Below are 57,671 nucleotides of genomic sequence, written 5' to 3'. Positions count from 1 at the left end.
CTGGAGCGAACGCTGGTAAGCCCTCCCCTACAACAACAAGAAGAGCACATCGACCATGAGCAAAACCGTGGAGTTCTTTTTCGACCTCGGCAGCCCCGCCACTTACCTCGCCCATACCCAACTGCCAAAGATCTGCAAACAGGCCGATAGTCAGCTGATCTACAGACCGATGCTGCTGGGTGGCGTCTTCAAAGCTACTGGCAATGCTTCCCCCATCACCATACCGGCCAAGGGTCGCTACATGTTCCAGGACCTGGACCGCTATGCTAAACGCTATGGCGTACCGCTGAAGTTCAACCCGAACTTCCCGATCAATACCCTGATGCTGATGCGCGCTGTCACAGGTATGCAACTACGCCATCCCGAACGCTTTCAGGCGTTTATCGATTGCCTGTTTCACGCCCTTTGGGTTGAGGGATGCAGCCTCGATGATCCAGCGACTGTTGCCGCCGTGCTGACGCAAAACGGTTTCGATCCAAACGAGGTGCTGGCACTGACCGCCGATGAAACCGTCAAAGCCGCCCTCAAGGAAAACACCGAGGAAGCGGTGCAGCGCGGTGTATTCGGTGCACCAAGCATGTTTGTCGGTGATCAGTTGTTCTTCGGCCAGGATCGACTGGACTTCGTCCTTGAAGCCCTGCGTGCGCAATAACCAGCGCCGGCCTATGACCTGAGCCAGGCGCTGGAAACAGCGCCTGGACTCAAACCGCTCAGATGGCCGCGGTACGGGTGTTCAACCATTCGAGGGCCGCACCATTGAGCAACGGGCTCAGGCGTTCACGCACCTCGGCGTGATAACCGTTGAACCACTGCTTTTCGTCTTCAGTCAGCAGCGCTGGTTCCAGACAACGTGTGTCGATCGGGCACAGGGTCAGGGTTTCGAATTTCAGGAACTCCCCGAATTCGCTCTTGCCTGCTTCACGATTCAATACCAGGTTCTCGATCCGCACTCCCCAGCGACCCGGACGGTAAGTGCCCGGTTCGATGGAGGTGATCATCCCCGGCTGCATCGCGGTTTGCGGTGCCGCAGCAGCCTGATAGGCGATGACTTGCGGACCTTCGTGAACATTGAGGAAATAGCCGACGCCGTGACCAGTGCCGTGGCCGTAGTCGACGCTTTCGGCCCAGATCGGTGCGCGGGCAATAGCGTCCAGCAACGGCGACAGAATGCCTCGTGGGAACTGTGCACGGGAGAGCGCAATCACGCCTTTGAGTACGCGGGTGCAATCGCGCTTCTGCTCGTCAGTCGGCGTACCCACCGGCACCATTCGGGTGATGTCGGTGGTACCGCCCAGGTATTGGCCGCCGGAGTCGATCAGCAACAAGCCGTCACCCTCGATCACCGCGTGTTCTTCTTCGGTGGCGTGGTAGTGCGGCATCGCACCGTTGGCGTTGAACGCGGCAATGGTGTTGAAGCTCAGAGAGACATAATCCGGACGTCGGGTACGCGCCGCGGTCAGGTGTTCGTCGATGGTCAGTTCGGTGATGCGCTCACGCCCCCAAGCCGCTTCCAGCCAGGCGAAGAATTCGCACAGCGCCGCGCCGTCCTGCTCCATGGCCCGACGAATGTGCTCGGCATCGGCCAGGCTTTTCTGCGACTTGGCCAAGGTGGTCGGGTTCAGGCCTTCGAGCAGTTTCACGCCGCTGTTCAGGTTATCCAAAAGACCCGCCGTGACCCGCGCAGGATCGACTTGCAGGCTCTCGCCGCTCGGCACGGCGCGCAAGGCGGCGGTGACTTCGCTGTAATCGCGCAGGGTCACGCCGTCCTGCTCAAGAATGGCGCGCAGCTCGGCGCTCACTTTGCTCAGGGCGACGAACAAGGTGGCCTGCTGCTGGCTGATCAGGGCGAAGGACACGAACACCGGATTGAACGACACATCGCCGCCGCGCAGGTTGAACAGCCAGGCGATGTCATCGAGGGTGGCGATGAAGTGCCAGTCGGCACCGCGCTCTTTCAGCACCTCACGCAGTTTGGCGAGTTTTTCGCCACGGCTGACCGTCGCCTGAGGCGGCAAGTGTTGATAGATCGGCTCATTCGGCAGACTTGGACGATCACTCCAGACTTCATTCAGCAGATCGATGTCGGTGCGCAGACGTGCGCCGCGTTCTTCGAGTTTGCTGCTCAAAGTACGCGCGAAGGCCAAGGCCATCACCGCGCCATCGACTGCGACGACACCGCCTTCAGGGGTTTGCTCGGCCAGCCAATCGAGCGGGCCGGGTTGACCCGGTTGCAGCTTGACCAGTTCGATGCCGCTGCCCTTGAGCTCCTTGCTCGCTTGTTCCCAATAGCGGCTGTCGGCCCAGACACCGGCGAAATCCGGCGTGACGATCAGCGTGCCCACCGAGCCATGAAAACCCGACAGCCACTGCCGTCCCTGCCAATAGCCCGGCAGGTATTCCGACAGGTGCGGGTCGGCTGACGGCACCAGCAGAGCATGAATGCCCTCCCGGCTCATCAGCTCGCGGGTTTGCGCCAGGCGCTGGGGTACCAATCCATTGGTCAAAGGCTGTGTACTCATCGTGTCTCCTGCTAACCACTCATCATTATTATTCGGTGCCGATCGGAGTCGGCGCTTAAGGACCTGTCGCCCAGAATGCCGGAGCACTGGCGCAAGTTGCTTTAATCAGGTGTACCGCTTGATCGATATCCTGTTCGGTGGTGAAACGCCCCAGGCTCAAGCGAATGGTGCGACTGGCCGAGCGTGCGTCATGCCCCAGGGCCAGCAGCACATGGGACGGCGCATTGCTGGCGGAATTACAGGCCGAGGTCGCGGAAAACGCGATCGAGGTGCTCAACGCCGCGGAACTGAACTCGCCTTCGTTGAAAGTCAGGCTCAGGGTATGGGGAATGCGCTGGGTCGGGCTGCCATTGAGGCGCACCCCGGGAATGCTCAGCAGCGGCTCGAGCAAGCGTTCACGCAGACGCGTGATGGTGGCTTTTTCTTCATCGAACGAGGTGGCCGCCAACGCGAAGGCTGCCCCCATTGCGGCAATCTGGTGCGTCGCCAGCGTGCCGGAACGCAACCCGCCCTCGTGACCGCCGCCGTGGATCTGCGCCTGCAGACGCTGCTGAGCACGAGGACCGACATACAGCGCGCCGATGCCTTTGGGACCGTAGACCTTGTGCGCCGAGAACGACATCAAATCCACCGGCCACCGGGCCAGATCGATCGCCACTTTGCCCGCGCCCTGAGCCGCATCAACGTGGAATAACGCATCGCGATCACGCACCACCTGGCCGATGGCCGGGATGTCGTTGATGGTGCCCAGTTCGTTATTGACCAGCATCAATGACACCAGAAAGGTGTCCTCACGCATCGCTTCACTGACCGCTTGTGGAGTAATCAGGCCTTCGGCATCGGGCACCAGATACGTCACCGCAACGCCTGCGTCCTGCAACTGTTTTGCAGTGTCGAGAATCGCTTTGTGTTCGATCTGGCTGGTAATGATGTGGCCGCCGGATACACCGCGGGCCTGGGCCACGCCCTTGAGGGCAAGGTTGTTTGATTCGGTGGCGCCGGAAGTCCAGACGATCTGCTCCGCCTGGGCGCCCACCAACTCGGCGACCTGGCGCCGTGCTTGCTCGACCGATTGCCGGGCCTGTTGGCCGAAGGCGTGGGAACTGGACGCTGGATTGCCGAAGTTACCTGTGAAACCCAGACACTCGACCATGACCTTGATGACCCGCTCATCCACCGGCGTGGTGGCGGCGTAGTCGAAATACAACGGACGTTTATTCATAAAAGACTCGCAGAGCGTGTTCCGGGATCAGGAAGCTCGTCACTGGAAATGTCAAAGCGCCGCCTCATGAGCGACGCCGAATTTTCAGAACGACAGCAATACCTGATCGGAGGCCATTAAAGAAGAACAACTTCATTTAAAAGTGCGTAGGAACGCTCCTGAAGTCGAGCTTAACAGGCATCGGGCCACCGGATGAAGCAATGCGTCAGCTAAAACTTTCGAGCAATAACGGATACATCGAAGCCACCAACAATAAGGCCATACCCCAGTTGAACAGCCGCAACCAGCGGCGATCGCGCAGCACATTGCGCAACAGCGTGCCGCAACCGGCCCACACCCCGACGCTTGGCAGGTTGATCAAGGCGAAGACCGCGGCAATCACAATCACATTGGTGAAATAGCCCTGCATCGGCGTGTAGGTGCTGATCGCACCGATGGCCATGATCCAGGCCTTGGGGTTGACCCATTGAAACGCTGCCGCACCCAAGTAACTGATCGGCCTGCCCTCGCCCTGTTCACCCTCGGCTACCGGCCCGGAATGAGCAATCTTCCACGCCAGGTACAACAAATACGCCGCGCCGACATAGCGCAACACGGTGTAAAGCATTGGATAGGTTTGAAACACCGTGCCCAGGCCGAAACCGACAGCGACCACCAGGACGAAGAAGCCACAAGTGATACCCAGCATGTGGGGAATGGTGCGCTGAAAGCCAAAATTCACGCCAGATGCCAGCAACATGGTGTTGTTCGGGCCGGGGGTGATCGAGGTGACAAGGGCAAACAGGGCAAAGCCCAGCAGCAGGTCGAGCGAGAGTGTCATGGGTGGCAGTCCATCAGGGTCAGTCAGGTATTGACCCTATCGCACGCCTTGAGGGAAACCCATGGACAGTTGCGTGAAAGTTCGAGCAGTACAGTTGTCGCTCAGCTTGGGCGACCGTGCAGCTGTACTGCGCGTTCGGCGTTCATCTCGCCTTGTTTGTCGAAACTGAACGATTTTGCCGGCTGGCCGAGCAATTCGGCTTTCTTCGCGTGGTACTCGTCGAAGGACAAGCCACGACGATTCAGCGCCTCCAGCGCCAGTTCCCGGGTTTCTTCAGCGGTGTAGGGCCGCAATTCCGGTGAAACATGGCTGGCACATCCGGCGAGAACGGAGATGGCGAGCAGCAAGAAAGTGGCGAGCAGAGATTTCATTTCGGGCGTCCGCAGATCTGTGTTTGGGGCAATGAACACAGGCTACCCGTGCCGCTTGAAGGGTAGAAATCAACGCTCTCGATAGTGGGTATCGGATCAAAAGATCGCAGTCTTTGCCAACTGCTCGTCGGGCACTCGGTTGCGGGAAAAGGGCTGACCTATAGTTACTCGACCGGAAATCGGCGAAGGAACACCTTAACCCCACAACAAAAGGAGAACCGTCATGAGCGTAAAACCTATTCCAGAGGGTTATCACAGCATCACCCCTTATCTAGGCATTCAGAAAGCTGCCGAAGCCATCGACTTCTACAAGAAGGCCTTTGGCGCCACCGAAGTCATGCGCCTGGCCATGCCCGATGGCGGGATCGGGCACGCTGAGCTGCGTATTGGTGACTGCCCGATCATGCTTGGCACACCCTGCGACCAGGGCCCATTGAGCAACCCGGACAAGTCGCCGTCCGTGGGGCTGCATCTGTATGTGAACGATGTGGACAAGTCCTTTAAACAGGCCATCGATGCCGGTGCCACGCAGGTGTCCGAGGTCAAGGATCAGTTTTATGGCGACCGTTCGGGGACTTTGAAGGATCCCTACGGGCATCTGTGGTTTCTGGCCACGCGCAAGGAGGATTTGACTCAGGAGCAGATCGAACAGCGCGCGAAGGAGATGTTTAAGCAGGGTTGAGTTTTCCAGTGAATGTTCGGGCCTCTTCGCGAGCAAGCCCGCTCCCACAGTTGATCGGCTGCGTACACATAATGTGTGTTCGACACCAATCCAATGTGGGAGCGGGCTTGCTCGCGAAGAGGCCATCACCTTCAACATCCAATTTGACTGTCAGACCTTTTCGCAAATAAACCCGCCCCCCGCCCAGCCAGCAATACGAAACATTTACTTTCATATCCCCTTTCGGGATTTCCGATGCTCATACGTCTTATTTAGATGCAGTCGGTCGCGTAGGCAAAAGCCACGGCCGGACTTTTCATGGACCGCACCGCTGGGAAGCCCGCAGCAGTAGTCCTCTCATCGAAACAAGACCTTTAATCATGTCGAAGAAATCCCGCTCAAAACTCTGGTTTCTGGTCCATAGCTGGCTGGCGCTGCCCATCTGGTTTTTTGTATTGATCGTCTGTGTGACCGGCACGCTGGCGGTGGTCAGTCAGGAAATCGTCTGGCTGGCCAACCCGCAAATGCGGGCCAGCGCGCCTTCAGACGACGCGCCGCTGCTCAACTATGACCAGATTGTCGCCGCCATCAAACAGGCCGAACCCCAGACGCTGGTCCAGAGCATCAGTCGCCCCGACGAGTCGCATTTCGCCCTGGACGTGGACGTCAGTTACCCGGACGGCCGCGAGGTGACGGTCTATGTGAACCCCTATAGCGGGGTGATTCAGGGCACCGCTCCACAATTCAACTTCAAGGCATTCACCCGCGCACTGCATGGCTGGTGGCTGGTGCCGTTCACCAACGGCTACAGCTGGGGCTGGTATCTGGTGTCGTTCCTCGGGCTGCCGATGCTGGCGTCGCTGGTGACCGGGCTGGTGGTCTACAAACGGTTCTGGAAAGGCTTCTTCCGACCGACCCTGCGCATTCGCCATGGCGCGCGGATTTTCTGGGGCGACTTTCACCGGCTCAGCGGTATCTGGTCGATCTGGTTCATTGCGGTGATCTCGATCACCGGTGTCTGGTTCCTGATCAAGGCGATTCTGTTCGACAACCAGATTTCGATTACCACGGAACCGGTGGTGTCGGTCGTCTCGCGCGAAAGCGTGCCGTTGACCAGCACCGGCAAACCGGCCCCGATGATCAGCCTGGAACAGGCGATCAAGGTCGCTCAGGAACAGATCCCCGGACTGGAAGCGAGTTTCGTCAGCCTGCCGGGCAACGCTTACAGCCACCTGTCGGTCGGTGGTCGAAGCTGGTATCCGCTGATGTTCCAGACGGCCGAGGTCAACCCGTACAACGGCGATATTGCCAGCACACGGCTGCTGTCCGATCGCTCCAGCCTGGAATTCGTGACCGAGTCGATGCGTCCGTTGCACACCGGTGACTTTGGCGGGATCTGGATCAAGCTGATCTGGTTCTTCTTCGGTTTGCTGCTGAGCATGATGGTGCTCAGCGGCTTGCTGATCTGGACCAAACGCACCGCCCTGGCCACCGCCAATGCGTTCAAGCGCAGCAACAAGGCTCCGCTCCCGGTGTCGAGACCGCAAACGGTCATGAACCAACAGACTCCGGAGGGCAACCTGTGAGCAAGACGATCACTGCACCGCAGCCTTCCCGGGCGAGCCTGCTTTGGCGCAAATGGCGCTTCCACATCAACATTTTCTTGCTGCTGATCCCTTTGGGCTTCATGCCCAAATACTTTGCCGACGCCTCGCTGTTTCGGGGCGACAGCGGACTGGGGGAACGGGAAATCGGCGAAATCCAGGTCGGCCCCTGGAGCCTGCAACTGGCCGAACTGCGCAACGAGGCGCCACGATTGACCGGCCCGGCTGGCCACATGAAAGGTTTCAACGCAGCACTGTGCGAGCGCTGTCGCGATGAGGTCAAGGCGACTTACCTGCGCATCGGCAAACCACGCAGCCTGCGCGCCGCCGGGGTGATTTTCTTCGGTACACCATACCGCATGGGCGCGATGCTGCCGGTGCCCGAAAAGACCAAAACCGACGCCGAACTGTGGATCACCATGGAAGGCTGGGACGGCGCCATGCATCAAGCGTCCATCCCCCTGAGCCAGGCATCCCCGGCCACCCTCGCCTGGCTGAACAAACAAGGAGGCAAACCATGATCAACGCTTTTCGCCCCGTTCTATTGATGTTCTGCGCCGCCTTCAGCACCAGCGCCCTGGCTCACAACCCGATGTGCGAATGCAAGGCCATCGATGCCGAACAGATCCAGTGCACCGGCGGTTTCTCCGACGGCAGCGGCGCGCCGGGCGTGACCCTGGACGTGATCGGCTACGACGAAACCATTCTGGTGCCGGGCAAGCTCGGCGCCGATTCGACCCTGACGTTCAAGAAACCCGGCGCTGAGTTCTATGTGCTGTTCGACGCCGGTCCTGGCCATGTCGTCGAGATCGACCAAGCGGACATCCAAGCCCCATGACGACACCAACCACACACATCGTCCGCCCGGCCGGCGCCGGCCATGAAACCCTCTATGTGTTGCTGCTGTGCCTGATGATCCTGGCGGTTGCCGGCTCCGTGGTCGCCTGGCGCGGCGAGGCTCAGGAGGTGAGTAGCGTTGGCAGCCATCAACTGGATGCCCGTCGTGACCTGAGCGCATCCGAGCAAGGCATCTACGCCGACCTGCGGGTCACGCTGGATGAAATTCATCTGTTGCGTCAGGAACAGCAAGCACTGCCCACACCCGCCACCCTCGCCGATGAAGGTTTTGCGCCGTTTGCCCAGGACGCCAGTTCTGTCAGCCGCGGTGGCCATGCCTGGCAGTTGCTGGACACCAAGGCCTACTTCGGCCAAAGCCAGACCCCAACCGTTGCCGGTTCGTTTCTGATGCGCTTGACCGCTGAAGACGACACTGCGCCAGACATCTGGCTCAACCGCGCCAGCACCCTCAACGCCCCGAACGATCTCACCGACGCTGCGCTCAACGGCGCCGGCTGGCAGCAGATCGTCGCGCAATTCGATGCCGGCGTCACCCGCCAACATCGGCATTGAACCCTCGCCTTCACCCGAGAGAAGACCGCTTTCCCATGCCTAGTTCATCTCAACGTCATTCCTTTTTGCGCCTGCTACTGGTCGGTCTGTTTGCCTGTTTGCTGACACCTCTGGCCAGTGCCGATGAAGCCAAGCGCCTGCGCATCGGCATCACCCTGCACCCTTATTACAGTTACGTGGCCAACATCGTCGGTGACAAAGCCGAAGTGGTGCCGCTGATCCCGGCCGGTTTCAATCCGCATGCCTACGAGCCGCGGGCCGAAGACATCAAGCGCATCAGCGGGCTGGACGTGGTCGTGCTTAACGGCGTGGGCCATGACGACTTCGCCGACCGCATGATCGCCGCCAGCGAAACGCCGAACATCAAGGTGATCGAAGCCAACGAAAACGTGCCCCTGCTGGCCGCCACCGGCGTCGCTGCACGGGGCGCCGGCAAGGTGGTCAACCCGCACACGTTCCTGTCGATCAGTGCGTCCATTGCCCAGGTCAACAACATCGCCCGGGAACTGGGCAAGCTCGACCCGGCCAACGCCAAGACCTATACCCAGAACGCCCGCGCCTACGGCAAACGCCTGCGACAGATGCGCGCCGACGCCCTGGCAAAACTGACCCAGGCGCCGAACGCCGAGCTTCGCGTGGCCACGGTGCATGCCGCCTACGACTATTTGCTGCGCGAGTTCGGCCTGGAAGTGACCGCTGTGGTCGAGCCGGCCCACGGTATCGAACCGAGCCCCAGCCAACTGAAAAAGACCATCGATCAGCTGCGGGAGCTGGACGTGAAAGTGATCTTCTCGGAGATGGATTTTCCGTCCACTTACGTCGAGACCATCCAGCGTGAGTCCGGGGTGAAGCTGTATCCGCTGTCGCACATTTCCTACGGCGAATACACCGCCGACAAGTACGAAATAGAAATGACCGGCAACCTCAATACCGTGGTCCGCGCGATTCAGGAGTCCGGCGCATGACGGCTCAAGAAACCATCACTGAATCCCCTGTGGGAGCGGGCTTGCTCGCGAAGAGGGAGTATCAGTCGACATCAATGTTGACTGACCCACCGCTTTCGCGGGCAAGTCGGATCGCCGCACCGCCGCTCCCACAGGTTTCGGGGCCGACCCTGGATTTCGCCGAGGTCAGCCTCACGCTGGGTCGCACGACAATCCTCGACAAGGTGACCTTTGAGGTTCGGCCCGGCAGCGTGCACGCACTGGTCGGCCCCAACGGTGGCGGCAAGAGCTCGCTGATCAAGACCCTGCTCGGACAGATGCCGCATCAAGGTCGATTGAGCCTGCAATGGCCTGGCGAACCGGGGACCATCGGCTACGTGCCTCAGGCGCTGGAGTTCGATCGTGGTTTACCGATGACCGTCGATGACTTCATGGCCGCGATGTGCCAACGGCGCCCGGCGTTTCTCGGGTTGAGTAAACACTACGCGGCGGCCATCGGCGAAGCACTGGAACGGGTCGGCATGCAGGACAAACGCAAGCGGCGCATGGGCGCATTGTCCGGCGGTGAGCGCCAGCGCGTTTTGTTGGCGCAAGGACTGATTCCGGCGCCACAGTTGCTGGTGCTCGACGAACCGATGTCGGCCCTCGATGAGGCCGGTATTCAAGTGTTCGAACGACTACTGGGCGACTGGCGCCAGAGCGGCATCACCGTGCTGTGGATCGAGCATGATCTGGAAGCGGTCGGGCGACTGGCGGACCGGGTCACCGGGCTCAATCGCCGTGTGCTGTTCGATGCCACGCCGAAACAGGCACTGACCCCGGAGCGACTGCTGACCTTGTTCTCGACCCATCCCCGGAGCGCTGCCTGATGAGTTACGAAGCCTTTCGTTTGATGATCCAGGGTTGGGCCTCGTCGGGTTACCTGCCGGAAGCGCTGGCCTATGGATTTGTGGTCAACGCGCTGCTCGCGGGGCTGTTGATCGGCCCGGTGTTGGGCGGCTTGGGTACGCTGGTGGTGGTCAAGCGTTTCGCGTTTTTCTCCGAAGCGGTGGGCCATGCGGCGCTGACCGGTGTGGCCATCGGCATTCTGCTCGGTGAACCCTACACCGGGCCTTATGGGAGCCTGTTCGGTTACTGCCTGCTGTTCGGCATTTTGCTCAACTATTTACGCAACCGTACGGGGCTGGCGCCGGATACCTTGATCGGCGTGTTCCTTTCTGTGTCGTTGGCGTTGGGCGCCAGCCTGTTATTGATTCTGGCAGGCAAAATCAACGTGCACATCCTGGAAAACGTGCTGTTCGGTTCAGTGCTGACAGTCAACGGCAATGACCTGCTGGTGTTGGCCATTGTTGGTTCGCTGGTGATGGCGCTGGCCCTACCGCTGTACAACCGCATCATGCTCGCCAGTTTCAATCCGCAATTGGCGGCGGTGCGCGGTGTGGCGGTGAAGACCCTGGATTACCTGTTCGTGATCCTGGTGACCCTGATCACGGTGGCGGCGGTGAAAGTTATCGGCGCGATTCTGGTCGGTGCGCTATTGGTGATTCCTGCGGCGGCCGCGCGGTTGCTCAGTCAGTCGCTGAAGGGTTTTTTCTGGTGTTCGGTGCTGATCGCCACGGTCAGCACGCTGTGCGGAATTCTCGCGCCGATTGTCTTTGACCTGCCTATCCCGTCCGGCGCCGCGATCATTCTGGTGGCCGGTATCGCCTTCGCCCTGGCCGCGATTGCTCGTGGCATCGTTCCAAGTCTGAAAGGGAACCTCGGATAAATGTCTTTTTCTCTGCGTCAATTGACCCTGGCGCTGACCTTGTGTGGGCCAGCCTCGTTCAACGCATCCGCCACCGATACCTTCGAACCGATGCGTCTGGTGGCCAATCACGGTGTCGGTAACACCGCGCTCTTTGCCTCGACTTCAACGCACAAAGTGCTGGTGCTGGCAGCGTTGCCTGTGACCTACGGTCTGGGTGCCCTGCTGCTGGAGGGCACCGATGTCAGCCTTGAGCGCGCTGCGCCGGCCAACCTTCCCGGCAGTCGGCAGACCGCTTATTTCACCGGTCGCGGCGCTCAAGCGCTCAATAAGCTGGCGATCGACGCGGATGCGGTCATCGGCCTGCGTTCGCTATGGCCGGATGATCCGCTGTATCCGAACGCCCGTCGCAGCAATATCCGCATCATTGAAATCGACGCCGCCCGCCCGGTGGACGGCGCTCTGCCCGGCATCGCCATACAGCCTGGCAGCAAGATCGACGGTTTGAACAGTCAGCCTTGGTTGGCCAGCAACAACATGGGCCGGATGGCGGATGTCATGGCGGCAGACCTGGTGCGCCTGGCGCCAGCGGCCAAGCCGAAAATCGATGCCAACCTGGCAGCACTCAAACAGCGCCTGCTCAAGCTCAGCGCTGACAGCGAGTCACGGCTGGCCTATGCCGACAACTTGAGTGTGATGAGCCTGAGCGATCATTTCGGCTACCTGATCGGCGGCCTTAACCTGGAGCTGATCGGCCTGGATGCACGGTCGGATGCCGAGTGGACGCCGCAGGCGCTGACGCAATTGGGCGCAACGCTCAAAAACAATGATGTGGCGGTGGTGCTGCATCATCGCCAGCCGTCGGACGCGGTGAAAGCGGTGATTGCCGAGGCGGGTAGTCGGTTGGTGGTGTTGAGTGTCGATGCGGCGGATCCGGTGGCCGAGCTGGAAGGGAATGTGGATCAGGTGATCAAGGGGTTGAGCGGGGTGTAACGTCAGTTAGACCGCGTTATCGTTCTTCGCGAGCAGGCTCGCTCCCACAGTGGATTTGTGTCGAGCACATACTCCGTGATCACCACCGATCAAATGTGGGAGCGAGCCTGCTCGCGATGGCGGCCTGACGGGCAACACAAACTCCAGACATGAAAAAGCCCGCTGACCTTACCGGTTCAGCGGGCTTCTTTTTGCGCGGTGACTCAGTGAGCCACAGCCGCCTGTTCTTCCATTTTCTGGCGCAAGCTCAGTGGACGCATGTCAGTCCAGACCTCTTCGATGTAGGCCAGGCATTCCTTTTTCAGGCCGCTCTTGCCCACGGTGCGCCAGCCTTGTGGCACGGCTTTGTAGTCGGGCCAGATCGAGTATTGCTCTTCGTGGTTGACCACGACCTGAAAGAGGATGTCCTCGCGGTCGAATACTGACGTCATGCTGTCTCTCCATCGCTGTAGGGTGGGCTGCACGCCGTGCGCAGCCGTTATGTAGAAGGAACGTTCAAGGCACCAAAAAATTTAGAGGCTGGCAGTGGCTGCGGCCATGGCCCTGCCGAAAATGTCGGCCACCCGATCGATTTCTGCTGCTGTGATCACCAACGGTGGCAGGAAACGCACGACACCGCCGTGACGCCCGCCCAGCTCGAGGATCAATCCGCGTTTGAGGCATTCGCGCTGCACCAACGGCGCCAGCCGAGCGAATATCGGTGGATGCCCTTGAGCGTCCGGCGCGCCGGTCGGGTCGACCAGCTCAACGCCCAGCATCAAGCCCCGTCCGCGGATATCGCCCAGTTGCGGGAAGTCCCGTTGCAGGATGTGCAGGTGTTCACTCAGGCGTTCGCCCATGGCGGCGGCGTGCTCGCAAACCTTGTGCTCTGTCAGGTAGCGCATCACCGCAGAGCCTGCGGCCATTGCCATCTGATTACCGCGGAAGGTCCCGGCATGGGCGCCCGGCAGCCAGGTGTCGAGCCAGTCGCGATAGACCACCACCGCCAGCGGCAGACTGCCGCCGATGGCTTTGGACATCACCACCACGTCCGGAATGATCCCGGCGTGCTCGAAGGCGAACATCTTGCCGGTACGGGCGAAACCGCTCTGGATTTCATCGACGATCAGCGCTACGCCGGCCTTCTCGGTGATGCGTCGCAAGCCGCGCAGCCAGTCGAGATCGGCCGGAATCACCCCGCCCTCGCCCTGTACCGCTTCGACGATCACCGCAGCAGGCAATTGCACGCCGGCCTCTGGATCATTCAGCAGGTTTTCCAGGTAACTCAGGTTGACCTGCACCCCCTGCGCGCCGCCGAGCCCGAACGGGCAACGGTAATCGTAGGGATACGGCATGAACTGCACGCCACTGCTGAGCAACGCACCCAACGGTTTCTTCGGCCCCAGACTGCCCATCAGGCTCAGCGCGCCCTGGCTCATGCCGTGATAACCGCCCTGGAACGACAAAACCGTGCTGCGTCCGGTGGCGGTGCGCACCAGTTTCAGCGCGGCTTCTACCGCATCGGTGCCGGTGGGGCCGCAGAACTGAATCTTCGCTTCAGCGGCCAATGCCGGCGGCAACAGACCGAACAGGTCCTGAACAAACTGATCCTTGACCGGCGTGGTGAGGTCGAGTGTGTGCAGCGGCAGTTCATCGGTCAGCACTTGCTGGATCGCTTCGATCACCACCGGGTGGTTGTGTCCCAAAGCCAGAGTCCCCGCACCGGCCAGGCAATCAATGAAACTGCGGCCTTCGACATCCTCGACATAAATGCCCTTGGCTCGCTTGAGTGCCAGGGGAATGCGCCGCGGATAGCTGCGGGCGTTCGACTCCTGCTGGCTTTGACGAGCCAGCAATGGCGATTCGTTGAACTGATAAAGCGTCTCGGCAGGCGTCGGAACGATCCGGGCAGGCTGATCTTCGATAAGGCTGATAGCGACTGACATCTCTCGATCCCTCAATACGCTGTTGATAGTGACCAAAACTGCACACCGGGCAGGTGCGCGTTCCGGTCACGGGGCGCACTTGCAGGTTTTCCTGTTCTGGAAACGCATCAGGACCTCAAGGATTTAGACCCTCGATCAGCTTTCTATGAAGGTGGTGACAGCGCCTTGTGCATGGGAATGGCGTGGAGTCCCGCCACGGTGAAGGTTTCAGCGCAAGCCCGGTAACCCAGACGGTGGTAAAACGCCTCACCGGTACGGGTGCTGTTGAGCCGCGCGTGAGGCAAACCCTGAGCGATCAACCAGGTTTCGAGATCATGCACCAGCGCTTGTCCGGCGCCTCGCCGAAACCATTCAGGCTGTACATAGCAGAACGCGACCTTTCCGCTGATCGCCGCCATGGCGACGCCGATAGGTTTGTCCTGCAACAGGGCGATGTTCAGGTACAACCGCGAGTCGGCCAGCCAGGGTTGCACGTGTTCAATGGTTTTGTTGTGGGTCCAGGTGGCGACGGTGCGCGGATCGTTGCGATGGTCCAGCGCGCAGCCGACGCGAATGGAGCGCTCGACGATGCGGCTGATGATCCCGGCGTCGGCAGCCGTTGCCTTGCAGATGTGTATCGATGCATCCATGGCGCTGTTACCTCAATCCATTGAGTCAAAGCTGCCAGGGACGATAGCGCTGTGAGGGCCGGGTGGCTAATGGAGAGACGTTACATTTGGTGTGTGACACAGAAACAGTGTGGGGCTTTTGTGGCGAGGGGGCTTGCCCCCGTTCGACTGCGAAGCAGTCGTGAACCATCTCATGCGGTGCATCCGATGCACTGCGATGACAGGATTCAGGGCCGCTTCGCGCCCCAACGGGGGCAAGCCCCCTCGCCACAAAAGCCCGCCCCCACAGGGTTTGGTGTTGTTGGTCAGACCGGTTGCAGAGGCATGGTCAGCTCGACCCGCAAGCCATCCGGGCGGCTGTCGAAATGCAGGGTGCAGCCGCAACGCTGGACGATGGCCTGGACAATCGCCAGGCCGAGGCCGCAACCGGTGCTCTGGCCGTTGCGCCAGAAGCGTTGGGTCAGGTGTTGCAGGTCATCTTCGGCAATCCCCGGGCCGTGGTCGCGGACCAAAAAGCGCACGCGATTGTTGGTGGTTTCCAGGCTCAGCTCCACGGCCCCATTTCCTGGGGTATGGCGCAGGGCGTTGTCGAGCAAGTTGCGCAATGCGGCAATCGACAGCACCGCGGGCATTTGCAGCGGCGCATCGGAGAATGTGGTCGGCAACTGAAACTTGATCCGCTGACGATCACCGCTGGCCGCATCCTGTATCGCCAGTTTCGCCACCTGCTCGGCGCTGCATTGCACGCCATCATCGAACGACAGACTGCCCTCGACGCGCGCCAGCAGCAGCAATTGTTCAAGCGTGCGGTGAAGTCGGTCAGCGCCCTCTTCAGCCCGCGCCAGGGACTGATCCCGGGCGCTGCCTTCAGTCATGCGCGCCACTTGCAGATGGGTTTTGATCGCGGTCAGCGGGCTGCGCAATTCATGCGCGGCATCACCGGTCAGGCGCCGTTCGCGCTCGATGGTCTTGCCAATACGCAGGAACAACTGATTCTGAGTTTCCAGCAGCGGTTGCAGTTCGCTGGGCAGCGGCTGGATCTGCAACGGCTCCAGGGAATCGGCACTGCGCCGCATCAGCGCATCGCGCATACGATTAAGCGGTGCCAGCCCCTGACCGATGCCGAGCCACAACAGACACAGGCAGCCGAGCAGCGCCACGCCGACCGGTACCGAGGCCGCCAGCAGGATGGACATGTTCAGCGCTTCGCGCTCGATTTGCCGGTCGGCAGTGGTAATGCGCACATTACCGCGCGCCAGGGTGAAGCTGCGCCAGGGTGCGCCGTCGATCATTTGATCATGGAAGCCCATTTTTTCAGCTTCCAGGGTTTGTTCGGGGCTACTGTGGCTGCGGGCCAGAATTTCGCCGCGCAACGAGCTGACCTGACAGGCCATGCCGCCAGGGATACTCAGCTGTTCAGCGCTGAAATGGGTCCCCTCGCCCTTGCTCGGCAACGCCGGCAGTTGCTCCAGCAGCCCGGCCACCATCCGCGCCGACGCCACCAGCCGCTGGTCCAGGGAAAACATCATCTGGTTGCGCAGATCACTGAGCATCCAGGCGGCGGCCAGGGCCCAGATCAGCGCAAACGCGGCGCCGAGGGTCAGGCTCAGGCGCAAACGCAGACTCATCACTTCGATTGCTCTCCGCCATCGGCCGGCCCCAGGCGATAGCCCAAGCCACGCACGGTCTCGACGATGCCGTTGCCGAGTTTGCGCCGCAGGTGATGGATATGGACGTTAAGGGCGTTGCTTTCCAGTTCGTCATTGAAACCGTAGACACTGTCCTTGAGTTGCTCGGTGGACAACACCCGGCCACGGTTATGCAGCAAGGCTTGCAACAGCGATTGTTCACGGCGCGACAAATCGACGGGTCGGCCGCCGAGCAGGGTTTCTCGGCTGCTCGGGTCGTAGGTCAAACGACCATGTTCAATCAGGTTGACGCTGCGACCCGCCACCCGTCGCAACAGCGTATGCAGACGGGCGGCGAGTTCGCGCAGGTCAAACGGTTTGAGCAAGTAGTCATCGGCACCGGCTTGCAGGCCGTCGACCCGGTCGGTGACCGAATCCCGCGCAGTGAGGATCAGCACCGGGATTTCGAGGCCATTGTGACGCAACTGCTGCAACAACTTGAGGCCATCTTCGTCCGGCAGTCCGAGATCGAGCACCATGACGTCGAACTCGGCCACCTTGAGCATCGCCCGGGCGGCGGAAGCGGTGGCCACGTGTTCCACCGTCAGGCCCTGGGCCGTGAGGCCGGCAACAATGCCGCTGGCAATCAGCTCATCGTCTTCGCAAACCAGTACGTGCATGGGAGCTCCATGAGCAAAAACGCGAGTCAAACAGATGTGGATTAAGCCGCAATTATGGCAAGCCCCACGGCCGACGAGAAGCAGGCCTTTCGCTCAGTGGTCGTCCAGCGTACCAGATGGGTACTTGATGATCGCCTTAATCATTTTGACACCCTCCTCTTAGTTGACATGAAACATATCAGTCTCAAACCGAAACAATCAACCCACAAAAAGCCATACCAAAGATCAATATCTAACGATAGTCTAACTCCGACATTAACGCCCCACACTATCAGGTTCGAAGAGATGCCATTTATTTACTATAAGTACTCTTCAGCCAACTGAAAGGAATCAGATCATGCCGACACTCAAGAATTTTGTTGCCGTCGATTGGCGCGCAGGAAAAGATAAAATTTACTTCTTCTTCAAAGACAGCAATACCTACTCCAGATTTGATCTTGGCGAGAACAAGGTTGACGAGGGATATCCTGCCGAGATAACAGCCGATAACTGGGGAAGCTTTCACGCTCACGTCAAAGATCTGCGTTTCGGCTTTACAGTCACTGGGGTTGGGGGCCACCCGAACGGAGGTGATGACATTTTATGGCTGTTCTATTATGCCAATGGCACTCCGATGGTCTGTAAGTACGACCAGGATTACGACAAAGTAACCGGAACTTATCGTCTTGAAGATTCGTTGTGGCACTCGCTACTTCCTTATTTCGACCGCATCGTGGCCGGCACATGGTGGGAAATATTCGGCTTCAAATATCTATTCAAGTTTTTGACGAATGATGGACATTACATCAACTTCAATTACAGAACACAAAAAACATCAATAAAGCCCATCACACCTGACTCTTGGCCCGGATTGGGACCTTACAAAAACCGAATCATAACAGCCGTGCAAAACGACGCCCCGCTTTTCGACAGCTACTTCTATATCTTTCTGACCAACAACAGATACATCAGATACAACATAAAGGACAACAGGGCAGAGACGGGACCGACAATAATAGATGACGACACCTGGCCAGGGTTGATACAAGACTGAGACCGCATCGGATTCCGCTTCCTGGGAGGATCATGCCTTGGGCCGGGGGACCGCTGGCTTTTCTCCAGACGACGGGTGATTTCTCGCGCGTCATATATATATGTAACGCACGTCCTCCTTCTCACCTGAATAACCTGTGTGCGTACCACCCCAATTGTCCACTCACACAGGTATTGACTATGTATACACACTCATCCGCTTTGACGACTCTGTTCAGCTTGCTCAACACATTGAGCTCGCTGATTGCCCGGTTGACCAATGAGCAAGAAACCGCCAGAAAAAAGGGGCTGGAGCTCTACAACCTGGGGGAATACCGGGATTCGGAGGCTTATCTGACCATTGCCGCCACCGCTGGAGATCGTGAATCGCAGTACGCACTCGCAGAAGTCATCAGGCGCCGGGAAAACAACCTCAAGGAGGAGGATAAAACCCACGCCGACAGAGATTGGTACGCCCTGGCAGCAGCTCAGGGCGACGTCTACGCCCTGCTGCGATTGGCTGATGACGCGTCCCTTAAGCAAGCCAAAACACTTGCGCAAGGGCGTGCCGACAGCGGCGATGGCGAAGCCATGCTTCAACTTTATGAAATAACCAAGGATATCGCCTGGCTGAAAAAATCGGCTGAAGCAGGTTTTCTGGAAGGGCAATACATACTCGCCATCGTGTATGACAAGGACCACACCCTCATTCCGGATGCGATTGAACGCAGGTCTACTATCGACCGCTGGCTCAAACGTGCGGCCGAGGCGGGGTTCTCCCGGGCGATGCACTGGTACAGCAATCGCCCACCCGTTAGCCATGATCTTCCCACCAGGAGAGAGTGGCTGATCAAAAGGGCACAATTGAACGATGTAAACGCAGTGCTCGAGTACGGCTATGGGTTGGGTGGCGTCTATGAGGATGAGAATGGCATCGATACCGAATATGGCTTCGAGAAGAACCTGATCAAAAGTTACGGCCTCATTTGGCTGGTGCTCGATACCTCTCGGGAATCCCCGCGCTACAACACCGCGTTTAACAATCTTTCAATCATTGCGCAGGACATGTCCAAAGAAGACATAGAAGCCGGCAAGGCATTTGCGCAGGAGTGGAAGCGTACGCATCCCCCACTGTCGGAATTCAGATTGACCTACAGCGATCTTCAGTAAGCCATTAAGAATGATTCGCGCTGTGAATCCTGGATTCCAGCGCGAATCAGCCTGGCTAATAATCATGTCCTGCTCGTTAACACCGGGTTAATCGGCAGCCATCATCGTGCTCGGCAATTGCAATGTTTAAGGCCTTGTCGATGCGCGGTTTTCTTGTTTTTCTTCTCTGGCTGTTTGCCAGCCTTGCTCAGGCGCAGCCAGGGAACAATCCATTCGACAGAAAACCCGACTTTCTACCCATCGAAAAAGCGTTCATCTTCACCTCCGAGCGCCTGGCGTCCGGTGAAACGCAATTGTTCTGGCAGATTGCCAACGGTTACTACCTTTACCAAAAACGCCTGAAGTTCGACGATTTGCCTGCGCAGTACAAACCGGTGTTGCCTGAAGGTGAAACTCACAGCGATGAGTTTTTCGGTGAACAGCAGGTTTATCGCCAAGGCCTGGAACTGAAGATCCCGGCGGGTGCCAGCGGCCAGATCAAGGTGGGGTTCCAGGGCTGTGCCGATGCCGGGTTGTGTTATCCGCCCCACACTCAAGTGGTGTATTTAGGCAACACCACAATGCCGAGCCTTTTAAATGAGGCACCGGATCAAGCCTTGGCCAGCGACCTGCAACAACGGGCGCTGGGCTGGAGCTTGCTGGTGTTCTTCGGCTTGGGCCTGCTGCTGGCGTTCACGCCTTGCTCGTTGCCGATGTTGCCGATTCTGGCGGGGTTGATCGTTGGCAGTGGCGCCACGCCCAAGCGCGGTTTTGCACTGGCCGGCAGCTACGTGATCAGCATGGCACTGGTGTATGCGGCGATGGGCGTTGTGGCTGCGCTGCTCGGGGCGAACCTTCAGGCACTGCTACAGAATCCATGGCTGCTGGGCAGCTTTGCGGCGGTGTTCGTGCTGCTGGCCTTGCCGATGTTCGGTTTCTTCGAGCTGCAGTTGCCGGTGGCGGTACGTGATCGACTGGAACATGTTTCGCGCAATCAGCGCGGTGGCAGCCTGATCGGTGCCGGTGTGCTCGGGGCTTTGTCCGGCCTGCTGGTGGGTCCGTGCATGACCGCCCCATTGGCCGGCGCCCTGCTCTATATCGCCCAGAGCGGCAATGCGCTGCACGGCGGGCTGATTCTGTTCGCCATGGGCATCGGCATCGGTATACCGCTGCTGTTGCTGGTGACCGTCGGCAATCGTTTCCTGCCCAAACCCGGCGCCTGGATGAACCTGCTCAAAGGCGTGTTTGGTTTCCTGTTCCTCGCCACCGCGCTGCTGATGTTGCGCCCGGTGCTGGATGAATCGCTGTGGCTCGGGTTGTGCGGTGCCTTGCTGCTGATCGCCGCCTATAGCGCCTGGAAGCAGTCGCAGGGGTTTGGCCGGATTGCCCATCTGTTCGGCGCCAGTTCGTTGCTGTTGGGTCTATGGGGCAGTCTGCTGGTGGTCGGTGCGGCGGGTGGCAGTGACGATCCGTATCAGCCATTGCAGGTGTACAGCGCCGGCCGTACCGACGCCGCCGCGCCCAGCATTCATGATGCCTTCACGACGATCAAGGAACCCGCGGTGCTGCAACGCGAACTCGATGCGGCCAAGGCCCAGGGCCAATGGGTGCTGCTGGACTACTACGCCGACTGGTGTGTGGCGTGCAAAGTCATGGAAAAACAGGTCTTCGGCAAACCGCAAGTCCTGCAAGCGCTCAGCGATGTACGCTTGCTACGGCTGGACGTCACCGCCGACAATGCCGCCAGCCGCGAACTGCTCGGCCGTTATAAAGTGCCGGGGCCGCCAAGCCTGTTGTGGATCGGCACTGACGGCATCGAGCGCCGCAGCCAGCGCATCACCGGGGAGGTCGATGCCGACACCTTCCTGCAACGCTGGACCACCACCCGAGACGCTCGTTAATGCTGACCTTTACCCTCGGCACCTTTGCCATCGCGCTTAATCACCTGCTGCTGATCAGTGCCCTGGCACTGGCGACTTTTGTCGGCTGGCGGGTGGCCAAGCGTGGTGGCGAGAACCCGGAGTCGGTGCTGTTCAGCCTGTTCCTACTGGGCCTGCTGGCGGCCCGGGTCGGTTTCGTGATTGCCTACTGGGCGCAGTATCGCAACGATCCATGGCAGATCATCGACCTGCGCGACGGTGGTTTCCTCGCCTGGCCGGGGGTGGTCGTGTTGCTGCTTGCTGCGTTGTATCGAGGCTGGCGTCGTCCGGGCATGCGTCGGCCGTTGGGCTTCGGCGTAGGCAGCGGTTTGGTGTTCTGGCTGCTGGCGACGTTCTCCCTGAGTATTTACGAACAAGGCACGCGTCTGCCGCAGATCACCCTGCGCAATGCCGCTGGGCAAACGGTGCAACTCAGCGATTACCGGGGCGGCCCGCTGGTCATCAATCTTTGGGCCACCTGGTGCCCGCCCTGCCGCCGGGAAATGCCGGTGCTGGAAAACGCCCAGCAACAGCGTCCGGACCTGACTTTTCTATTCGTCAACCAGGCCGAAAGCATGCAGAGCGTCGCCACCTTCCTCGAAACCCAGGGCCTGAGCCTGACTAACGTGCTGTTCGATGGCCGCGGTCGCTTGGGTCAGGCCGTGGGTTCCATGGCATTGCCGACTACGCTGTTCTATAGCCCCGACGGGCACCTGCTGGGCAGCCATCTGGGCGAGCTCTCTGAAGCCAGCCTGGCCCGCGCCCTGGAAAACTTCGACACCCCGAACCCGGCCACCTCGGCCACGCCTTCAAGGAAATTGCCATGCTCCGCCTCCGCCACCTGCTGACGTTAACCCTGGGTGCCGCCCTGCTGCACTTGCCGTCGGTACAGGCCGAAGAATTGCCTGAAGCGATCAAGAAGATCGAAGCCAAAGGCGCCAAAATTGTCGGCACCTTCGACGCGCCCGACGGCCTGCGCGGTTATGCGGCGCAGTACCAGAACCGTGGCATGGCGTTGTACCTGACCCCGGACGGCAAACATGTACTGTTGGGCAATTTGTACGACGCCGAAGGCAATGACCTGAGCAGCGCGCCGTTGCAGAAACTGGTCTACGCGCCAATGGCCAAGGAAGTCTGGGGCAAGATGGAAGCAAGCAACTGGATCGGTGACGGCAACAAGGACGCACCGCGAATCGTCTATCTGTTCAGCGACCCGAATTGCCCGTACTGCAACATGTTCTGGGAACAGGCGCGGCCGTGGGTCAAGGCCGGCAAGGTGCAGTTGCGGCACATCATGGTCGGCATCATTCGCGAAGACAGCCCGGGCAAATCCGCCGCGCTGCTGGCTGCCAAAGACCCGCAAAAAGCGTTGGCAGACCATGAGAAATCCGGCAAGGACAGCTCGCTCAAAGCCCTGAAAGATGTGCCGCCGGCGATTCAGGCGAAACTCGCGGCGAACATGCAGTTGATGGAGGAGCTGGAACTGGCCGCCACGCCGGCGATTTTCTACATGGATGACAAGGGCCAGCTGCAACAGCAGCAAGGTGCGCCGTCGCCGGATAAATTGGTGAAGATTTTGGGGCCGAAGTAATCCCACCGCCCCCATCGCGAGCAGGCTCGCTCCCACAGGGATATGCGGTCACCTGTGGGAGCGAGCCTGCTCGCGATGAGGCCATCAAAATCGGCTAATTTCTCCCGCCTAGAAACTTCAGCAGTGCATCTGTAACGAACTGCGGATTCTCCAGATTGGAGATATGCCCAGCCTCCGGCACCAGCACATACGGGCAACCAATCAACTCGGCCATTTCTCTGGTTTCCGACGGCGGTCGCGGTTTGTCCTGATCGCCGCACATCAACAGCGTGGTTTCAGGGTTCAGTTCACCCAGGCGCGGCAACAGATCATCACGACCAAAGGTAATCCGCCCCATTGGCACGATGCTTTCACGTAAGCGGTCGGCCGGCAGCGCAGCCAGTCTGGCGCGGAAATCCTGATACAGCGCCGATTGCGGATCGATGCCGGGCCGGAAAAAGATCGGCACCACGATGTCGAGCAACTGCGGCGAGATCACACCGCTGTCTTCGATCTGCTTGAACAGCGAGAAATAGTATTGGCGAGTCGGTTCCGGCTCGACGCCGACGTAGGTGTCCATCAGCACCAGACCGTTGAGCCGCTGCGGTGCTGACAGCGCCAGTCGAACGCCCCACATGGCACCGACCGAAAGACCGACCAGCGTGACCTTATGGATGTCCAGATGATCGAGCAATGCCAGGGCCTGGCGTGCCACGTCATCCAGCGAGTTTGTGCATTCGGGCATCCGCCCGGATTGGCCATGGCCCCACAGGTCCAGGGCGATGACCCGATAGTGCTGCGACAGCGCCGTAATCTGCGGCACCCACATAGCCTGATCCCACAGGTAACTGCCGGCCAGCAGTACCGCAGGGCCTGTGCCTTGATCAATGTAGTGAAGCGCTTGTCCATCAACCGTTACGAAAGGCATCGACTGTCTCCCTGGTGAAATAATATCCATTAAAAAAGCACAGGAAGACTGAGCCGGTGGCGATCGGCAGTCAACCCGAACCTTATGTGGTGTTTGCACTGGCCCTTTCGCGAGCAAGCCCGCTCCCACACTGAATCTGTATTCGCAAGCCCCATGTGGGAGCGGGCTTGCTCGCGAAGGGGCCTTCACAAACGCTAGAGAATTACAGGCCCTCCAACTCCGCCATCAGGTCATTCAACCGATCCACCTTATCTTCGGTAATGTCGCTCGCCGCCAACCCGTCGATGTACTCGGCCAGCTCCGCCACCGTGCTGCACTCGAACATCGCCCGCAGCGGCACGTTGCGTTGCAGGGCTTTTTGCACCCGCGAGGCGATCTGTGTGGCCAGCAGCGAATGCCCACCGAGTTCGAAGAAGTTGTCACGCACGCCGACCTTCTCGACCTTCAACACCTCAGCCCAAATATCGGCCAGGGTCTGCTCCAGCTCATTGCGCGGCGCCTGATAGTCCTGGCTCTGCAACTGGCCAATCTCCAGTGCCGGCAAGGCCTTGCGATCGAGTTTGCCGTTGGCGTTGAGCGGCAGCTTGTCGAGCCACAACCAGTGCAGCGGCACCATGTATTCCGGCAATTCGGCGCGCAGACGTTGCTTGATACGCTCCAGTCGTTCGTTCGGATTCAGCGCCGACTCCGCTGCGACCAGATAGCCGACCAAATGCTTGCCGTTGACGCCTTCCTCCACACCCACCGCCGCGTCGCGAACTTCCGGTTGCTCGTGCAGACGGGCCTCGATTTCACCCAGTTCGATGCGGTAACCGCGGATCTTCACTTGATGGTCGATACGCCCGACGTATTCCAGCACGCCATCACTGCGACGTCGGGCCAGGTCGCCGGTGCGATACAGGCGATCCCCCGGTGCGCCGAACGGGTTCGGCACAAACACTTGCGCAGTACGCAACGGATCGCTCACATAGCCACGACCCACGCCGATGCCGGCCACGCACAACTCACCCACCGCTCCCAATGGCACCAATTCCAGCGCGCCATCGAGCAGGTACAAACGGTTGTTGTCGGTCGGCGTGCCAATCGGCAGATAACTGCCACGTGTCGAGGCCAGGTCGACGCGGAAGAACGCTACGTCGTCCGAGCATTCCGCCGGACCGTAAGCATTCACCAGACCAATCTGCGGATAACGCAGCAACCACTGATGCGCCAGTTCCGGCGGCATCGCTTCGCCGGTCGGCAGCATCCAGCGCAGGCCATCGAGGCTCATGCGGTCCTGGGCGAGCATGCCCTGAATCAGCGACGGCACGCTTTCCAGCACGGTGATGCCCTGGCTCTGAACGTGAGCCAACAAGCCTTGCGGATCGTGGGCGATGCTGTTCGGCACGATGTCCACCCGAGCACCGAACAACGGCGCGGCGAGGAACTGCCAGACCGAAATATCGAAGCTTTGCGAAGCGGTCTGGGCGATCACGTCGGCGTCGCTCAGTTTCAGGTATGGCACCTTGCTCAACTGGTTATTGAGCATGCCGCGCTGCTCGACCATCACCCCCTTCGGCAGACCGGTGGAACCCGAGGTGTAAATCACGTAGGCGAGGTTGTCCGGGCCGCTGTAAATGCCCGGATTGGCAATCGAAACATCGCTCGCCTGCACGTCTTCCCAGACCAGCAATCGAGGTCGGTTGGCACAACCGAACTCTTCCAGCAGTGCGACGGCTTGTTCACGACACGCCCGAGAGCAAACCAGCAACGGCGTGCGGCTCAGGTCAATGATCCGGCTCAGGCGCTGGCTCGGCAGGCCCGGGTCCAGCGGCAGGTAACCGGCACCGGCCTTGAAGCTGCCAATGATCATGCCCAACAGATCGAGGTTACGTTCGGCGAGCAGCGCCACCGGTTGATCCAGGCCGACGCCGGCCGCAATCAGCGCATGGCCGAGACGGTTACTGAGCTGGTTCAGCTCAACGTAGCTGTGCTGCTGATCCAGGCAACTGGCGGCAACTCGCTGCGGATGCTCGGCAACCTGCGCTTCGAACAATGAGACATAGCTCTGCTCCAGCGGATAGTCGTGTTCGCTCTGGTTGCAGCCATGAATCAGGAAGTCCTGTTCCTCGAGGCCCAGCAGCGGCAGATCGGCCATGTCGCCATGGAAGCCTTCGACCAGCGCCAGCAGCAGGCGCTTGAATTCGCCGAGCATGCGCTCGACCGTGGATTCATCGAAATAACGCTGGTCGTAGGACAGGTGCAAGCCAAGGTCATCGCCCGGATAACAAACCGCGGTCAACGGGAAGTTGGTGTGGGTGCGGCCCGAATCCGAGGTGGCGTTGAGGCTTTGCGCACGGTCCAGCACTGAGACTTCCACCGGGGCGTTTTCGAACACGAACAGGCTGTCGAACAGCGGCTGGCCTTTAGGCAGTTCGCTGTTTTCCTGAATGCTCACCAGCGGCAGGTATTCGTACTCGCGCAGCTGCATGTTGCTGTCGAGCAAGCCAGTGAGCCACTGCCGAACGCTGCAACGCTGATCGTCCTCGGGCATTTTCACCCGCAGGGCGATGCTGTTGATGAACAGCCCGACGGTGCGCTGCATCTGCGGCATTTCCACCGGACGCCCGGCCACCGTGACGCCGAACAGCACGTCGCGATCGCCGCTCAAGCGACGCAGCACCAGCGCCCACGCCGCCTGGGCGAAGGTGTTGATGGTCAGCTGATGGGCCTGGGCCAGTTCGCGCAGTTGCGCACCATCGCGGGCATCGAGTCGGGCATAGCGGTCGCCGACGATCATGCCGCCGCTGTCGCCGGCATGTTCACGCAGGAACGGCCGGTCGCTCGGAATCGGTGTGGTGCGCTCGAAACCTCGCAGCTTCTGCTGCCACCACTGCCGCGCTTCGGCCAGACTCTGGCGTTGCTGCCAGCCGATGTAATCGCGATAACGCGGCGGCACAGCCAGTTGCGCTTCCCGGCCTTCGCCGAGGGCGGTGTAGATCTCGAAGAAATCATTCATCAGCAGCGAACGGCACCAGGCATCGATGAGGATGTGGTGGTTGCTCATCATGAACCAGTAACGCGCCGCGCCCACGCGGATCAAGCGCAGGTGGAACGGTGCCTGGTTGAGCAAATCGAACCCGGCCTCGCGCTCGTTTTTCAGCAGCGCCTGCAACTTCGGCTCTTGCTCGGTTTCGGCAACCGCGCTCCAGTCCAGATATTCGATCGGCGTGCTGCCCGGTTTGTGGATCACCTGCAGCATGTCTTCGCCGACGTTCCAGCAGAACGAGGCGCGCAAGGCTTCGTGACGGGCGATCACCGCTTGCCAGGCCTGAGCGAAACGTTGCGGGTCGAGCTCGCTGTTGATGCGGTAGCGGTCCTGCATGTAGTAGAGGCCGGTGCCCGGTTCAAGCAAGGTGTGCAGCAGCATGCCTTCCTGCATCGGGGTCAGCGGGTAGACGTCTTCAATCATCGCCGCCGGGACGGGCAATGCGTCGAGTTGCGGCTGAGTCAGTCTGGCCAGCGGGAAGTCCGACGGCGTCAGTCCGCCCGCGTTGTCGCTCAGGCAATGCTGGATCAGGCTTTGCAATTCGCCCAGATACGCCTCTGCCAGTTCGGTGATGGTTTGCAGGTCATGGCGTTCGGCGCTGAAGGTCCAGCGCAGCACCAACTCACCGCCATACACCTGACTGTCGACGCTCAGCTCGTTGGGCAGCGGCGCGTGTGGATCGTGGGCCGCGCCCACTGGTTCATCCAGCGGCCGGAACAGCGCATCACCGCCGAAGCTCTGGTCGAACTGACCCAGGTAGTTGAAGGTGATCGGCGCCACCGGCAGCGCGGACATGGTCTGACGGCACAGGCCATCGGCCAGGTAACGCAGCACGCCATACCCCAAACCCTTGTGCGGCACCGCGCGCAGTTGTTCCTTGATCGCTTTGATCGAGGCGCCCTGCTCTGCCACAGGCGTCAAACGCAGCGGATAAGCGCTGGTGAACCAACCAACGGTGCGGGTCAGGTCGATCTCGTCGAACAGGGTTTCGCGACCGTGGCCTTCGAGTTGAATCAACGCCGATTCGTGACCGCTCCAGCGGCACACCACACGGGCCAATGCGGTCAGCAGCAGGTCATTGACCTGAGTGCGATAGGCCGTCGGCGCCTGTTGCAGCAGTTGGCGGGTACGCTCGCTATCGAGGCGCACGCTGACGGTTTGCGCGTGACGATTTTGCTGACCACCCTGCGGACGATCACAGGGCAATTCAGCGCTTGGGCCGGCCAGTTGCGTCTGCCACCAGCTCAATTCTTCACGCAGGGATTCGCTGCCGGCATAAGCCTGCAACCGTGCGGCCCAGTCCTTGAAAGCACTGGTTTTCGACGGCAATTTTACCGACTGTCGGGACTCGAGTTGACGATAAACCGTTTGCAGATCGTCCAGCAGCACCCGCCACGACACCCCGTCCACCACCAGGTGGTGAATGGCAATGAACAGCCGTTGTTGCCCCTCGGAATCGTCGACCAGCAGCGCCCGCATCAGCGGCCCTTGCTCAAGGTCGAGGCTGCGTTGGGCATCGGCGAACAGCGCCGCGCAGTTGTCCATGGCCGCCACGTGCACCTGCCACAGCACGGCAGCGTCGGAAACCGCCTGGTGCTCGGCCTGCCAATGGCCGTCAACCTCGGTGAAACGCAGGCGCAAGGCGTCGTGCTGTTCGATCACCGCCAGCAGCGCTTGCTCCAGACGATGAGGCTCGAGCGCCACGGTCGGCTCCAGCAGCAACGCCTGGTTCCAGTGTTGACGCTGCGCAATGTCGGTATCGAAGAACCAATGCTGAATCGGCGTCAGACGCGATTCACCGCTCAGCAGGCCTTGCTCGGCGGTGATCTGCTCGGTGCGGGTCGCGACGGCGGCCAGCGTCTGCACGGTCTGGTGCTGGAACAGGTCACGCGGGCTGAAGTGGATGCCCTGCTGCCGCGCACGGCTGACCACCTGGATCGACAGAATCGAATCGCCGCCCAGTTCGAAGAAGTTGTCGTTGAGGCCGACCTGCTGGACGTTCAGCACTTCGCACCAGATCCCGGCCAGGGTCAGCTCAAGTTCATTGCTCGGCGCCACGTACTGCTGACGATTCAACTCCGGGTCCGGGGCCGGCAGCGCGCGACGGTCGAGTTTACCGTTGGCGGTCAGCGGCATGCTGGCCAGCAGGATCAAGTGCGTCGGCACCATGTAATCCGGCAACTGCGCTTTGAGGTGCGCCTTCAACGCTTCGCGCAATGCAGTTTGTTGCGCTTCATCCTGTTCGGCGATGTTGGTGACCAGGTAGCCGACCAATTGCTTGCCACTCGGCGCATCGAGTGCCAGAACAACCGCTTCACGCACGGACTCGTGTTCCAGCAAACGGGTTTCGATCTCGCCCAGTTCGATACGGAAACCACGGATCTTCACTTGATGGTCAATCCGGCCGAGGTACTCGACCCGCCCATCGGCACACTGACGGACAAGGTCACCGGTGCGATACAGACGCCCGCCGTTCGCTGCAAAAGGATCGGCGACAAATCGTTCGGCAGTCATGCCCGGACGCTGGTGATACCCCTGCGCCAGGCCGGCACCGCCGACGTACAACTCGCCCGTCGCGCCTTGCGGCACCAACGCCAGATCGGCGTCGAGGATGTACGCCACCCGAGCGCCAATCACGCTGCCGATCGGCACGCTGCCCAGCCCCTCCTCCAATTGCTCGGGCGCCAGGCTGGCGAGCGGCATGACCACGGTTTCAGTCGGGCCATAAGCGTTGAAAAACAGGCTCGGTTTGAACGCCGCGCGAATCCGTTGCAGGTGTTCGCCGGTCAACGCCTCGCCGCCGGTGATGCACATGCGCACCGGCAGGGTTTCGCCCTGGGTCGCCAGCCATTGCGCCAACTGGCTGCCGTAGCTCGGGGTGAAACCAAGAATGTTGATGTTGTGGCGACGAATCAGCCCGCAGATTTCTTCTGCATCCCACTGGCTTTGCGCACGCAGGACAACTTGCGCGCCACTCAACAGCGGCACCAGCAGACGCTCGGTCGCAGCATCGAAGTTGATCGAATAGAAGTGCAATTCGCAGTCGTCGGGTCGCATGGCGAAGCGTTCGATCACTGCGCGGCAGTGCATGGCGATTTCACCGTGGGACACCACCACGCCTTTCGGTTTGCCGGTGGAGCCCGAGGTGTAAATCAGGTATGCCTGATGTTGCGGCAGGCTGATAAACGGCAGCTCAGTGGCCGGGTAATTGGCCAGTTCGACGGCATCTTCTTCCAGGCACCAGCGGCCAACGCTGGCCGGCAATTCACCGAGGGCCGCTAACATCGCCGCATCGCTGAGCAGCAAACCGATGCCGCTGTCTTCGATCATGTAGTGCAAGCGATCCAGCGGGTATTCCGGGTCCAGCGGCACATAGGCGCCGCCCGCCTTGAGAATTGCCAGCAGGCCGACGACCATCTCCAGCGAACGCTCCAGCGCCAAACCGACCCGCACCTGTGGCCCGACTCCGCGCTCGCGCAGCATCCAGGCCAGACGATTGGCGCGACTGTCGAGCTCGGCGTAGCTCAGGGTTTGCCCGGCGAACGTCAGGGCCGGTGCGTCCTTGCGCACCAGCGCCTGTTCGCTGAACAGGTGATGGATGCATTGATCGAGGCGATGCTCGCCCGGCTCAATGCCGAGGCTGTCGAGCAGGTTTTGCTGTTCAGTGGCTTCCAGCAACGGCAGTTCGCTGAGGCGTTGTTGTGGGTCGGCGAGCAACGCTTCCAGCAGGTTGCGCCAGTGCCCGGCCATGCGCGCAATGCGCGGCTCATCGAACAAATCGGTGCTGTAGGTCAGGCAGCAACCGAGGCGATGGTCGAGGTCGGTGACTTCCAGATTGAGGTCGAACTTGGTCGCTCGCGCATCGTTGGCCAGGTACTCGACCGTCATCCCGGCCAGGGTCCGGCTCTGCTGGAATTCCCAGCGCTGCACATTGCACATCACCTGGAACAGCGGGTTGTAAGCCGCACTGCGCGGTGGCTGCAAGGCTTCCACCAGATGATCGAACGGCAGGTCCTGATGGGACTGGCCTTCGATCACGGTGTGACGAACCTGCTCGAATAACTCGCCGACAGACATCTGCCCGTCGAGCTGACAACGCAGCACTTGAGTGTTGAGGAACGCGCCGATCAACCCTTCGCTTTCCGGGCGAATGCGGTTGGCCACCGGCGCACCGATGCGCAGATCGGTCTGGCCACTGTAGCGGTAAAGCAACACCGCCAGCGCGGCAGTCATGGTCATGAACAGGGTCAGACCGTTGTAAGCGTTGAAGGCACGAACCCGCGCCGCGAGGTCATCACTCAGATCGAAGCGGAACAGTTCGCCCTGATGGCTTTGCACCGGCGGACGCGGACGATCGGCCGGCAATTCCAGCAGCGGATGTTCGCGGCCCAGTTGCGCGGTCCAGTAATCGAGCTGGCGCTGACGTTCGCCGGATTCCAACCACTGCCGCTGCCACGCGCTGTAATCCAGGTACTGCACCGGCAGCGGTTGCAGCGGCGAATCTCGGTCATCGACGAAGGCTTCGTAGAGCGCGCTCAGTTCCCGGGCGAAGATGTCCATCGCCCAACCTTCGGTGACGATGTGGTGCAGGGTCAGGACGAAGTAATGCTCCTGCTCGGCGGTCTTGACCAGGCAAGCACGCAGCAGCGGTCCGGTTTCCAGATCGAAAGGTTTATGGGCTTCGTCATCGGCCAGTTGCTGGACCTGCCATTCGCGGCCATCGGCATCCAGCGTGGTGAAATCCTTCCAGTCCATGCGCAGGCGGGTGTCGGGATGAACCTGTTGCCGGGCCACGCCGTCGACGCTCGGGAACGTCGTACGCAAGGTTTCGTGACGCATGATCAACGCTTGCAATGCCGCTTCGAAACGCCCGACATCCAGCACGCCGCGCAACCGCGCCATGCCGCCGACGTTGTAGGCCGGGCTGTCCGGTTCCATCTGCCAGAGGAACCACATGCGTTGCTGGGAATAGGACAGTGGCACCGGTTGGCTGCGGTCGACCTTCTCGATCGGCGGCTGTTTGTTGGTTTTGCCGCTGGCCTGGATCAAGCGAACCTGTTCGGCAAACGTGCCCAGTTCACTGGCCTCGAACAGCGTCCGCAGCGGTAACTCGACGTCGCAGGCCTGGCGGGTACGGGAGATGATTTGCGTGGCCAGCAAAGAATGGCCGCCGAGGGCGAAGAAGTCGTCGCGCAGGCCGATCTGTGTTTGTCCCAGCACCTCGCGCCAGATGCCGGCGATCTGTTGCTCAAGGGCGGTGACCGGTTCAACGTGCTCGCGGACTTGCCACTGGGGCTGCGGCAAGGCGCGGCGATCGAGTTTGCCGCTTGGGCTCAGGGGCATTTCGTCCAGACGCATGAGTTGCGCCGGGACCATGTACTCCGGCAGCTCGGCGGCGAGTGCGGCTTTCAGGCGGGTGGTTTGAGCATCGATGGTTTCGCTGGTTTCAGTGGCGGTGTAGTAACCGATCAACTGTCCGCCCGCCGCCGTTTCGCGCACCAGCACCACCGCTTGGGCGACGCCAGACTGCGCCAACAGACGCGCTTCGATTTCTTCCGGCTCGACACGAAAACCACGCAGTTTGACTTGCTGATCGAGACGACCGAGGTATTCGATCACGCCGTCGGCGGTCCAGCGAGCACGGTCACCGGTGCGGTACAGACGTGCGCCCTGCTCGCCCAGCGGATCGACCACAAAGCGTTCCGCAGTCAGACCTGGGCGACCCAGATAGCCACGGGCCAAACCGATACCACTGATACACAGTTCACCCGGCACACCGGCCGGTACCGGGTTGAGGTCGCTGTCGAGCACGCGGCACAACACGTTGCCCAATGGCCGGCCAATCGGCGAGCGCTCGCCATCAGCCGTTGTGCAATGCCAGTGGGTGACGTTGATCGCGGTTTCGGTTGGGCCATAGCGGTTGTGCAGTTGCACCGCCGGCAGTTGCGTTAGCACCCGGTTGCGCAGTTCGGCGGGCAAGGCTTCGCCGCCGGAGAACAGCCGGCGCAGGCTGGTGCATTCGGCGCTGAGCGGTTCGTCAATGAACAAGGAAAGCAACGGTGGTACGAAGTGCAGTGTGGTCACGCCGTACTGCTGAACAAGCTGCGCGATGCGGTGCGGATCGCGGTGTTCGCCAGGGCCGGCGATCAGCAGGCGGCACCCGGTGATCAGCGGCCAGAAGCACTCCCACACCGACACGTCGAAACTGATTGGCGCTTTTTGCATCAGCACATCGGTTTGGTCCAGACGGTAGGCAGCTTGCATCCATTGCAGCCGTTCAGCGAGGGCCGCGTGAGTATTGCCAACGCCCTTCGGCTGACCGGTGGAACCAGAGGTGTAAATCACGTAGGCCAGGTTGTCGCCGTGCAGGTGCAGACCCGGCGCATGGCTTGGCCAGTTCTCCAGATGCAGCGCGTCCATGGCAATCACGCTGACGCCATCGGTGGCCGGCAAGCGATCGAGCAACCCGGTTTGGGTCAGCAGCAACTCAACGCCACTGTCGCTGAGCATGTAGGCCAGGCGCTCGGCCGGGTAGTCCGGGTCCAGCGGCACATAAGCGCCACCGGCCTTGATGATCGCCAGCAAGCCAATCAACAACTGCGGCGAACGCTCGGCGGCGATGGCCACGCACACGTCCGGGCCGACGCCTTTGTCGCGCAAGTAATGCGCCAGGCGGTTGGCCTGGGTGTGCAGTTCGGCAAAGTCCAGGCTGCCGCCATCCCACAGCAGCGCGGTGCGCTCCGGGGTCTGGCGCGCTTGTTCGTTGAGCAACTCAGGTAGCCATTGACTGGCCGGGGTGCAGGGTGCGGCGCTCCAGACGGAGTGTTGATCGTGCTCACTCGGGGTCAGCAGTTGCAGGTCGCCGATGGCGGTCGTCGGTTGTTCGCAGATGGCTCGCAGCAGGTTGCTGAAGTGCTCGGCCAGACGCTCGATGGTCGTCGCGTCAAACAACTCGCTGGCGTAGTCGAACGACAGGCTCAGGCGGCCATTGCGGTCTTCTTCGCTGTGCAGTTGCAGGTCGAACTTGGCTTCGCGACTGTGCCACGGCAGCTCTTCGGCGAGCAGTCCCGGCAAGCGACGCAGGGCACTGAGATCCCGTTGCTGGTGGTTGAACATGACCTGGAACAGACCCTGCTCGCGGGCCTGCGGGAAAGCTTCGAGCAGTTGTTCAAACGGCAAATCCTGATGCGCTTGCGCACCCAATGCGGCTTGACGGGTTTGCGCCAGCAACTCAACGAACGGCAGTCGCGAATCCACCTCGGCGCGCAGCACCTGGGTGTTGATGAAGAAGCCGATCAGCCCTTGGGTTTCCAGACGCGGACGGTTGGCATTCGGTATGCCAATGCGGATGTCGCGTTGGCCGCTGTAACGGTGCAACAGGCTCTGGAACGCCGCGAGCAACAGCATGAACGGCGTCGATTCATGGGCCTGGGCAGTCTGGCGAATGGCATCGCTCAGACGCTTGTCCAAACGCCGCGTGTGACGGGCTGCGCTGTAAGTGTGTTGCGCCGAGCGCGGATGATCGGTGGCCAGGCTCAGGGTCGGATGATCAACGCCCAACTGCTCTTTCCAGTAAGCGAGTTGACGCTCGCCCTCCCCTTGCGCCAACCACTGACGCTGCCAGCTGCCGAAGTCGGCGTATTGCGTCGGCAAGGCTGGAAGGCTGGCGGTCTGGCCTTGAGAAGCGGCCGCGTACAGGCGCGAGAATTCGTCGATCAGCACGTTCATCGACCAGCCGTCGGCGATGATGTGGTGCATCGTCACCAGCAGTTGATGGTCTTCATCGCCGAGGCGCACCAGGGTCACCGACAGCAGCGGGCCTTTTTCCAGATCGAACCGGGTGCGGGCTTCGTCCTCGCGGATTTGCTGCGCGCGGGCTTCACGCTCGGCGACTGGCAGGTCGCTGATGTCGATTACTTGCAGGTTGAATTCGCCGGCAGCAATGACCTGTTGCAGGGCTACGCCATCACGCTCGAAAAACCGCGTGCGCAGGGATTCGTGACGCTCGATCAGTTGCTGGAAACTGGCGCGCAAGGCGTCTTCGTCCAGTTCGCCACGCAGGCGCAAGGCACCGGGAATGTTATAGGCGCTGCTCTGCGGGTCGAGTTGCCAGGTGATCCACAGACGGTTTTGTGCCAGGGATTGCGGCATGGCGTCACTGCGCGACAGCGTGGTGATCGCGCCTTGAGCCTGGCCGCCATCCTGTTGTTGCCGGGCGATCGCGGCAGCGAATGCGCCGAGGGTTGGCGATTCGAACAACAGGCGCAGATTCAGCTCCAGCCCCAACTCTTCACGCAGGCGTGCGACCACTTGAGTGGCGGCGATGGAGTTGCCGCCGAGCAGGAAGAAGTGATCATCGGCATTGACCTGCTTGACCTGCAATTGCTCGCACCAGAGCTGGCCGATCAACGTTTGCAGCTCAGAGCCCGATTCAGTTTCGGATGGGTTTGCGATGTCTGCCGACGGGAACAGCGCATAGCTGTCGAGGCTGCCATCGGCCAGGCGATTGCGGCAGGCGGAGCGTTGCAACTTGCCGCTGGAGGTCTTCGGCAGCGCCCCCGGGTTGAGCAATACCACCACGCTCGGCGCTTGCTGATACGCCTCGGCCACCGCTTGACGGATGGCTTTGATCAGCGCCTCGGGCGGCAGGATTTTCTGCACACTGCGGCTGATTTCCGCAGCGATGCCGATGCCTTCCTGACCCTCGATGTTGACTGCAAATGCGGCCACGCGACCTTTGCGCACCACCTCCACTTCACGCTCGATGGTCTGCTCGATGTCCTGCGGATAGAGGTTGTGACCGCGCACGATCAGCATGTCTTTCAGGCGCCCGGTGATGAACAGCTCACCGTCACGCAAAAAGCCCAGGTCGCCGGTGCGCAGCCAGGTGCGGCCGGCGTGCTGGACGAACGTCTTGGCCGTGGCTTCGGGGTTGCGCCAGTAGCCATGGGCGATGCTCGGCCCGCTGGCCCAGACTTCACCGATCGCGTTATCGGCGAGTTCTTCGAGCGATACGGAATCGACAATCAGCACCGCGTGATCCGGCTGGCTGACGCCGCAGCTCATGATCGGACTGCCATCGCCCGGTTCGGCTCGGTTCTGCGCCAGCGCTTGATCATCCACACGCAACGATGGAATGCCTTGGCCACGCGGGCTGCCGGCAACGAACAACGTGGCTTCCGCCAGGCCGTAAGAGGCCATGAAGCTGTCCGAGGTAAAGCCACAGGCCGCGAACTTCTCGGCGAAGCGTTCCAGGGTGTCGAGGCGAATCGGTTCGGAACCGGAATACGCCACGCGCCAGCCACTCAGGTCGAGGCGTTCCAGCGCTGATTCGCTGACCCGTTCGCTGCACAGTCGATAGGCGAAGTCCGGCCCGCCGCTGATGGTGCCGCCGTATTCGCTGATCGCCTCCAGCCAGCGCAATGGCCGGCCGAGGAAGTAGGCCGGCGACATCAACACACAGGGCACGCCGCTGAAAATCGGCTGCAACAGGCCGCCGATCAAGCCCATGTCGTGGTACAGCGGCAACCAGCTGACGATCACGTCGTCGGGGTTCAGATCGATGCCGAATCCGTGGCGAATCAGCAGTTCGTTGGCCACCAGGTTGCCGTGACTGACTTGCACGCCTTTAGGCAACGCCGTGGAACCGGAGGTGTATTGCAGGAAGGCGATGTGCTCGCCTTGCAAGTCCGGTGCAACCCAGCGTTCGGCCAAGGCGCTGTCGAGGGTGTCGACACACAGCAGCGGCGGCGCCTCGTCTATTTGCAGCAACGCGTCGCGCAGGTCGGCGCTGGTCAGCAGCAAGCGTGGTTCGGCATCGCTAATGATCGACAGCAGACGTTCCTGGTGATGACGACGGGTCGATTCAGGCGGATAGGCTGGCACCGCAATCACGCCGGCGTACAGACAGCCAAAAAACGCCGCGACGTAATCCGGGCCGCTGGGAAACAGCAACACCGCGCGATCGCCAAACGACGTCTCGGCCTGCAACGCGCCGGCAATGGTTCGCGCCCGTTGGTCGAGCTCACGATAACTGAGCACCACAGCCTGATCCTGGGTTTCGGCGAGAAAACGCAAGGCCACCCGGTCCGGCGTCAGGGCCGCACGGCGCTGAAGGGCTTGGACCAGTGTGCTAGGGAGTTCGAACGCGTCGGTCATGAGGTTTCCTGCCTGAATTCGGCTTGCAAGTGGAATCGGTTTTCGTACGTCACGCCCGTTCATGGGCATGCAGGACGCGGTCTTCGCCGACCGCGCAAGGCTTGGGAATGCTGGTTTGGCCGGGGCTTGCGCCCGGAACCATTCACCAATGAGAACGGATGAAGTCTTGAAATAATTAGTCGCCAAGCTTGAGCGCCGGCAAGCTTGCAGCCAGGTAGGTGAGTCAGCGTGTCGCCGTTCTCACTCTGCTCTTATGTGGAGCATTAATTCTCTTTCTCAATTGACAATCATTATCATTCAGCCTAATTTGTCGCTCGATGTGTAGGACGACTCCGACCCTCTTGTCGTCCCACGACCCTATTTGCAGCAAGGTGATTTCCAATGACGGAACAAGTATCCACAAGCAGGTGCGATTCACCGCTACTTCAGGCCTTCGTCGACAACCGACTGATTCTGGTCAAGATTGCCGCCCGCATCACCGGTTGCCGATCACGCGCCGAAGACGTGGTGCAGGATGCGTTCTTCCGGCTGCAATCGGCGCCGCAGATCACGTCGTCAATCAAGGCGCAGCTCAGCTATCTGTTCCAGATCGTGCGCAACCTGGCGATCGATCATTACCGCAAGCAGGCGCTGGAGCAGAAGTATTCGGGCCCGGAAGAGGAAGGTCTGAATGTGGTGATTCAGGGCGCTTCGCCGGAAACCTCGCACATGAATTTCTCGACCCTGGAAAACATTGCCGATGCGCTGACGGAGCTGCCCAGCCGCACCCGTTACGCCTTCGAGATGTATCGCCTGCACGGCGTACCGCAAAAAGACATCGCCAAGGAACTCGGCGTCTCGCCAACCCTGGTGAACTTCATGATTCGTGACGCGCTGGTGCATTGCCGCAAGGTGTCGGGCAATCGTGCGGATACCTTTGCTCGTCGTTAAGATTTTAAATCGCGGCGCCCCCATCGCGAGCAGGCTCGCTCCCACATTTGATCTGTGGTGTTCACAAATTGCGTGTTCACAGGAGATTCAATGTGGGAGCGAGCCTGCTCGCGATGGCTGACTCAACACCAAAGCAAGTCTTGAGCCTCATGCATCAAGCCAACGAACACCGATCAAAAAACCGCTCACGCCCCAACACCATCAGCGCCGCGCGCTTGTGCGGGAAGTCGAACTCTTTTTCGCAGTGGAAACACTGATTGTGCATATGCCCGATCATCTTCGCGTTGTCGGCGCGAGGCTCGGCGACCACCCGTTGAGTGCGTGGATCATCGAGAAACAGATAATGCACCAGCGCCGATAGCCAGCTCGCCACCTTGTGCGGCCCGCGGTGATGTTCTTCGCCCACCAGCATGTGAATGCCGCGGTCGTAATCACCGGCGTCATAGAACGGCGCAATGCGATCTTCCTTGGCCCAATAGGCTTCGAAATAGGCAAACGGCTGATCATCGAAGCAGCCGATCAGCGTCAAGGTATGCGGGTCGGCTTCGAGCTTGCTCAGGTATTCACGATGCTTCTCGAGACTGCCCTCCTCCTGCCAGAAACTCGCCACCCGCGGGCTGTTCTGCCAGCGGTTGAAACGCGCCAGGTCATGCTCGATTTCTACCGTACGCAGGGAAACCCACGCACCGAGCCGCGCATCGAAGCGTCGATACACCTCACCACGGGGTTTCACCGCACGCAATGGATGGCGCTTGCCGCTACTGATGACCATTTGCTGCGGATAACTGCCGGTGCGCGACTCACCCAGCCAAGGCTGAGGCAATTGCCAGAACAGCGTGCGTTCGCAGCGATACTGGCCGGTGACTTCGGTCGCGATCAGCAATCCGCTGAGCAAGGCTTCGGTGGACACATCATCGAGTTGCCAGGTCAGACGCTGACACGCCGCGTCACGGGCAAACAGCCAATAGCAAGCCGCCCAGAATGCCTGACCGTCAGGACGGCCGAAGCGCTCCTCCAGCCGCAGATGCAACTCCGGCTCGCGGGTCAGCCGCAGTTCGATCAACGGCTGCCCTTGCAGGCTGAGGCTCAGACGGCTGGCGGTTTCATCGGCTACAAGACAGTTACCTGACGGCAAGGCCAGGGTGGTCAGGTCATTCAGATTGGACATGGGTGGGGCTCACGGTAATCGTCGACAGTTAACTGAGGGACGTGAGCCAGGCATGGAAATTTAACGAAAAACACCGCGAACCTTAATCAGCGTTCGCGGTGGCATGCATAGCCTGGGTCAGTTCCAGGCCATTGACGTTGTGCAGGCGCTAGATCGACCTGACCCAGATTTCGCGGAAGGCATAGTCATTCCCGTTTCCGGTGGCGACATGGTTAACGATCTGCAACTCCATCTGTGACGCGCTCGCGGTAAAAGTGCCTTTGAGCGGCGCCCAGGCCGTTGATGAAATTTCCGTCGCGGGTGCAATGACTTGCGATCCGCTGTTGAGTGACAGCACTGGAACTGAATAGCTGTTGTTCCACCTGCGCACGGTCAACCCGAACTCATAGGACCGCCCCACCTCCAGCTTCTGAAAGGTCTTTTTCAACACTGTCCCGGCAGAGTTGTTGGTGTAGGTGTTGTCGAATAATACGTAGATATCCCCATCTTTGGTGATGGTGAGATCCCGTGGATCAGTCGCAGCCTCCCCCCTCATCCAGCCATTCCAGTTATTGGTGCCGTCTGTTGCCGAGAAGGTCGTTGTGTCATCGAAAGGCGCCCGAACCTCAAGACACAATGGCGGGAACAGTGCCGGGCAAGCACAGTTGCCTCCATCCAGCTCGGCCTGAAAAACAAACGAGAGATGGCTGTGGTCTTTGAGGTTCTGCAAATACGCCCAGGCAATATTCCGACGCCAGCCTTCCGTGAACTCTTGCTGCGTGACGGGCTCGGCGTCGGCCACTCGCAGCATCACTGGCGAGCCGTCGGGTTGTTGACCGCAGACATGCAACGTCGCCTTTTGATTGACCACCATGAACGGCCAACGCGCCACCTCGACCGTGACACCGGCCGAATCATCAGGCTTTTTCAGAATGAGTACATTGTCGACAGCTTGCGCCACCACAGGAGAAGGAACGCAGGAGAGAGAAACCAATGAGGGGGTTGTCATGGCAGAAATCCTTTCTGGATGAGAGCCAACCCCTCCATGGGGTCGGACACAGGAAAGGAGCTAAGACCACGTTGGGCGAAGCGTCTACTGTCAGTCTGACCGTTCGAACAGCAGAACACGATTAGTCGATGAACGGTCGTCTGCTCCCCCCCTGAACTCAGAAACTGTCTCCTTCAGGGTTTGCCCACCGGCACCAGGGCAATCTTGTAAGGGTCGAAAATCTTCAGCATCTGGCCATTGTTTCGCAGGCCTTGCAGCAACTTGCCAAATGCTTCACCGGTAATCGGCGCCTGCGGGCGAATCAGCGCGTAATGGTGATAGACCTGATCGATGCGCTGCGACACCAGCAATTGCTCGCCGACTTTCTCGTTACGCAGCAGGTAATCGCTCAGGTAGGAACGTGTCACCAAGGCAATGTCCGCTCGTCCACGCAGCACCATCAGCAGGTTGCTGTCGTGGGAATAAGTCAGCGTGGCCTTATAGGTTTCGGCCAGATACTTGGGATCGGCATTGAAACTGGCAAACTCGTAGTGATAGCCGCTGTACAGCGCCAGACGCTTGCCCGTCAGGTCCTTGAAGTAATTCTCATCGCGACCGGGTTGCTTCTGCGCGACAAAGATTTCTGCATCTTCCAGGCCCATGTCGACAAGGGTATGCGCAATGTCCTTCCAGCCCCAGTCCGGGTTCTCGAAAATCGCCATATCGACCCGGCCTTCCTTGAAGTCATTGAAACGCCGGGGAATGGAGGTGGGCACCAGCACAAACTGATAGTCGGTTTGCAACTGATTCAGCGCTTCCACCAGTTGCGGCAACAGACCGGTGTCGGCACCGGACTCCGGGCGCACGGTATAGGGTGGAAAATGCGCGGCACCGACCCGCACCTGTTGCGCAGCCTGAGACGGCAACACGCAGCACACTGCAAGCGCCGCCAGCAAAAGCCGAGACGCTGTCCGAATTGGCGAAGACATCAAAACAGCCTACTCCCCGAAAAAAAAAATCCATCAATGCATTCAAGCTAGGCGGTTTCGCCAACTTAGCCAGTTTCTTGTCGAGATAGACGGCTCACTGCCGTTCTTCAAGCACCAGAATCAACGCCTCATCGGCCAATTGATCGAGGCTCATGCTGCCATCGGCACGAAACCAGGTGGTGGTCCAGGACAACGCGCCCGTCAGGAAACGGCGGGTGATGAACACGTCGCCACGGATAAAACCGGCGTCCTTGGCTTCGCCCAGCACCTGCAACCAGATGTTTTCATAAATATCACGCAGCGCCAGAACCTGCGCCTGGCCTTCTGCTGACAGCGAACGCCACTCATACACCAGCACCGCCATGGCCTCGCCGCTGCCGCCCATGATCGACTGCAATTCACAACGAATCAGCGCCAGCACCCGCTCGCGCACACTGCCGGCCTCGGCCAGGGCTGCGCGCATCAATGCGGTATTGTAGCGAATGGTTTCCTCCATCACTGCCCGCAGGATTTCGTCCTTGCTTTTGAAGTGATGAAAAATACTGCCTGACTGAATACCCACCGCACTGGCCAGATCACGCACGGTGGTACGTTCATAACCTTTGTTGCGAAACAGGTGAGCGGCCACTTGCAGCAGTTTGCCGCGGGCGCTGTCCGGGTCGGTCAATTGGCCGCTGTCGACCAATTCGCGCATCACCCTCAGGGCTTTTTGCTCGTCCACCCGTTCTCTCCTACAGTCGATCAATCAATTGCGCCGCTGGCCGCTAAAACAGCGGGGTTGCGCGGGCAATTTAAGCTGGCGGGGGCGACCAAGCAAGCGCTTGGGCAGAAGATATTTCAGCCGTTTACAAACCAAGCGCTTGCTTGGTAGTCTCAAAGCACTTCTGTCGGAGGTGGTTATGGAATTGACTGCGCCTAAAACAATCCGCATCGGTTGCGCCAGCGCATTCTGGGGCGACACCTCGACCGCCGCCGAGCAACTGGTGGAAGGCGGACGGCTGGACTACCTGGTGTTCGATTATCTGGCCGAGATCACGATGTCGATCATGGCCGGGGCGAGGATGAAAGATCCGGGGGCCGGCTACGCCAGCGACTTCATCGAAGTCCTCAGTCCCCTCCTCAACCAGCTCGCGGAACAGAAGGTCCGCGTCATCAGCAATGCCGGCGGCGTCAATCCACAAGCTTGCGCCGCTGCCCTGCAAGCGGCTTGCGACAAGGCCGGGGTGACGCTGAAGATTGCCGTGCTATCGGGTGACGATCTGCAACCGCAGTTCAAACACCTGAGCAGCCTTGGCCTGCATGAGATGTTCAGTGGTACGCCCCTGCCGCCGATGTGCGTATCGACCAACGCCTACCTCGGCGCGCCGGGCATCGTCGAAGCCCTGCGCCTGGGCGCCGACATTGTGATTACCGGGCGCGTGGTCGACAGCGCCGTGGTCAGCGCCGCGCTGGTGCATGAGTTCGGCTGGTCGTGGCACGACTACGACAAACTCGCCCAGGCTGCATTGGCCGGGCATCTCATTGAATGTGGCGCCCAGTGCACCGGCGGCAATTTCACCGATTGGCGCGACGTGCCCGACTACGAACACATCGGTTTTCCGATCGTCGAAGTCGGCGCCGACGGCCAGTTTATCGTCAGCAAACCCGATGGTTCCGGCGGCCTGGTTACGCCCCTGACCGTTGGCGAGCAGATGCTTTATGAAATCGGCGACCCGCAGGCCTATTTGCTGCCCGACGTGGTATGCGATTTCAGTCAGGTCAAACTCGTGCAACAAGGCAAAAACGCGGTACAGGTGCATGGCGCAAAAGGCTTGCCGCCGACCGATCACTATAAAGTCAGCGCCACGTATCCGGACGGTTTCCGCTGCACCGCCAGTTGCCTGATCGCCGGGATCGATGCCGTGGCCAAGGCCCGACGGGTCAGCCAGGCGATCATCAACAAGACCTCGGAAATGTTCAGCCAGCGCGGCTGGGCGCCCTACAGCGAAGTGAACATCGAACTGCTGGGCAGCGAAGCGACTTATGGCCCCCACGGCCAGCGCCAGGACAGCCGCGAAGTGGTGATCAAACTCGCAGTGCGCCACCCAAGCAAACAGGCCTTGATTCTGTTTTCCCGGGAAATCGCCCAAGCCGCCACCGGCATGGCGCCAGGGTTGACCGGGATCGTCGGCGGGCGGCCGACGGTGTACCCGCTGATTCGGCTGTTTTCATTCCTGATCGACAAAACGGCCTGCACCCTGCAAATCGACCTCGCCGGTGAGCGCCACCCCTGCGCCCTGCCCGCCCTCGATGTACTCGACCCGGCTGACTTGCCGCTACCGTTCGATCCGCCCCAACCCACCGAGCGCGCCGACGCCAGCGTGGCCCTGATCAAACTCGCCGTGGCGCGCTCAGGCGACAAGGGCAATCACAGCAACATCGGCGTCATGGCCCGCCATCCCGACTACCTGCCATGGATCGCCGAAGCGCTGACACCTGAGGTGATGGTCGACTGGATGAGCCATGTCCTCGACCCGATCCACGGGCGTGTCGAACGCTGGTATTTACCCGGCACTCAGAGCTTTAATTTTCTTCTGGAGAACGCACTCGGCGGCGGTGGCGTGGCCAGCCTGCGGATCGATCCGCAAGGCAAGGCGTTCGCCCAACAACTGCTGGAGATCCAGATTCCGGTGCCTCGGCGCATCGCCGATCAGGTCAACTAGAGGAAACCGTCGCCATGGCTTATGACTCGATTTACAAACCCGACCTGTTCGCTGGCCAAAACATCATCGTTACCGGTGGCGGCAGCGGTATCGGCCGTTGCACCGCCCACGAGCTCGCAGCCCTCGGTGCGCAGGTGCTGCTGGTGGGGCGTAATGCCGAAAAACTGAAAAAGGTCACCGCCGAAATCATCGAAGACGGGGGGAAAGTCAGTTGGCAGGTCTGCGATATCCGCGATGAAGACGCCGTCACGCAATTGGTCAGCGAATTGATCCGCAAACACGGGCCGATTCATGGGCTGGTCAACAATGCCGGCGGGCAGTACCCCTCGCCCCTGGCGTCGATCAATCAGAAAGGGTTCGAAACCATACTGCGCACCAACCTGGTGGGTGGTTTTCTGATGGCCCGCGAGGTGTTCAATCAGTCCATGAGCAAGCACGGCGGCGCCATCGTCAACATGCTCGCCGACATGTGGGGCGGCATGCCCGGCATGGGTCACTCGGGCGCGGCGCGCTCGGGCATGGACAACTTCACCAAGACCGCTGCGTTTGAATGGGGCTATGCCGGCGTGCGGGTCAACGCCGTCGCGCCGGGCTGGGTCGCTTCCAGCGGCATGGACACCTACGAAGGTGCGTTCCGGGCCGTAATCCCGACCCTGTGCGAACACGTACCGCTCAAGCGCATCGGCACCGAATCGGAAATCAGCGCGGCGATTGTTTTCCTGCTCAGCCCGGCAGCCGCTTTTGTCAGCGGCAGCACGTTGCGCATCGACGGCGCCGCCAGCCTCGGCGGGCGGGCCTGGCCAATGCACAAGGCGCAGAACAGTCATTCGTACAACGGCTTTCACCGCGCCTATTTACCCGAAGTACTCAGACCCGACGCGTCCAAACCAGACGTCTCCAAGCCAGACGAGCTCAAGGACAAGGAATAACCATGCCGGTCATCCAGTCCCAGATAGATCCGTTCAGCGAATCGTTCGCCCGTAACCGTGCGGCCATGCTGGCCGGCATCGAGCAGGTCCGCCAGCTCGAACAGAACCTGCTGAGCAAAGCCGCCGAAGCCAAGCCCAGGTTCGACAAGCGCGGGCAACTGCTGCCCCGGGAGCGACTTAACTTGCTGCTTGATCCCGGCGCGCCGTTCCTCGAACTGGCGAGCCTGGCCGGCTACAAGCTGCACGACGACAAGGACGGCAGCTCGGCCGGCGGCGGTTTGATCGCCGGGATCGGTTACGTGTCGGGCGTGCGGGTTTTGGTGGTGGCGAACAACAGCGCGATCAAGGGTGGAACCATTTCCCCCAGCGGTTTGAAAAAGTCCCTGCGCCTGCAACAGATCGCCATGGAAAACAAACTGCCGGTGATCACCCTCGCGGAGAGCGGGGGCGCCAACCTCAATTACGCGGCGGAGATTTTCGTCGAAGGCGCGCGCAGCTTTGCCAATCAGGCGCGGATGTCGGCCATGGGCTTGCCGCAAATCACCGTGGTCCATGGCTCGGCCACCGCGGGCGGTGCTTATCAGCCCGGGTTGTCGGATTACGTGGTGGTGGTGCGCGGCAAAGCCAAGCTGTTTCTTGCCGGGCCGCCGCTGCTCAAGGCCGCCACCGGTGAAGTCGCTACCGATGAAGAACTGGGCGGCGCCCAGATGCACGCGCAAACCGCCGGCACCGCCGAATACCTGGCCGAGAACGATGCTGATGGCCTGCGCCAGGTGCGCGAGATCATGAGCCTGTTGCCGTGGAACGATCAGTTGCCATGGTTACCCGAACGTCGGTGGGAAGAACCGCTCTACCCCATCGACGAACTGCTGGGACTGATCCCGGATGACCCGAAAAAGCCCTACGACGTGCGCGAAATCATCGCCCGGATTGCCGACGCTTCGAACTTCCTCGAATTCAAGGGCGAGTTCGACCAGCAAACAATCTGCGGGCATTTGCAGATTCAGGGTCGAGCCTGCGGCTTCATCGGCAACAACGGCCCGATTACGCCCAAAGGTGCGAGCAAGGCTGCACAGTTCATTCAGCTCTGCGACCAGAGCCAGACGCCCCTGCTGTTTTTCCACAACACCACCGGTTTCATGGTCGGCACCGAGTCGGAACAACAAGGCGTGATCAAGCACGGCGCGAAAATGATTCAAGCGGTGGCCAATGCCCGAGTGCCCAAACTGACGATCGTCGTCGGCGGCTCCTACGGCGCTGGCAACTACGCGATGTGCGGCCGTGGCCTCGACCCGCGCTTCATCTTCGCCTGGCCCAACAGCCGCACCGCGGTAATGGGCGGCGCTCAGGCCGGCAAAGTGTTGCGGATCGTCACCGAAGCCAAACAGCTCAAGGACGGGTTGGTGCCCGACCCGAAAATGCTCGACATGCTGGAACAAGTCACCGCGCAGAAGCTCGACAGCCAGTCCACCGCGTTGTATGGCAGCGCCAATCTGTGGGACGACGGGCTGATCGATCCGCGGGACACCCGCACGTTGCTCGGGTATTTGCTGGACATCTGCCATGAGGCCGAGGTTCGTTCGCTGCAACCCAACAGTTTCGGCGTAGCCCGTTTTTGATGACGCGGAGCGTCTAAGGCTGCATTCCCACGCAGAGCGTGGGAACGATCACAGGAGAACAATAAAAAATGATCTTCACCCAGGAACACGAAGCACTGCGCCGCACCGTCTGCCAATTCGTCGATCACGAGATCAATCCTCATGTCGAGGAATGGGAAAAGGCCGGGCGCTTTCCGATCCATGAGATCTTCCGCAAGGCGGGCGACCTCGGTCTGCTGGGGATTTCCAAACCGGAAAAATTCGGCGGCATGGGGCTCGACTACAGCTATTCGATTGTGGCCGCCGAAGAGTTCGGCACCATTCATTGCGGCGGTATTCCGATGTCCATCGGCGTGCAGACCGACATGTGCACCCCGGCCCTGGCGCGATTCGGCTCCGATGAACTGCGCGAAGAGTTCCTGCGGCCGGCGATCACCGGTGAGCAGGTCGGCTGTATCGGCGTGTCCGAAGTCGGTGCCGGCTCCGACGTAGCAGGTTTGAAAACCAGCGCCCGCAAGGACGGCGACGACTACGTGATCAACGGCAGCAAGATGTGGATCACCAACTCGCCGAGCGCCGACTTCATCTGCCTGCTGGCCAACACCTCGGACGACAAGCCGCACATCAACAAGTCGCTGATCATGGTGCCGATGAACAGCCCTGGCATAAGCCTCAGCTCGCACCTGGACAAGCTCGGCATGCGCAGCTCGGAAACCGCCCAGGTGTTTTTCGACAACGTGCGCGTGCCGCAACGCAACCGCATCGGCCACGAAGGCGCGGGGTTCATGATGCAGATGCTGCAGTTCCAGGAAGAACGATTGTTCGGCGCGGCGAACATGATCAAAGGCCTGGAGTACTGCGTTGACAGCACCATCGAGTACTGCAAGGAGCGCAAAACCTTCGGCAATGCGCTGATCGATAATCAGGTCATCCATTTCCGCCTGGCCGAACTGCAAACCGAAATCGAATGCCTGCGGGCGCTGGTCTACCAGGCCACCGAGCAATACATCAAAGGCCAGGACGTCACCCGTCTGGCGTCCATGGCCAAACTCAAGGCCGGGCGCCTCGGTCGGGAAGTCAGCGACAGTTGCCTGCAATATTGGGGCGGCATGGGCTTCATGTGGGACAACCCGGTGGCCCGGGCTTATCGCGACGTGCGGCTGGTGTCGATCGGCGGCGGCGCCGACGAAATCATGCTGGGGATCATCTGCAAACTCATGGGCATCCTGCCGGGGAAAAACAAATGAACACCCTTCCCGTTTGCCAGACCCTGTTGCTCGAACGACATAACGGCGTCCTGCACATCACCCTCAATCGCCCCGACAGTCGCAACGCCATGAGCCTGCAAATGGTCGCCGAGCTGCGTGCGGTGCTGGCGGCGGTGCGCGATGACCGGCAGGTTCGCGCGTTGGTGATCGGCGGTGCCGGCGGGCATTTTTGTGCCGGTGCCGACATCAAGGACATGGCCAATGCCCGCGCTCAAGGCGCGACCGCCTACCGCGAATTGAACCGTGCGTTCGGCGCCCTGCTGGAAGAAACCCAGCACGCGCCGCAAGTGGTCATCACGGTGCTGCAAGGGGCGGTGCTTGGCGGCGGCTTCGGCCTTGCCTGCGTCAGTGACATAGCCATGGCCGATCATCAGGCGCAATTCGGCCTGCCGGAAACCAGCCTCGGCCTGTTGCCGGCGCAGATCGCACCGTTCGTGGTGCAGCGCATCGGCCTGACCCAGGCCCGCCGACTGGCCCTGACCGCCGCACGGTTCGATGGCACCCAGGCCCGGCGGATGGGATTGGTGCATTTTGTCGAGCATGACCCGCAAGCCTTGGCCGAGCGCCTCGATGAAGTGCTGGCCCATGTGTTGTGTTGTGCTCCGGGGGCGAATGCAGCGACCAAAAAACTCTTGCTGGCGAGTGCGGTGCAACTCTCGGATGGCCTGCTGGATCAGGCGGCCGAGTGGTTCAGCGAAGCAGTGACCGGGGATGAAGGGATCGAGGGGACGATGGCCTTTGTGCAAAAGCGAAAACCGGGTTGGGCAATTTAAAAGCATCGCGAGCAGGCTCGCTCCCACAGGGGAATGCATTTCAAATGTGGGAGCGGGCTTGCTCGCGAAGAGGCCCTGAATGACACCGCAAAACTCAAGGAAAGCGCCCATGCCCGCCTTCAGCAAAATCCTGATCGCCAACCGCGGTGAAATCGCCTGCCGCATCCAGCGCACTGCGCAAGCGCTGGGCTACCGCACCGTTGCAGTATTCAGCGACGCCGACGCCGATGCCTTGCATGTGCAGATGGCCGACGAAGCCGTGAACATCGGCCCGGCCTCGGTGCAGCAGTCTTACCTGAACATCCCGGCAATCATCGACGCCGCCCGGCGCACCGGTGCCGATGCGATCCACCCCGGTTACGGCTTCCTCTCGGAAAACGCAGAATTCGCCCGCGCCTGCCAACAGGCCGGCATCATCTTCATCGGCCCGAGCCCAGAGGCCATTGAATTGATGGGCAGCAAACGTCTGTCGAAACTCGCCATGATCAAAGCGGGCGTGCCCTGCATCAAAGGCTATCAGGGCAGCGAACAGGACGACGCGACTCTGAGTCGCGAAGCCGAACGCATCAGCTACCCGCTGATGATCAAGGCCAGTGCCGGTGGCGGCGGTCGTGGCATGCGCCTGGTACACCGCGCTGGAGAGTTGCTGGAGCAGATTCGCACCGCACGCTCCGAGGCTCTGCATGGGTTTGGCAGCGACGAACTGATCCTCGAACAAGCCTTGATCGACCCGCGTCACGTCGAAGTTCAGGTGTTTGGCGATCAGCACGGCAACCTGATCTATCTTGGTGAGCGCGATTGTTCGATCCAGCGCCGGCATCAGAAAATCATCGAAGAAGCGCCCTGCCCGGTGATGACTGCCGACTTGCGCCAGGCCATGGGCGAAGCTGCGCTCAAGGCGGGGCGCGCGGTGAATTATGTCGGCGCCGGCACTGTGGAGTTCCTGCTGGATGCTCGCGGGCATTTCTACTTTCTGGAGATGAACACCCGGCTGCAAGTGGAACACCCGGTGACAGAGCGGATCACCGGCCTCGATCTGGTGGCCTGGCAGTTTCACGTGGCCGAAGGACTGCCACTGCCGTTGCAACAGGAGCAGGTTCAGCTCAACGGCCATGCCATGGAAGTGCGTCTGTATGCCGAAGACCCAGCCCAAGGATTTCTGCCGCAAACCGGGCGAATCGCAGCCTGGGAACCTGCGTTGCTGGGTGGTGTGCGGATCGACCATGGCTTGATTGAGGGCCAGTCTGTCAGTCCGTTTTATGACCCGATGCTGGGCAAGCTCATCGCCCACGGCGCCACCCGCGAAGAAGCCCGGCGCAAGTTGCTGCGGGCGGTACAGGACAGCGTGCTGCTGGGCGTGCAAAGCAACCAGCGCTTGCTCGCCTGTCTGCTGGAACATCCACAGTTCATCAGTGGCGAGTTCAGCACCGGCTTCATCCCCACGCACTTCGCCGATCATCCTTGCCTGCATCCCCATTTGCCGAGCGCCGAAGAACTGGCCATCGCTGCGGCGCTGTTTTATCAGGCTTCAGCGCAGGCTCACCGCGCCCCGCTGGCCGGTTGGCGCAACAACGCCAGCGTGCCCTTGCACTACCGAATCGGCCTGGAGGATCAGGACTGGCCGGTGGAATTGAACGCTGAACCTGGCAAACCCTACCGTGCTCAGATCGGCGCTCGTGCCCTCGAACTGAAGGTCATCCAGTGCGACGGACGTTGGGCCACGCTGGAAATCGACGGCATCCGCCAACGCCATGCCTACCGCCTCGATACCGGGCAACTCTGGTTGTTCACGCGCCCCGGCAGCCTGCGGCTGGTCGATCGGACCCAGGCACTGGTCAGCGGCCAGGCCAGTGTCAGTTCCGGCACGCTCAAGGCGCCGATGGACGGGGCGATCGTCGACGTACTGGTCAGTGAGGGCAGCCCGGTCAGCAAAGGCCAGCTATTGGTGGTGCTCGAAGCAATGAAAATGGAGCATCCGCTCAAATCGGGGATTGACGGAGTGCTTAAACGCTTGCAGGTCAGGGTCGGCGATCAGGTGAAAAATCGTCAGATTTTGTTAGAGGTCGAATAAGCCGCTAGGCGGATCCGCCGGGTTTGGCTACGCTCAAGCCCTATCAGGACGCGGATACCAGGAACCCTGCGATGCCTCACTGGTTGGTCATTGATCTGGAAGCCACCACCGATGAGGGTGGCTGGCCAGTAACGGAAATGGAAATCATCGAAATCGGTGCCACCCTCGTGGACCGCAAGGGCCAGGAACTGGATCACTTCCAGTGCTTCGTGCGCCCGTTGCGCCGGCCCTTGTTGACGCCGTTTTGCCGGGAACTGACCCACATCACCCAGGCCAATATCGATGCCTCACAGCCGCTCACCGACATCTGGCCGTTGTTCGAACGCTGGCTCGGCCAACATCACGCGAGCCTGGAAGGCTGGGCCAGTTGGGGCGATTACGACCGCAAACAACTGCTGCAAGACTGGCAGCGCCTGCAACTCGACAGCGCCCTGAGCCGGGTGCCGCACATGAACCTCAAGCAACGCTTCGCCAAGGCTCGTCGGCTGGAGCGCCCGCTGGGGCTTAATGGAGCCTTGCAACTGGCGGGCCTTCAGTTCAACGGTCAGCAGCATCGGGCGCTGGAAGACGCGCGCAATACCGCGCGTTTGTTACCGCTGGTTTTCCCCGCTAATCCTTGAGTGCAGGAGGTGACGCCTATCGACACCTTGTGCATACTGGCCGGCCCTTTTTAGCCCTTTTCGAGGAACCGCCCATGTTTAAAGTCAACGAGTACTTCGACGGCACCGTCAAGTCGATCGCCTTTGGCACCGCTGAAGGTCCAGCGACCATCGGTGTCATGGCACCGGGCGAATACGAATTCGGCACCAGCCAGCGTGAAATCATGCACGTGGTGTCCGGCGCCCTGACCGTCAAACTGCCTGACAGCGACACCTGGGAAACCTTCGCCGCCGGCAGCCAGTTCAACGTGCCCGCCAACAGCAAGTTCCAGCTGAAAGTGGCTGTCGACACCGCTTACCTGTGCGAATACCGCGGCTAAACCCCCCCGGGTTTTCACAGCGACAAAAAAAATGCCCGTGTCCTTGGACGCGGGCATTTTTTATTTTGAAGGGCTTTTATTCGAGGATCGTCACGGGCATGCCGACTTCAAGCCGGCCATTGCCGTCGTTGACCAGGTTCTGTCCGAACATCGCGCCGTCGGCCTCGGTGCGGTATTTCTGCAAGGTCGCCAGCGGTTCACGATCTTCGCTGCGTTCGCCGGTCTGTGGGTCGATGGTGGTCAGAATGCAGCGTGAGCAGGACTTGACCACGCGGAACTCGACATCGCCAATGCGGATGCGCTTCCAGCTATCTTCGGCATAGGCCTCGCTGCCCTCGATCACCAGATTGGGCCTGAAACGCAACATCTCCAGCGGCCGCCCGACCTTGCTCGACAAGTCTTCCAGCGACGCCTGACCAATCAGCAACAACGGAAAGCCATCGGCAAAAGCCACCTGATCATCGTCCTTGCCATAACCGGCCTGGGTGGTCCGCGCGCGATCAAGCGGCACTTGCACCAGACGCGTCGGCTTGCCGATGAACTCACTGACCCAGGCCCCCGCCGCATCGCCGGCATCGGGAACGCGCAAAGTGTCGCGCCAGATGGTCACCCCACGCAGATCGGCATCGCCGTCAGGCAAGGCAATATCGATCGGTGAATGGCCCGGGGCACTGAGGGTCAAGCCGCCGTCGGCATTCCACAACGCCGACAGCTGACTCATTTTCGCGACCGCGCGTTGGGTCAGAAAGCGCCCACTGGCCTCGTCCACCAGCATCCAGCGTCGATCACCGTCCAGTCCCAGCTTGTCCAGGCGGACCTGATTGAGGGTCTCGCCCTTGCCGGATTTCAATGGAAAACGATAAAGCGCGCTCAGACGCATGGCCAGCTCCCTGGTGGGTAAAAACGCCACCCTATACGAGCTTGATTGCCGAATCAAAGGCTGATGTCAAACCAGCCTCTACTCGTGCTGTCAGGCAGGTACAGCGTCGAGCATCAGGCGCTGGCGCACTACGTCGACGAGTTTGTCGGGCTGGAATTTGGAGAGGAAGTTGTCGCAGCCGACCTTCTTCACCATCGAGTCGTTGAAGCTGCCCGACAGAGAGGTGTGCAAGACCACATAAAGGCCGCGCAAACGGGGGTCATTACGGATTTCGGTGGTCAGGCGATAGCCATCCATCTCCGGCATTTCCGCATCGGTGAAGATCATCAGCAGCTTGTCGGTCATGACTTCGCCCGTATCGGCCCAGGCCTTGAGCATGTTCAGCGCCTTCAAGCCATCGCTGGCAATGTGCATCTTCACGCCCAACTGACCCAACGTGTCGCGCAATTGCGACAAGGCCACGTTAGAGTCATCCACCAGCAGCACTTCACGGCCACGGGCACGCTCCAGCACCGGATCGTCGAGTTTGTCGCGCGATACCTTGGCGTTGTACGGAACGATCTCCGCCAGGACTTTCTCGACGTCGATGATTTCCACCAACTGATCATCGACCTTGCTGATGGCGGTCAGGTAATGCTGGCGACCGGCACTGGCCGGCGGCGGCAAAATGGCTTCCCAGTTCATGTTGACGATGCGGTCCACGCCACCGACCAGGAACGCCTGCACCGAGCGGTTGTACTCGGTGACAATAATGGTACTGGTGGGACTTGGCACCAACGGGCGCATGCCGATGGCCTGGGACAGGTCGATCACCGGCAGCGTCTGGCCACGCAGGTTGACCACACCGCAAACAAAGGGATGGCGTTGCGGCATCAGGGTCAGCTTCGGCAGCTGAAGCACTTCCTGAACCTTGAAGACGTTGATCGCAAACAATTGCCGTCCGGCCAGCCGAAACATGAGAATTTCCAGGCGATTCTCACCCACTAGTTGCGTGCGTTGGTCTACCGTGTCGAGAATGCCGGCCATTAATGACTCCTGGGCTTGTTCTGATGAATTCACTAAAGGGAGTTATCGGCTGTTTTTGCCGGACCTTGACCCCCAGACAAAATGCCAGGCTCAGGCGTTGATGTCACATTAACATCATGCTTTACTGGCTCCGTGATTTTCATCTGCTTCCTTCCCTGCGGCGCGACCTCGGTTTGCACGTTAGGTTCCCCTGCGTAAGGGATTCCCCTAGTAACAATCAGGCCCAACCTGATATTCGCAATATCCAATAGCCATTAATGTGACGCCATTCTCATTGCATGAATGGAGTCAGGCTTTTGTGTGCGATTGCAGGTCAGTGGCCATCCACCCTCTCGAGTTCCCCTGCCGGCGCTCAAACCTGCCGGAGCGCGATATCACGAAGGCTTGGCAGCACGGGGACACATATGGTTCTCGTCGGCACACACGACATTCCCTCATCTGACACGACGTTGTGGAGATAAGCATGCCGAACGACACCAAAGAGTGGGCTCAGCGATTTCCGGAATTTCTCGTTGAGGCTGAAACACTCTTGGCCAAATCCGAGGAATGCCTGAGTCATTTGCAACTGATCAGCAATGACAAGGACGCCATCGATTGCATGCTCAGCACCCTTCTCAAGCTGTCCAGCAAGGCCGATGCCTTGGCACTGGCGGCGGTCTCGGAGTTCTCGCTGCATATCCATGGATTACTGAGCTGCGCGCAGAACCACATGGACCTGCACGATCAAGCCCTGGACGCGCTCAAGGACTGCTTCACATTATTGGCCTGGCAACTCGAACTCATCGATCAGACTACCGGCCAACTCGGTCTCGATGACACTGAACAGACCTCATTGATAGAAGCGTTTGCGTTTCAAGTGGGACAAAGTCAGTTTCAGCCGCCCAGCCATGCCAGACCCTTCAGGTTGGTTTCGTTCTCGGAACGGCAAGCTTAAAAACATCAGCCCTGGCCGTGTTGTGCTTTTCTATTGCCATGACGCCGCCCTATAACTTGATGCGCTCATGCCGCAATTGAATGGGTCATTGCGTCGAAGACAGTACGAGATAGTTATCCCTGTCTCGACTTCAGATAGTGGGCAATAAAAACAAAATGCCTGGCAATCGATATATTCCTACGATAAAACTCGACAGTTTTTCCATTATGGAACCACCGTCCAAAAACCATATTTCCTGACTGTATAGAGTTATATACCGAGCGCGACCAACGGTATCTTAAGTGTTATTATGCCGACCATTAATTGACGTCCATTAATGACAGAGTGACTCCAGACGAGCACATTGAAGTCTGTATTTCGAGCACTGCACCGCAGCCATTGAAGCCGACCTCACACAACGATTTCCACACACAGACCCGTCAGTCCTTACGGCCGGTCTGCCCGCAGCGAACATCCATTGGCTCCATCCGCTATGTACGCCAGCCTCAAGTCAAATACCCTGTGGCCACCCTCCCGAAAAAACGCGCGCCGGTTTACGCTTTTACTGTGCATCTGCTCGGCGCTTGGCAGCCTGCTGGTCTATAGCTTGTCCATGCCTCTGCCGGGGAGTCTACTGGTGCTCAATGGTGCGGCGCTGACCTGTGTCTGGGTGGGGCATTGTCTCTCGCGCAAATCGATAAAGTTTCAACCTCAAGAACTGGCTGACCGTCTGCTGCAAGTGCAAGAAAACGAACGCCACCGGCTCAGTCGGGAGCTGCATGATGACATCGGTCAATTGCTGACCGCCGCAAAACTTCAAAGTGAATGGCTCAAACGTCGATTGCCCGAAGAACTACAGGGCCAGTGTTCGATACTCAGCGATACGCTAGACGAAACCCTGACCAAGGTTCGTGACGTCTCGGCCATCCTCAATCCGCGGCAACTGGCCAGTCTCGGGCTGGAAGCCAGCCTGCGTGCACATTTGCTCAGGACCCTGGCCAATACCTCCGTGCACTGGAGCCTGGAATGCCATCAACGCCTGACGGGCATACCGGAGGAAATGGCGGTGGCAGCCTTTCGCATCACCCAAGAAGCGGTTACCAATATACTGCGTCACGCCGAGGCCAGTAATTTGTTGGTCCGCCTGCAACGCCTGCCCCAAGGCCTGACGTTGTTGATCAGCGACGACGGACTGGGTTTCGCGCCAGCGGCAGATCCCGCTCGCGAGGGGCAACGCGGAATGGCCGGGATGTCGGAACGGATCGATCAGTTAGGTGGCACACTGACCGTGACCAGCGAGCCAGGCAAAGGCACTCAAATCGAAGCACTCTTCCCCTGGGCGCCGCGTGCGCTAGAACGGGCCAGTACGAATAAGGTTATGCATTGACTTGTAACTTACTTCTGGTGGATGACCACTCGCTTATCAGGGCTGGCGTGCGCGCCCTGGTGCTGGATATTCCCGGCTATGCGGTAATCGGGGAGGCCAATGACGGCTCGCTGTTAGTCGAGATGGTCGAGCAGCTGTCCCCGGACATCATTCTGCTGGATATTTCCATGAAGGAAACCAGTGGTCTTGAAGCCTTGCAGCGACTCAAGCGCGTACGCCCGCAGTGCAAAGTGCTCATCCTGTCGATGCACACCGACCCGGCGCTTATCATGCAGGCCCTGGAATCAGGGGCTCATGGCTACCTGCTCAAGGACACCACGGCCACCGAACTCGAACATGCCCTGGATGCCTTGCGCAATAACGAACGCTACCTGAGCCCGGCCATTGCCCATACCGTCATCAACCAGGCGCTGACCCGAACCCAGAAAAATCAGACGCAAACCCAGGACTCGCACAATCTGACGGCACGTCAGCTGGAAATCCTGCGGCTGATTGTTCGCGGAAAATCAACCCGGGAAATCGCCAATGGCCTGGGCCTGAGCATCAAGACTGTCGAAACCCACCGCTCGCAGATCATGAAACGCTTGCAGATTTACGATGTGGCCGGCCTGGTGCTGTTCGCCGTGCGCGAGCAAATCATCAGTCTGGACGATTAGCTGGATTCGAGACACTCAATAGCGGCGAGCCTTCGGGCAAATGCACCCGCAATGCCGCCGGGCGCGCCGAGAAACGCAGACTATCGCCCTCCAGAGGTTCACCATCAAGGTTGATATAAAGGCCCTCCGAGACTTTGATCTCGACCCACGGCAAGCGAGCTCGCACAAACATGTTGTCGATGCCAAAGCCATCGGCCAGCAAATCTTTCAAGGTACCGACCACTTCCTGTGGCGCGGGCAAAATGCTGATATCCAGCAGACCATCGTCAGCCAGCGCCTGCGGGCACAACACATGACCACCGCCAGCCTGTCGACCATTACCAATGCCCAATGCCAGCAATTCGCCGCGCCAGTGAAAATCCGGCCCCTGCAACTCGCCATAGGCCGCATGCAACTCACTGAAGCGCGATAACCCCGTGAAGAGATAAGCGGCGCCGCCAAGAATTTTTTTCAGATCTTCGGAGGTATTGGCCGTGACCTGACTGCCAAAGCCGCCAGTGGCCATGTTCAGGAAAACCTGACCGCCGACTTCTCCCAGATCAATGGTTCGCGGAGCAACCTCCAGAAGATCCAACGCCTGAGCGGGCTCCAGAGGCACACCGGCAGCGCGAGCAAAATCATTGGCGGTGCCCAAGGGCAAAAGTACCAGGCTGGCCTGCGTCGAATGCGCCGCCATGGCTTCAGCGATGTCACGCAAGGTACCGTCGCCGCCGCCGGCAATCAGTTGCGTATAGCCTGCCGTCAGCGCTTCTTCCACCAACCGCTGCGCATCACCGGCCTCCCAGGTCAGTCGAACAGCCAGTTTCCAGCCCTGCTGGCGCTTGCCTTCGACGGCTGCACGGACCTCCTCATTGAGTGCCTGCTTGCCATGCAGAATCAACAGTGCCTTGCGCTCGCTCATTTTTGCCACTCCCATATCCGCAATTCCATGGGATATGTTGACCTCGCAGCCCCTGATAAAAGTCGACTGGATTTCAATTATTTCCAAGGGAAGGAAACGTGAGTCCTACAGAGCGGTATTTTTTCGTACAAAACATGAGGAATCGGCTCAATTGACCCATCCGAACAATTGGTACACCGTTGGATCTCGGTTATCAGTTATCACCCGTTAATTACACAGGGACGTGAAGCAATGAATGAAACCCCCTTAAGGGCCTCAAAAAGCGCAAGCAACAACGGCATCGATCACCTGAATGGTTTTAACGCAAGGAGCCAGTTAGTCCATGCAAAGCCATGACCTCAGACTACCGCTAACTCCGGTCGCGCCGTTCGCAGAAAATCGCGCCAATTATCAGGCTGAACTCAAAAACAGCGCAAAGCACGCCGGAGAAGTGGACATGGAACCTCGCGTCATTGAACTGGAGACACACCTCAAGTACATCCGCAGAGACATGGATGAAGTCCGGGGTGACGTCAAATCCATCAAACACAGGCTTGCCTATTCAGCTGGCGCAACAGCCGTGATCCTGGGTCTTCTGGCCTGGATCGCCAACAGCCGCTTCGATCAGGTCGTGACACTTCTGGCACATTAAGAAATGGT

General features: G+C 60.1%; 47 protein-coding genes (1 of these 47 only partly in view). 29 read left to right on the top strand and 18 right to left on the bottom strand.

The window, feature by feature from the left end; translation table 11 throughout:
* Both ACQKPC_RS10270 and ACQKPC_RS10265 read left to right on the top strand, forming a co-directional pair.
* Window positions 1-19: the 3' end of an SDR family oxidoreductase gene (locus ACQKPC_RS10270; protein ID WP_427624371.1), read on the top strand. 722 nt of this gene lie to the left of the window's left edge; 19 of the gene's 741 nt are visible here — the last part of the coding sequence; its start codon lies off the left edge, out of view; it ends in the stop codon at window positions 17-19.
* 36 nt (window positions 20-55) lie between these two features.
* Window positions 56-652, top strand: coding sequence for a 2-hydroxychromene-2-carboxylate isomerase (locus ACQKPC_RS10265; protein WP_427624370.1), 597 nt, complete (start codon window positions 56-58; stop codon window positions 650-652).
* Between the two features lie 58 nt (window positions 653-710).
* Here the strand turns inward: ACQKPC_RS10265 and ACQKPC_RS10260 are convergent, their stop codons facing one another.
* The 4 genes from ACQKPC_RS10260 to ACQKPC_RS10245 all read right to left on the bottom strand — a co-directional run bounded on the left by ACQKPC_RS10260 (window position 711) and on the right by ACQKPC_RS10245 (window position 4,932).
* Window positions 711-2,519 (bottom strand): aminopeptidase P family protein, encoded by a 1,809-nt coding sequence (locus ACQKPC_RS10260; protein WP_427624369.1) that lies wholly within the window; start codon window positions 2,517-2,519, stop codon window positions 711-713.
* Between the two features lie 55 nt (window positions 2,520-2,574).
* Window positions 2,575-3,741 (bottom strand): cysteine desulfurase family protein, encoded by a 1,167-nt coding sequence (locus ACQKPC_RS10255; protein ID WP_427624368.1) that lies wholly within the window; start codon window positions 3,739-3,741, stop codon window positions 2,575-2,577.
* A gap of 205 nt (window positions 3,742-3,946) precedes the next feature.
* The gene (locus tag ACQKPC_RS10250; protein ID WP_008075565.1) at window positions 3,947-4,561 is read right to left on the bottom strand and encodes a LysE family translocator; all 615 of its coding nucleotides are present in this window, start codon (window positions 4,559-4,561) and stop codon (window positions 3,947-3,949) included.
* A 101-nt stretch (window positions 4,562-4,662) separates the two neighbouring features.
* On the bottom strand, window positions 4,663-4,932 hold the full coding sequence (locus tag ACQKPC_RS10245; protein WP_007906574.1) for a hypothetical protein: 270 nt from the start codon (window positions 4,930-4,932) through the stop codon (window positions 4,663-4,665).
* Window positions 4,933-5,155: 223 nt separating this feature from the next.
* Between ACQKPC_RS10245 and ACQKPC_RS10240 the strand changes: the two genes are divergently transcribed.
* From ACQKPC_RS10240 to ACQKPC_RS10200, 9 genes are all read left to right on the top strand, one after another.
* Window positions 5,156-5,614, top strand: coding sequence for a VOC family protein (locus tag ACQKPC_RS10240; protein WP_192344136.1), 459 nt, complete (start codon window positions 5,156-5,158; stop codon window positions 5,612-5,614).
* Between the two features lie 359 nt (window positions 5,615-5,973).
* Complete coding sequence (locus ACQKPC_RS10235) at window positions 5,974-7,179, top strand: PepSY-associated TM helix domain-containing protein (protein WP_427624367.1); 1,206 nt, start codon at window positions 5,974-5,976, stop codon at window positions 7,177-7,179.
* Window positions 7,176-7,718, top strand: a complete 543-nt coding sequence (locus ACQKPC_RS10230) for a hypothetical protein (RefSeq protein WP_008075575.1) — start codon at window positions 7,176-7,178, stop codon at window positions 7,716-7,718. The genes ACQKPC_RS10235 and ACQKPC_RS10230 overlap by 4 nt, the downstream gene beginning before the upstream one ends.
* Entirely contained in the window at window positions 7,715-8,035 is a 321-nt protein-coding gene (locus ACQKPC_RS10225; protein WP_063341052.1) for a hypothetical protein, read from the top strand. The genes ACQKPC_RS10230 and ACQKPC_RS10225 overlap by 4 nt, the downstream gene beginning before the upstream one ends.
* Window positions 8,032-8,607 carry a DUF6162 family protein gene (locus ACQKPC_RS10220; protein ID WP_427624366.1) on the top strand — a complete coding sequence of 192 codons (576 nt, stop codon included), beginning with the start codon at window positions 8,032-8,034 and terminating at the stop codon, window positions 8,605-8,607. The genes ACQKPC_RS10225 and ACQKPC_RS10220 overlap by 4 nt, the downstream gene beginning before the upstream one ends.
* A 35-nt stretch (window positions 8,608-8,642) precedes the next feature.
* The gene (locus tag ACQKPC_RS10215) at window positions 8,643-9,572 is read left to right on the top strand and encodes a metal ABC transporter substrate-binding protein (RefSeq protein ID WP_427624365.1); all 930 of its coding nucleotides are present in this window, start codon (window positions 8,643-8,645) and stop codon (window positions 9,570-9,572) included.
* A 74-nt stretch (window positions 9,573-9,646) separates the two neighbouring features.
* Entirely contained in the window at window positions 9,647-10,420 is a 774-nt protein-coding gene (locus ACQKPC_RS10210) for a metal ABC transporter ATP-binding protein (RefSeq protein ID WP_427624383.1), read from the top strand.
* A complete protein-coding gene (locus ACQKPC_RS10205) occupies window positions 10,420-11,319 on the top strand; it encodes a metal ABC transporter permease (protein WP_427624364.1) in 900 nt (299 codons plus the stop codon). Before ACQKPC_RS10210 ends, ACQKPC_RS10205 begins: the two co-directional genes overlap by 1 nt.
* Window positions 11,320-12,291 carry a metal ABC transporter substrate-binding protein gene (locus ACQKPC_RS10200; RefSeq protein ID WP_427624362.1) on the top strand — a complete coding sequence of 324 codons (972 nt, stop codon included), beginning with the start codon at window positions 11,320-11,322 and terminating at the stop codon, window positions 12,289-12,291.
* Between the two features lie 203 nt (window positions 12,292-12,494).
* On the opposite strand, the gene ACQKPC_RS10195 is transcribed toward ACQKPC_RS10200, so the two are convergent.
* The 5 genes from ACQKPC_RS10195 to ACQKPC_RS10175 all read right to left on the bottom strand — a co-directional run bounded on the left by ACQKPC_RS10195 (window position 12,495) and on the right by ACQKPC_RS10175 (window position 17,132).
* Window positions 12,495-12,722 (bottom strand): MbtH family protein, encoded by a 228-nt coding sequence (locus tag ACQKPC_RS10195; RefSeq protein WP_007934245.1) that lies wholly within the window; start codon window positions 12,720-12,722, stop codon window positions 12,495-12,497.
* 81 nt (window positions 12,723-12,803) lie between these two features.
* Window positions 12,804-14,216, bottom strand: a complete 1,413-nt coding sequence (locus ACQKPC_RS10190; protein ID WP_427624360.1) for an aspartate aminotransferase family protein — start codon at window positions 14,214-14,216, stop codon at window positions 12,804-12,806.
* Window positions 14,217-14,359: 143 nt separating this feature from the next.
* Entirely contained in the window at window positions 14,360-14,845 is a 486-nt protein-coding gene (locus ACQKPC_RS10185; RefSeq protein ID WP_063341055.1) for a GNAT family N-acetyltransferase, read from the bottom strand.
* A gap of 284 nt (window positions 14,846-15,129) precedes the next feature.
* The gene (locus ACQKPC_RS10180; protein ID WP_427624359.1) at window positions 15,130-16,455 is read right to left on the bottom strand and encodes an ATP-binding protein; all 1,326 of its coding nucleotides are present in this window, start codon (window positions 16,453-16,455) and stop codon (window positions 15,130-15,132) included.
* A complete protein-coding gene (locus tag ACQKPC_RS10175) occupies window positions 16,452-17,132 on the bottom strand; it encodes a response regulator (protein WP_427624358.1) in 681 nt (226 codons plus the stop codon). Before ACQKPC_RS10175 ends, ACQKPC_RS10180 begins: the two co-directional genes overlap by 4 nt.
* A gap of 337 nt (window positions 17,133-17,469) precedes the next feature.
* Here ACQKPC_RS10175 and ACQKPC_RS10170 point away from each other — a divergent pair, with 337 nt between their 5' ends.
* From ACQKPC_RS10170 to dsbG, 5 genes are all read left to right on the top strand, one after another.
* Window positions 17,470-18,165 (top strand): hypothetical protein, encoded by a 696-nt coding sequence (locus tag ACQKPC_RS10170; protein WP_427624357.1) that lies wholly within the window; start codon window positions 17,470-17,472, stop codon window positions 18,163-18,165.
* 179 nt (window positions 18,166-18,344) lie between these two features.
* The gene (locus ACQKPC_RS10165) at window positions 18,345-19,313 is read left to right on the top strand and encodes a tetratricopeptide repeat protein (protein WP_427624356.1); all 969 of its coding nucleotides are present in this window, start codon (window positions 18,345-18,347) and stop codon (window positions 19,311-19,313) included.
* 140 nt (window positions 19,314-19,453) lie between these two features.
* The gene (dsbD, locus tag ACQKPC_RS10160) at window positions 19,454-21,193 is read left to right on the top strand and encodes a protein-disulfide reductase DsbD (protein WP_427624355.1); all 1,740 of its coding nucleotides are present in this window, start codon (window positions 19,454-19,456) and stop codon (window positions 21,191-21,193) included.
* The gene (locus ACQKPC_RS10155) at window positions 21,193-22,059 is read left to right on the top strand and encodes a prolipoprotein diacylglyceryl transferase family protein (protein ID WP_427624354.1); all 867 of its coding nucleotides are present in this window, start codon (window positions 21,193-21,195) and stop codon (window positions 22,057-22,059) included. Before dsbD ends, ACQKPC_RS10155 begins: the two co-directional genes overlap by 1 nt.
* Window positions 22,035-22,802: a thiol:disulfide interchange protein DsbG gene (gene dsbG / locus ACQKPC_RS10150; RefSeq protein ID WP_427624353.1), complete on the top strand. Its 768-nt coding sequence runs from the start codon at window positions 22,035-22,037 to the stop codon at window positions 22,800-22,802. The genes ACQKPC_RS10155 and dsbG overlap by 25 nt, the downstream gene beginning before the upstream one ends.
* 94 nt (window positions 22,803-22,896) lie before the next feature.
* Here dsbG and ACQKPC_RS10145 read toward each other — a convergent pair whose 3' ends face one another.
* Entirely contained in the window at window positions 22,897-23,709 is an 813-nt protein-coding gene (locus ACQKPC_RS10145) for an alpha/beta fold hydrolase (RefSeq protein WP_192344119.1), read from the bottom strand.
* Window positions 23,710-23,911: 202 nt separating this feature from the next.
* The gene (locus ACQKPC_RS10140) at window positions 23,912-36,895 is read right to left on the bottom strand and encodes a non-ribosomal peptide synthetase (RefSeq protein WP_427624352.1); all 12,984 of its coding nucleotides are present in this window, start codon (window positions 36,893-36,895) and stop codon (window positions 23,912-23,914) included.
* Window positions 36,896-37,276: 381 nt separating this feature from the next.
* On the opposite strand from ACQKPC_RS10140, the gene ACQKPC_RS10135 reads away from it, so the two are divergent.
* Window positions 37,277-37,825, top strand: a complete 549-nt coding sequence (locus ACQKPC_RS10135; protein ID WP_007894994.1) for an RNA polymerase factor sigma-70 — start codon at window positions 37,277-37,279, stop codon at window positions 37,823-37,825.
* A gap of 154 nt (window positions 37,826-37,979) precedes the next feature.
* Here ACQKPC_RS10135 and ACQKPC_RS10130 read toward each other — a convergent pair whose 3' ends face one another.
* From ACQKPC_RS10130 to ACQKPC_RS10115, 4 genes are all read right to left on the bottom strand, one after another.
* Complete coding sequence (locus tag ACQKPC_RS10130; protein WP_427624350.1) at window positions 37,980-38,993, bottom strand: GNAT family N-acetyltransferase; 1,014 nt, start codon at window positions 38,991-38,993, stop codon at window positions 37,980-37,982.
* 148 nt (window positions 38,994-39,141) lie between these two features.
* The gene (locus tag ACQKPC_RS10125) at window positions 39,142-39,981 is read right to left on the bottom strand and encodes a sugar-binding protein (protein ID WP_427624349.1); all 840 of its coding nucleotides are present in this window, start codon (window positions 39,979-39,981) and stop codon (window positions 39,142-39,144) included.
* Window positions 39,982-40,154: 173 nt separating this feature from the next.
* On the bottom strand, window positions 40,155-40,949 hold the full coding sequence (locus ACQKPC_RS10120; protein WP_427624347.1) for a substrate-binding periplasmic protein: 795 nt from the start codon (window positions 40,947-40,949) through the stop codon (window positions 40,155-40,157).
* Window positions 40,950-41,043: 94 nt separating this feature from the next.
* Complete coding sequence (locus ACQKPC_RS10115) at window positions 41,044-41,670, bottom strand: TetR/AcrR family transcriptional regulator (protein ID WP_008075602.1); 627 nt, start codon at window positions 41,668-41,670, stop codon at window positions 41,044-41,046.
* Between the two features lie 178 nt (window positions 41,671-41,848).
* Between ACQKPC_RS10115 and ACQKPC_RS10110 the strand changes: the two genes are divergently transcribed.
* The 8 genes from ACQKPC_RS10110 to ACQKPC_RS10075 all read left to right on the top strand — a co-directional run bounded on the left by ACQKPC_RS10110 (window position 41,849) and on the right by ACQKPC_RS10075 (window position 51,269).
* Complete coding sequence (locus tag ACQKPC_RS10110) at window positions 41,849-43,651, top strand: acyclic terpene utilization AtuA family protein (RefSeq protein WP_427624345.1); 1,803 nt, start codon at window positions 41,849-41,851, stop codon at window positions 43,649-43,651.
* Window positions 43,652-43,665: 14 nt separating this feature from the next.
* Entirely contained in the window at window positions 43,666-44,580 is a 915-nt protein-coding gene (locus tag ACQKPC_RS10105) for an SDR family oxidoreductase (RefSeq protein WP_427624343.1), read from the top strand.
* Window positions 44,581-44,582: 2 nt separating this feature from the next.
* The gene (gene atuC, locus ACQKPC_RS10100) at window positions 44,583-46,199 is read left to right on the top strand and encodes a geranyl-CoA carboxylase subunit beta (protein ID WP_427624341.1); all 1,617 of its coding nucleotides are present in this window, start codon (window positions 44,583-44,585) and stop codon (window positions 46,197-46,199) included.
* A 68-nt stretch (window positions 46,200-46,267) separates the two neighbouring features.
* Window positions 46,268-47,425, top strand: coding sequence for a citronellyl-CoA dehydrogenase (atuD, locus tag ACQKPC_RS10095; protein ID WP_427624339.1), 1,158 nt, complete (start codon window positions 46,268-46,270; stop codon window positions 47,423-47,425).
* Entirely contained in the window at window positions 47,422-48,219 is a 798-nt protein-coding gene (locus ACQKPC_RS10090; RefSeq protein ID WP_123723216.1) for an enoyl-CoA hydratase/isomerase family protein, read from the top strand. Before atuD ends, ACQKPC_RS10090 begins: the two co-directional genes overlap by 4 nt.
* A gap of 109 nt (window positions 48,220-48,328) precedes the next feature.
* Window positions 48,329-50,290: an acetyl/propionyl/methylcrotonyl-CoA carboxylase subunit alpha gene (locus ACQKPC_RS10085; RefSeq protein WP_427624337.1), complete on the top strand. Its 1,962-nt coding sequence runs from the start codon at window positions 48,329-48,331 to the stop codon at window positions 50,288-50,290.
* A gap of 71 nt (window positions 50,291-50,361) precedes the next feature.
* Window positions 50,362-50,910 carry an exonuclease domain-containing protein gene (locus ACQKPC_RS10080; RefSeq protein WP_008009345.1) on the top strand — a complete coding sequence of 183 codons (549 nt, stop codon included), beginning with the start codon at window positions 50,362-50,364 and terminating at the stop codon, window positions 50,908-50,910.
* Window positions 50,911-50,984: 74 nt separating this feature from the next.
* The gene (locus ACQKPC_RS10075; protein WP_007895072.1) at window positions 50,985-51,269 is read left to right on the top strand and encodes a pyrimidine/purine nucleoside phosphorylase; all 285 of its coding nucleotides are present in this window, start codon (window positions 50,985-50,987) and stop codon (window positions 51,267-51,269) included.
* A gap of 76 nt (window positions 51,270-51,345) precedes the next feature.
* On the opposite strand, the gene ACQKPC_RS10070 is transcribed toward ACQKPC_RS10075, so the two are convergent.
* The gene (locus ACQKPC_RS10070; RefSeq protein ID WP_427624332.1) at window positions 51,346-52,149 is read right to left on the bottom strand and encodes an MOSC domain-containing protein; all 804 of its coding nucleotides are present in this window, start codon (window positions 52,147-52,149) and stop codon (window positions 51,346-51,348) included.
* 90 nt (window positions 52,150-52,239) lie between these two features.
* Window positions 52,240-53,175: a chemotaxis protein CheV gene (locus ACQKPC_RS10065; RefSeq protein WP_123497545.1), complete on the bottom strand. Its 936-nt coding sequence runs from the start codon at window positions 53,173-53,175 to the stop codon at window positions 52,240-52,242.
* 463 nt (window positions 53,176-53,638) lie between these two features.
* Here ACQKPC_RS10065 and ACQKPC_RS10060 point away from each other — a divergent pair, with 463 nt between their 5' ends.
* The 3 genes from ACQKPC_RS10060 to ACQKPC_RS10050 all read left to right on the top strand — a co-directional run bounded on the left by ACQKPC_RS10060 (window position 53,639) and on the right by ACQKPC_RS10050 (window position 56,131).
* Window positions 53,639-54,109: a hypothetical protein gene (locus ACQKPC_RS10060; RefSeq protein WP_123497547.1), complete on the top strand. Its 471-nt coding sequence runs from the start codon at window positions 53,639-53,641 to the stop codon at window positions 54,107-54,109.
* 472 nt (window positions 54,110-54,581) lie between these two features.
* On the top strand, window positions 54,582-55,475 hold the full coding sequence (locus ACQKPC_RS10055; RefSeq protein WP_427624381.1) for a sensor histidine kinase: 894 nt from the start codon (window positions 54,582-54,584) through the stop codon (window positions 55,473-55,475).
* Complete coding sequence (locus ACQKPC_RS10050; protein ID WP_032830712.1) at window positions 55,472-56,131, top strand: response regulator; 660 nt, start codon at window positions 55,472-55,474, stop codon at window positions 56,129-56,131. The genes ACQKPC_RS10055 and ACQKPC_RS10050 overlap by 4 nt, the downstream gene beginning before the upstream one ends.
* On the opposite strand, the gene yegS is transcribed toward ACQKPC_RS10050, so the two are convergent.
* Window positions 56,115-57,032: a lipid kinase YegS gene (yegS, locus tag ACQKPC_RS10045; RefSeq protein ID WP_427624329.1), complete on the bottom strand. Its 918-nt coding sequence runs from the start codon at window positions 57,030-57,032 to the stop codon at window positions 56,115-56,117. The two genes, ACQKPC_RS10050 and yegS, sit on opposite strands and share 17 nt — an antisense overlap.
* A gap of 322 nt (window positions 57,033-57,354) precedes the next feature.
* Here yegS and ACQKPC_RS10040 point away from each other — a divergent pair, with 322 nt between their 5' ends.
* Window positions 57,355-57,663, top strand: coding sequence for a hypothetical protein (locus ACQKPC_RS10040; protein ID WP_427624327.1), 309 nt, complete (start codon window positions 57,355-57,357; stop codon window positions 57,661-57,663).
* Window positions 57,664-57,671 lie beyond the last annotated feature (8 nt).

Origin of the sequence: Pseudomonas sp. NPDC089918 (assembly GCF_050280605.1) — a bacterium.
GTDB lineage: Bacteria > Pseudomonadota > Gammaproteobacteria > Pseudomonadales > Pseudomonadaceae > Aquipseudomonas.
This window is presented reverse-complemented; position numbering and strand designations above follow the sequence as displayed.

Excerpts from the sequence above, each read along its gene's own strand:
- ACQKPC_RS10200 (WP_427624362.1), top strand. The coding sequence starts at position 11,320 with ATGTCTTTTTCTCTGCGTCAATTGACCCTGGCGCTGACCTTGTGTGGG.
- ACQKPC_RS10260 (WP_427624369.1), bottom strand. The coding sequence starts at position 2,519 with ATGAGTACACAGCCTTTGACCAATGGATTGGTACCCCAGCGCCTGGCG.
- ACQKPC_RS10065 (WP_123497545.1), bottom strand. The coding sequence starts at position 53,175 with ATGGCCGGCATTCTCGACACGGTAGACCAACGCACGCAACTAGTGGGT.
- ACQKPC_RS10205 (WP_427624364.1), top strand. The coding sequence starts at position 10,420 with ATGAGTTACGAAGCCTTTCGTTTGATGATCCAGGGTTGGGCCTCGTCG.
- ACQKPC_RS10245 (WP_007906574.1), bottom strand. The coding sequence starts at position 4,932 with ATGAAATCTCTGCTCGCCACTTTCTTGCTGCTCGCCATCTCCGTTCTC.
- ACQKPC_RS10235 (WP_427624367.1), top strand. The coding sequence starts at position 5,974 with ATGTCGAAGAAATCCCGCTCAAAACTCTGGTTTCTGGTCCATAGCTGG.
- ACQKPC_RS10040 (WP_427624327.1), top strand. The coding sequence starts at position 57,355 with ATGCAAAGCCATGACCTCAGACTACCGCTAACTCCGGTCGCGCCGTTC.
- ACQKPC_RS10265 (WP_427624370.1), top strand. The coding sequence starts at position 56 with ATGAGCAAAACCGTGGAGTTCTTTTTCGACCTCGGCAGCCCCGCCACT.
- ACQKPC_RS10190 (WP_427624360.1), bottom strand. The coding sequence starts at position 14,216 with ATGTCAGTCGCTATCAGCCTTATCGAAGATCAGCCTGCCCGGATCGTT.
- ACQKPC_RS10195 (WP_007934245.1), bottom strand. The coding sequence starts at position 12,722 with ATGACGTCAGTATTCGACCGCGAGGACATCCTCTTTCAGGTCGTGGTC.
- dsbG (WP_427624353.1), top strand. The coding sequence starts at position 22,035 with ATGCTCCGCCTCCGCCACCTGCTGACGTTAACCCTGGGTGCCGCCCTG.
- ACQKPC_RS10110 (WP_427624345.1), top strand. The coding sequence starts at position 41,849 with ATGGAATTGACTGCGCCTAAAACAATCCGCATCGGTTGCGCCAGCGCA.
- ACQKPC_RS10055 (WP_427624381.1), top strand. The coding sequence starts at position 54,582 with ATGTACGCCAGCCTCAAGTCAAATACCCTGTGGCCACCCTCCCGAAAA.
- ACQKPC_RS10070 (WP_427624332.1), bottom strand. The coding sequence starts at position 52,149 with ATGCGTCTGAGCGCGCTTTATCGTTTTCCATTGAAATCCGGCAAGGGC.
- atuC (WP_427624341.1), top strand. The coding sequence starts at position 44,583 with ATGCCGGTCATCCAGTCCCAGATAGATCCGTTCAGCGAATCGTTCGCC.
- ACQKPC_RS10140 (WP_427624352.1), bottom strand. The coding sequence starts at position 36,895 with ATGACCGACGCGTTCGAACTCCCTAGCACACTGGTCCAAGCCCTTCAG.
- ACQKPC_RS10240 (WP_192344136.1), top strand. The coding sequence starts at position 5,156 with ATGAGCGTAAAACCTATTCCAGAGGGTTATCACAGCATCACCCCTTAT.
- ACQKPC_RS10090 (WP_123723216.1), top strand. The coding sequence starts at position 47,422 with ATGAACACCCTTCCCGTTTGCCAGACCCTGTTGCTCGAACGACATAAC.
- ACQKPC_RS10220 (WP_427624366.1), top strand. The coding sequence starts at position 8,032 with ATGACGACACCAACCACACACATCGTCCGCCCGGCCGGCGCCGGCCAT.
- ACQKPC_RS10135 (WP_007894994.1), top strand. The coding sequence starts at position 37,277 with ATGACGGAACAAGTATCCACAAGCAGGTGCGATTCACCGCTACTTCAG.
- ACQKPC_RS10185 (WP_063341055.1), bottom strand. The coding sequence starts at position 14,845 with ATGGATGCATCGATACACATCTGCAAGGCAACGGCTGCCGACGCCGGG.
- ACQKPC_RS10130 (WP_427624350.1), bottom strand. The coding sequence starts at position 38,993 with ATGTCCAATCTGAATGACCTGACCACCCTGGCCTTGCCGTCAGGTAAC.
- atuD (WP_427624339.1), top strand. The coding sequence starts at position 46,268 with ATGATCTTCACCCAGGAACACGAAGCACTGCGCCGCACCGTCTGCCAA.
- ACQKPC_RS10165 (WP_427624356.1), top strand. The coding sequence starts at position 18,345 with ATGTATACACACTCATCCGCTTTGACGACTCTGTTCAGCTTGCTCAAC.
- ACQKPC_RS10120 (WP_427624347.1), bottom strand. The coding sequence starts at position 40,949 with ATGTCTTCGCCAATTCGGACAGCGTCTCGGCTTTTGCTGGCGGCGCTT.
- dsbD (WP_427624355.1), top strand. The coding sequence starts at position 19,454 with ATGCGCGGTTTTCTTGTTTTTCTTCTCTGGCTGTTTGCCAGCCTTGCT.
- ACQKPC_RS10210 (WP_427624383.1), top strand. The coding sequence starts at position 9,647 with ATGTTGACTGACCCACCGCTTTCGCGGGCAAGTCGGATCGCCGCACCG.
- ACQKPC_RS10225 (WP_063341052.1), top strand. The coding sequence starts at position 7,715 with ATGATCAACGCTTTTCGCCCCGTTCTATTGATGTTCTGCGCCGCCTTC.
- yegS (WP_427624329.1), bottom strand. The coding sequence starts at position 57,032 with ATGAGCGAGCGCAAGGCACTGTTGATTCTGCATGGCAAGCAGGCACTC.
- ACQKPC_RS10075 (WP_007895072.1), top strand. The coding sequence starts at position 50,985 with ATGTTTAAAGTCAACGAGTACTTCGACGGCACCGTCAAGTCGATCGCC.
- ACQKPC_RS10145 (WP_192344119.1), bottom strand. The coding sequence starts at position 23,709 with ATGCCTTTCGTAACGGTTGATGGACAAGCGCTTCACTACATTGATCAA.
- ACQKPC_RS10105 (WP_427624343.1), top strand. The coding sequence starts at position 43,666 with ATGGCTTATGACTCGATTTACAAACCCGACCTGTTCGCTGGCCAAAAC.
- ACQKPC_RS10250 (WP_008075565.1), bottom strand. The coding sequence starts at position 4,561 with ATGACACTCTCGCTCGACCTGCTGCTGGGCTTTGCCCTGTTTGCCCTT.
- ACQKPC_RS10080 (WP_008009345.1), top strand. The coding sequence starts at position 50,362 with ATGCCTCACTGGTTGGTCATTGATCTGGAAGCCACCACCGATGAGGGT.
- ACQKPC_RS10060 (WP_123497547.1), top strand. The coding sequence starts at position 53,639 with ATGCCGAACGACACCAAAGAGTGGGCTCAGCGATTTCCGGAATTTCTC.
- ACQKPC_RS10255 (WP_427624368.1), bottom strand. The coding sequence starts at position 3,741 with ATGAATAAACGTCCGTTGTATTTCGACTACGCCGCCACCACGCCGGTG.
- ACQKPC_RS10215 (WP_427624365.1), top strand. The coding sequence starts at position 8,643 with ATGCCTAGTTCATCTCAACGTCATTCCTTTTTGCGCCTGCTACTGGTC.
- ACQKPC_RS10125 (WP_427624349.1), bottom strand. The coding sequence starts at position 39,981 with ATGACAACCCCCTCATTGGTTTCTCTCTCCTGCGTTCCTTCTCCTGTG.
- ACQKPC_RS10170 (WP_427624357.1), top strand. The coding sequence starts at position 17,470 with ATGCCGACACTCAAGAATTTTGTTGCCGTCGATTGGCGCGCAGGAAAA.
- ACQKPC_RS10085 (WP_427624337.1), top strand. The coding sequence starts at position 48,329 with ATGCCCGCCTTCAGCAAAATCCTGATCGCCAACCGCGGTGAAATCGCC.
- ACQKPC_RS10175 (WP_427624358.1), bottom strand. The coding sequence starts at position 17,132 with ATGCACGTACTGGTTTGCGAAGACGATGAGCTGATTGCCAGCGGCATT.
- ACQKPC_RS10155 (WP_427624354.1), top strand. The coding sequence starts at position 21,193 with ATGCTGACCTTTACCCTCGGCACCTTTGCCATCGCGCTTAATCACCTG.